Raw genomic sequence first — 50,605 nt, 5'->3', positions numbered from 1 at the left:
AGATTTATGAGCTCCTCCGATAATACCCTCCCTCGCAGTGAAAATCTTGCAGAAAAATGTGGAAAAAGGGTTTTTTTCGACAGTTAGCGAATATATGCAGGATAAAAGTATGATGAACAAAGAAAGAGGAACATCTATGAAAGAAACATTTTATTTGATAGACTTTGCGCTGCAAAAGAGCGGTCTTGAGCCTTTAAAAGATACTACGCAGGTTCAATACTTAGGGGAGGGTGCATGGCATCAGGCGTATCTCGTTCAGCTGTCTGCAGGGGAAGCTGTAGTTGTAAGATTTCCTAAGCAGGAAGCATACGGTAAGAAGGTAGAATTTAACGAGGCGGCAAGTCTTGCAGAATATGCAGGAACGAAAGCTTATTATGAAATCGCAAACAGCGTAAAGCCTGGTATCTGTCCGGAGTTTTTTTACTATCATGTTGAGAACGGCAAGACTTTTACCGTTGAATCGTATGCCGGTAAAGCGTTAAAACTTGAGAGTTTTACGTTCATGGAAGCATTTCAGGCTGGTGCCGAAATGGGTGAATTTTTCCGGAATATGAACACTGCCCAGCACGGTTTAAAAGGATTCGGATACTTGAAATGGAATGGCACAGTCGTTGAAGGACAGTTTCAGTCCAGTGTCGCTGATTTCATGAAGGAAGAAAACAAAGAATACTTAAGTGATTTTAAAGATTTCATCCAAAGTTACGATCAGCCGATTCTCCCATCAGCAATGGCTCATTTGGAAGAATGCATGATTAACCGGAAGCTGGATGAATCTCAAATTATTTTTACAAACCAAGATACTTCTCCTGAAAATATATTGCTTCATTCAGATGGAAGAGTAAGCCTTATCGACCCCGTTCCGCTTTTATACAGCGGAGATTCTTTAGCGGGCAACTTTATAAACAATTATCAAACACTGTATCCAACTTTTTTTAATGCACCACGCTATGCAAAGCATCAGTTTGAACGTTTTGAGGAAAAGCTGCAAACCATAGCTGATGGATTTATGGAAGGGTATTGTAATGGTGATGCTGATGTAAAAAGGCGAGTGAAACAAGAAGAGTTCATTAAACTAACTAGTCTAGCTGCATCCCAATTAAACCTGCTGCAAGCTTCCGAACTGAATTCAGAACAGAAAATTCGTTACGGAGAAAAAGCTGCGATCGCCAACAGAATCCCTGTACTTGTTAAAAGAATTGAAGAATTTAAATGGGAAGATAAAAAAAGCGGAACGAAGTTGGCATAACATGCATAGCATAGACATATTCTTAATTTGAAAACTGACAGTTGAACGATAAGCTTTTTGTACGACTTTTAAAAGTTTTCAAAAAACGGTTGACTTTTAAAAACCGAATGCACTATAATCCTATTCAAGAACAAAACAAACATCAACACGTTAATGTGTTAAAAATAATACGATATCTCTTATCCAGAGAGGCGGAGGGACTAGGCCCGATGAAGCCCGGCAACCAACAAACCACATTTGGTTTGGAAAGGTGCCAATTCCTACAGATCATTTTCGATCTGACAGATAAGAGGAGGCCAAAATCCTCTTCTTAGGAAGGGGATTTTTCTTTTTTCCTCTTCTAAACTTCTCAACAACTTCATTTCAATTTTTTCATTTTTAAAATTGCATATCGTTTAAGGGAAAAGTTATAACCTTTATCCCTAGTTTTCCTATATAATTTATCACTTTTAATACAAAAAGGAGAGAGTAAAATGACAAAATCTCATGATGGATACGACATTGAAACATTACTTTTACACGGAGGGCAAGCGCCTGATCCGACCACTGGTTCACGGGCGGTCCCCGTCTACCAAACAACGTCTTATGTTTTTTCGGATACGGATCATGCACAAAGCTTATTTGCACTAGATGAACCTGGGAATATCTATAGCCGAATCGGTAACCCAACGGTTGACGTTTTCGAAAAAAGAGTAGCACTTCTTGAAGACGGGGTGGCAGCAGTGGCAACCTCTTCTGGGATGTCGGCCATCGCGCTCGCTATCTTAAACATCGCACAAGCGGGAGATGAGATCGTAGCGGCGACAAACCTTTATGGCGGCACTTACAATCTATTTTCTATCACTCTTCCAAAATACGGAATCAACGTAAAGTTTGTTGATGCAGAGGATCCGGAGAATTTCAGAAAAGCAGTTACTCCGAACACGAAAGCGTTCTTTGCTGAAACGATTGGTAATCCAAGCTTGAACGTACTAGATATTGAGGCTGTAGCAGACATTGCACACGAAAACGGAGTGCCGCTGTTAATCGATAATACGTTCGCAACGCCATATGTGACTAAGCCATTAAGCTGGGGAGCGGATATTGTTATCCATTCAGCGACAAAATGGATCGGCGGTCATGGTACAGCGATCGGCGGTGTGGTCGTTGACGGAGGACGCTTCAACTGGAACTCTGAGAAATTTCCCGGATTCACTGAGCCTGACAGAAGCTATAACGGGTTAAGGTATGCGACAGACTTTGGAACGCTTGCATTCGCTACGAAACTTCGGGTTCAGCTTTTACGAGATTTCGGTGCATGCTTAAGCCCTCACAACGCATTCCTCCTTTTACAAGGACTAGAAACGCTGCACCTGCGAGTTGAAAAGCATGCAAAAAATGCACAAGAGGTGGCAGAATATCTCGAAAAACATCCAGCGGTCGATTGGGTATCCTATCCGGGGCTTCCATCTCATCGGAGTCATGAGCTGGCGAAAAAATATTTAAGTAACGGTTTCGGTTCGATCGTAAACTTCGGCATAAAAGGCGGGCGTGATGCCGGGCGCAAAGTGATCAACAATATTTCACTCTGGTCGCATGTAGCAAACGTAGGTGATGCAAAGTCACTCATAATCCATCCTGCATCAACCACTCATCAGCAGTTAAGTGGTGAGGAATTAAAAGCAACGGGTGTAACAGAAGAACTGATCCGTTTATCGATCGGTATTGAATCGGTAAAAGATTTAACGAACGATCTGGACCGAGCGATTCAGGTGGCAACGGGAATCGAATCGGAAAATAAAGAGATCACGATCAACGATGAAGGAGTAATCCGCTGGGCATTGCAGTCGTCACTATACAGAGCAGTTGAAAACGGACAGGAGATCCAGCGGCCAAAGACACTTGCGATCGTCGGGTTAAGTTCCAATCCGGCAAGACCAAGCCATAGACTTGCACGAAAGATGCAGCGTCTTGGGTATAAGATCGTCCCGGTAAATCCGAGAGAAACGGAAGTACTGGATGAAAAAGCTTATCCAGACCTAAAGTCCATTCCGTTCCCAATCGATGTGGTTCAGGTGTTTAGAAGTCCTGAAGCAGCGATCGAGCTTGCCAAAGAAGCGGCGATCACGCAGCCAAAAGTATTCTGGCTTCAAGAAGGAGTCATCTCGCCTGAAGCGGCGAGGATCGCAAAAGAAGCGGGAATCGATGTGGTTCATAACCGCTGCACCTATAAAGAGGCACAGCGTTTAAGAGGTACGATCGCAACGTATGCGTGTGAAGTTTAAATAGAGACAGACAAATAGAGATAACTAAAGTGGAGGGAAAATAAAATGAAAAATTGGTGGAGAGGAACGCTGCTCGTTAGTTTAGCAGCTGCACTATTATTAGCGGGCTGCTCGAGCTCAGCAAAAGAAGGAGAAAAACCAGAAAAAATCAGACTGGATTACGCGTTCTATTCGCCAACAAGCCTGGCACTGAAGAAATTTGGCTGGGCAGAGGAAACCTTTAAAAAAGAAGGCATTGAAGTAGAGTGGGTACAGAGCCTGGGAAGCAATAAAGCGCTGGAGTTCCTGAATTCCGATAGTGTGGACTTTGGTTCCACGGCCGGAGCAGCAGCCCTCATCGCAAAAGATAAAGGTGCACCGATCGAATCTGTCTATATCTATTCACAGCCGGAATGGACAGCACTCGTTACGAAGGACGGCAACACGATTAAGGATGTAAAAGACCTTAAAGGAAAAAAGGTAGCCGCAACATTCGGAACAGATCCTCACATCTTTTTATTGCGTGCACTGAGTGAGGCGGGACTTTCAGCAAAAGATGTTCAAATTGTAAACCTTCAGCATGCTGATGGTGCGAACGCTTTGATTAAAGGCCAGGTTGATGCTTGGGCAGGACTGGATCCGCATATGGCAAGAACAGAGTTGGAATCAGGCGGAAAATATATCTATCGCAATCCGGATTTTAATACGTACGGAACGCTGAATGTTCGTACAGAGTTTGCTAAGAATCATCCGAAGCAAGTGGAACAAGTGATCGAGCTTTATGAAAAAGCAAGAAAGTGGACACTTGAAAATCCAGAGGAAGCAGCAAATCTTTTATCTGAAGAGGCGGGGATTAAAGAAGATGTCGCTAAAAAACAACTCGAACGAAATAACTTCTCGGAACCTGTTCCAGGATCACAGCACGAAAAAGCTATATCGGCTGCAGGCGAAGTACTTCAGACAGAAGAGATTGTCAAAAAGGATACAGACATCCAAAAACTCGTAAAAGAACTGATCAACCCTAAATTTGCTGAAAAAGTAATCAATAAATAAGACGGAAGGAGGAAGTGCCAGTGATTTCAGAAACACAAAAATGGAAAGCGGGCGAGAGAGCAACAGCTGCTAAGCTCTTATCTCCAAAAGGTCTATTCAAAAAAGGCCGTGGAATTGTTCTTGGTTCTATCTTGCCGGTCGTTTTGCTTATAGCTTGGGAGCTGGCTGCGAAAGCTGGATTGCTGGCGCCGCACCTGCTTCCGGCACCAAGCGTTATTTTAGAAAAAATAATGAGCATGTATAGGGATGGTTCGCTGTTCGGCCATGTTTCGATCACATTAACACGCGTGTTCCTAGGATTTGCGATTGGTACAGGAGCCGCGGTCGTGGTTGGAGCGGTCGTTGGGTATGCCAAAACAGCTGAACAGCTGCTTGACCCACTGTTTCAAGCAGTTCGTTCCATTCCTTCTCTCGCATGGGTACCGCTGTTTATTTTATGGATGGGAATCGGAGAGCCTTCCAAGATCTCGTTAATTGCAGTCGGAGTGTTTTTCCCGGTGTATCTGAACATCGTGGCAGGCATTCAAGGGGTTGACCGAAAGCTGATAGAAGTCGGCAAGATTTATCAGCTATCTCCATTTCAGTTGACGAAACGCATTATTTTACCAGCAGCATTGCCATCTTTTATCACAGGAATGAGAAGCGGCCTCGGACTAGGCTGGATGTTCGTTGTTGCAGCTGAGCTGATGGGAGCAAGTGAAGGATTAGGGTATTTGCTGGTCGTCGGCCAGAACACGTATTCACCAGATACCGTCATTGCCAGTATCCTGCTCTTTGCTGTATTAGGGAAAGTGACAGACTCAGTCCTAAAATGGATCGAATATCGTTCTCTTAAATGGCAGGACAGCATAAGCAACCAAGCTTAGAAGGAGGGGGAACAGATGCTTCACATCAACCGTTTAAAACGGACGTTTAACAATAACCAGGCTGGGTTTCAAAACATAAATTTTTCCGTGGATAAGGGTGAGATCATCGGAATCTTAGGAACGAGCGGATGCGGAAAAAGTACACTGCTGCGTGTGCTTTCAGGACTCGATCCGAACTACGAAGGCAAGATTTCTTCGAAAGACGGAAACGACAATATCGGCATGATGTTTCAGGAACCACGGCTTTTGCCATGGCTGTCTGTGAAAGACAACATCTCATTTGGTCTAGAAAAAGAAGAACGAAAATCGAACAAATATCAAACGTATTTAGACCTTGTGGGCCTATCTGGCTTTGACCAACATTATCCGAAAGATCTATCTGGCGGGATGGCACAGCGGACAGCAATCGCAAGAGCGCTGATCACAGAACCCGAAGTATTGCTGTTAGATGAACCATTCAGTGCACTAGATGCATTTACAAAAATGCAGCTGCAGGACCTCCTTCTATCAATCTGGCAAAAGAAGCAGACGACGATGCTGCTTGTCACTCATGATATCGATGAAGCTCTTTACCTGTGTGACAGGATCTTCATCTTAAAAGGACAGCCTGGAGAAGTTTTTGCTGAAGTAGCAGTTGAAAAACCAAAGCCGAGAACACGTGGAGATGCTTATCTCTCAAAACAGAAGGCACATATTTTGAATCTATTAAATGTTGAAAAGAAAGCAGCAGGTGACGAGCAATGACAAAACTAGCATCCATTGAACCTGTAAACGGGACCTATAATGTTGTAACTGACAGAGATGACGCGCCATTTTCTTGGGACTCCATAACAAAAAGGTTTAACAGGAGAGCGGATGGCAAGACTAACATGGCTTATGAATGTGTGGATCGTCATGTGGAAGAAGGGCGCGGTGAAAAAACAGCTCTGCATTACTTGGATGATTCACTAGAGTTTAAGATCACGTACGAGGAACTCAAGGATACAACAGATAAATGGGCAGCCGTGCTTTCTAAACATGGTGTAAAAAAAGGAGATTTCGTTTTTGTCTTCTTGCCCAAACATCCTGATTGCCATATTGCCATGCTCGCAGCTATTAAACTAGGAGCAGTTGTCGGTCCGCTGTTTGAAGCATTTATGTCTGATGCTGTAAGAGACCGCATAGCAGACTGTGAAGGAACTTTTTTAATCACAGATCAAGACCTCTATAAACGTGTGCCAAGGAATGAGCTGCCGAGTCTTCATACGGTCTTTTTAACTGATGGAGCTGGTGAAAATGGAGAAATTTCACTAATAGATGAATTGGACTCTGTTGGAGATGTTGAGAGCCTAGTGGAGTGGGTGGAACCAGAGCACGGGCTGAACATTCACTATACATCTGGTTCAACTGGCAAGCCGAAAGGAATCATTCACGCACATCGCGCGATGACACAGCAATATTTAACCGGACGCTGGGTACTTGATATTCAGGAAGATGATGTGTATTGGTGCACGGCACATCCAGGCTGGGTTACAGGAACCGTGTACGGAGTATTTGCACCTCTTTTAAATGGAGCAACGATTGTGGTTCATGGCGGACGCTTTAAAGCAGAACAATGGTATGAAACGCTGCAAAATGCCGGCGTAACGGTCTGGTATAGTGCTCCAACTGCGTTTCGTATGCTGATGGCAAAAGGGAATAAGCTGCCTGAACAATATGATCTATCAAAACTGCGCCATATTCTGAGTGTAGGTGAACCGTTAAATCCAGAGGTTATTTATTGGGGCAAGAATATTCTTGAAAAAAGAATTCATGATACATGGTGGATGACAGAAACCGGTGCGCAGCTGATCGTGAATCTGCCGAATGCAACGATTAAACCAGGATCGATGGGAAAAGCTTTTCCAGGAATAACAGCAACTGTATTAGATGAAGAAGGAAAAGAACTGCCGCCATTTTCTGTGGGCCACTTAGCGATCAAGGCACCTTGGCCAGCCATTATGAGAGAAGTGTGGCAGAACGCTGAGAAATATCAATCTTATTTTGGATGGGGTGACTGGTACGTTTCGGGTGACCTTGCTTACCGTGATGACGACGGCTATATCTTCTTCCAAGGACGTTCGGACGACATGATCAATTCATCAGGTGAAAGAATCGGCCCGTTTGAAGTCGAGAGCAAACTCATCGAGCACGAAGCTGTCGCTGAAGCAGGTGTGATCGGGAAACCTGATCCGATTCGGGGAGAGATCGTTAAAGCGTTTATCGTGCTGAAAGACGGCTATTCACAGAGCAGTGATCTGTTAGAAGAGATCCGTGTCTATGTTAGAGGGGAACTTGCGGCGCATGCAGCACCGCGTGAGATCGAAGTTGTAGAGGAACTCCCGAAAACAAAGATCAGCGGAAAAATTTTACGAAGAGAGCTGAAGGCCCGTGAGCAGCAAAAACTTGCTTGAAGCAAACCGAAAAGTCGGCAAGGTGAGAATCGGTGATTTTGCCTTAGAGTCAGGCCAAGTAATAACGGATGCTGAGCTGGCATATGAGATAACCGGAAATACGAAGGGACCGGTGCTCCTGTTATGCCATGCTCTTACAGGAAATCAGCATGCATACGGTTCAGAAAAAGAGCCAGGCTGGTGGAGAGGACTGATCGGACCCGAAGGATACATTGATACAAACCTTTTTCACGTTATTACGTTTAATGTTATCGGAGGATGCAGCGGTTCAACGGGTCCGGCTGAGGTCAATCCCGAAACCGGCAAGCCCTATCATAAGACTTTTCCTTTTATTACGGTACGAGACATGGTTCGTGCTCAGCGCCAGGCGTTAGATGTTTTAGGCGTACCAAGGCTCTTTGCCGTTTTAGGTGGTTCCCTTGGCGGCATGCAGGCGATGGAATGGTCCGTTCAGTATCCTTATTTTATGGAAAAAGTATTCATTTTTGCAGCCACTCCATTCCTGAATGATTATGGTGTAGGTTTTAACAGGATGGCGATTCATGCCATTGTAAATGATCCAGTCTATAGAAGCGGCAGGCGAGTTGAAGGAGAAAGGTTAGTAGGTCTGGAGATTGCAAGGATGGCGGGACTTCTGACATACAGGCAGCCAAAGCTCTTTAATGATAGATTTCAAAGAGAAATACGTGAGAAAGACGTGGAAGGAAAGCCTTACTTTCAAGTAGATTCCTATTTGAATTATCAAGGGGAAAAACTGACGAAACGATTTGATGTGGATAGTTATTTGACTCTTCTATATGCGATGAATGCTTATGATATTGGCGATAAGCTTGGCGGCTGGAAACGAGCAGCCTCACAGATTCAAGCGGAAGTCCATGCCTTTGGATACGAAGGTGACCTGCTTTATCCGCCTGAAGTGATTGAAGCATTTGTTAAACACACTCGTTATGGAACTTATTATTCGATTGAAACAGACTTTGGTCATGATGGTTTCTTAGTAGAGTTCGATAAGTGGGGACCTTATGTAAAAAATGCATTGACTCAGGAGAGGAGGCTGCAATATGGCACCTATTAAAGCGGCATTGCTTGGTTTTGGAACAGTCGGGCAAGGTGTTTATGATGCGTTAAAGACTCACAGAGAACAGCTGAAAACTGTACTGGGTGAGGAAGTCATTATCGAAGCCATCTTAGTAAAAGATGGTGCAAAAAAGCGGGATGTAGATGAACATATCCTAGTCACGACTGATTTTGAGGAAGTATTGAACATCCCAGATCTTCAGATTGTTTTTGAAGCCATTGTGGGAGAAGAGCCAGGGTTCACGTATTTAAGCAAAGCCATTGAAAAAGGGTGCCGCGTTATCACGGCCAACAAAGTGATGTTTGCCAAACACGGAAAAACATTGCTTAAAAAGGCCGAGGAAGCCGGTGTTTCTGTGGGCTATGAAGCGACAACAGCTGGAGGAACACCGATTATCCGCAGCATTTCTCAACTTCTGCAAGTGAACGATATTCTATCGGTAGAAGCTATTTTAAATGGCACCTCTAATTATATTTTGACGAACATGCGTAAAAAAGGGTTAACGTTTGAAGAAGTGTTAAAGAAGGCTCAGGAACTCGGATATGCTGAAGCAGATCCCGTAAATGATGTAGAGGGATTTGATGCTTTTTATAAGCTCATGATCCTTAGCGAGTTATCTTTTGGAAGTTCGCCAAACTGGGATGAAGTGGAGCGAAAAGGAATCACCGAAGTTTCGTCTGAGCAGATTGAAGTGTTTAGCCGCTGGGGCTATAAAGTGAAGCATCTAGCGCGGATCAGAAGTGATCGGGGCACATTCACAGCTTCCGTAAAGCCGGTGCTCGTTGATGCGGAACATCCTCTATACGGAGTGGAAGATGTACAGAACGCAATCATGGTAGAAACAAGTCTTGCTGGCAAAGTGACTGTTCAAGGTGCCGGCGCAGGAAAACTCCCAACAGCCAGTGCGATGGTTGAAGACTTAACGTATGTGCTTCAATCTCATTCAGGAGGAGCTGTAAGGAAGAAGCAGTCTGTTGTGAAAGCTGATTCTTTAGGCAGTAAATCAGTCGCGGGGTCATTGGTAGGGGTATACGCTGTGATCGGTTCATCCGTAGGTTTTAATGGTTCGGATGATATTCAGCTTCTAAAACAAGATGTAAGAGGCGATTTGGTTTATTTACTGATCAGATGTGAGGAGAGAACAGCTGAATCGTTAAGAACGAATGCTGATCTTGTTGTATATGAAGTGGCAGGGAAATTGAAACCAGCAGAAGTAAAAGTCGAAGAAAGAGATCACGTGCTTCAAAGAGTAATTAATCTTTAAAGCGTCAGCTTCATCAAGTGGATGTTGAAAACATTGCAGAGTGGCTCCTGCAGTGTTTTTTTGTTGTTAGCTTGCTTGAATGCTATTTTCATAGAAGAAATAATAGCGGTTCTAGAGATTTACGAGCGGTTTTAGAGATTTACGAGCGGTTTTAGAGATTTACGAGCGGTTTTAGAGATTTACGAGCAGTTTTAGAGATTTACGAGCGGTTCTAGGGATTTACGAGCGGTTCTAGAGATTTACGATCGGTTCTAGAGATTTACGAGCGGTTCTAGAAATTTACGAGCGGTTTTAGAGATTTACGAGCGGTTTTAGAGATTTACGAGCGGTTTTAGAGATTTACGAGCGGTTTTAGAGATTTACGAGCGGTTCTAGAGATTTACGAGCGGTTCTAGAGATTTACGAGCGGTTCTAGAGATTTACGAGCGGTTCTAGAAATTTACGAGCGGTTCTGAAGATTTACGAGCGGTTCTTAAAATGTTAAAGACCTGCCCTCATAAGAGTGCAGGTCTTTTTTCTCTCTCTAGTTTTCTATCTCTGTAGTCATTCGAGGGGTTGTTCTAAGCAAAAGGTTTTAACGCAATTGATTGCTAGATTATATCAGCGCCTTACTTCCAGCTTGGAAGAAGGGTGGTGATTAACACCAGCCTCCTCCGTAACCGCCGCCGTAACCACCGCACCAGCAGCACCCAACGATGATTAACAAGATAAATAGCACTACGATCAAAGCAAAGCTGTTTCCGTGTGACTTAAATCCCATATAACCCACCTCCTTCTTTACAATGACAGATTATTAAGGGTACAAGTTAAAGGTTTGGGCGGAATTAGCCCATTTTTTCGGGACAAGAGCGGAATAGGTGGTCATACTTGAAAAAGTCGAAAGATATATTTACCAAACTTTGGATTAAGGTATAATTACTACAACAGAAATGTTGGATTAGAGGGTTTATTCTGGGGGTATTTTATGTTAGATATTATGCTTTACTTACTCTTTATCTTTCCGGTTTTGAGCTTATTATTAGGTCTTATTGGCGGCCTGTTGAATGTAGCAAGCTGGAAGACAGCATTAGCGGGTGCAACGATTTTTGCAGGTTTCTATATCTATTGGTCCTCAACGCTTACACCTGAAGAGGATTTAGGTGGTTCAATAGAATTTTTAATAATCGATGTGTTAGTGATCTACGGTATTAACCGTCTTGTACTTTTAATAAAATCTTTTTTCAGGAGCTGATATGATGTACGGAATTCTGGGATTTCTAGATCGGGAAACCGAAGAAAAAATAGATAAATTAAGAGATGGAATGAAAAAGGCAGGCATAGCTGATTACGGTATGAGACCGCATGTTACGATTGCCACTCATAATGATCTGGAAGTAGAGCTGTTTAAAAAAGAAATGGAGAAGTACTTTATGAATCAGTCTGCGATTCAGTTGTTTTTTCCGTCTATCGGCATGTTTTTAAACAGTGGAACATTGTACGCAGCACCTACTAAAGATTCGAATTTAACAGACTTTCACACTAGTTATCATGAACGATTTAAAGGAGTAATCGACCCGAAGTCTTTATATGCGCCATCACAGTGGGTTCCTCATTGTACGATTGCAAGTCATCTGACACATGAAAAGCTGGTAGAGGCTTTTGATTACTCAGTAAAACATTTGGGGCCTTTTACTGCCCGAATTGAAAGTGTGGAGTTACTCGAGCTGGTGTTTGATGAAGATGTGTGTACAGATATGAAGGATCTTTTTACAGTCGATTTAAAGAGATTTAATAGCTGAAGTTTTAAGGGATCTATTGTATGGTTATACATATAAATAGCCATGTAGAAAGGAATAGAATTAGATGTGGAACGAATTTAAGACTTTTATTATGCGCGGAAACGTGATGGACCTTGCCATTGGGGTAATCATCGGGGCAGCATTTGGAAAGATTGTAACTTCTTTAGTTGAAGATGTGATCATGCCTCCAATCGGTCTATTGCTAGGAAAAGTAGATTTTAGCAACTTATACATAAACCTCGGAAAAGGGGATTATTCCTCTTTGGCTGAAGCCCAAAAAGCAGGAGCAGCAACACTGAATTATGGACTTTTTATAAATACGCTCATCAATTTCTTAATTATCGCTCTTGTTATTTTCCTAGTTGTGAAGCAGATCAACCGTTTGAAAAAGAAAGAAGAAGTGAAAGAACCGGATACAAAAGAATGCAAATATTGCTTGTCTACAATACCGTTAAGAGCAGTTAAGTGTCAAAACTGTACAGCAGATTTAAATGATGATGCCGTAGTTAGACAGTCCTCAGAATAAGAGGGCTGTTTTTTTTCATCATGAATCTGTCATGAAATTTACATAGCAATAATTACAATAAATGGATAGTATAGAGAAAACAGAACAGAGGTATTTTTATGAAAAACTTTAGAAAAGTTATATGGATCGTAACAGGACTTTTTTTCATTGCTTTTTCTATACTTTTAGGACCTGATCTATGGGTGAGATTCCAAGCTAGCCAGCAAGCGTCACAGTTTTTAAAACAAGCAGCGAATCAAAACTTTGAAGAAGCGTTTGATCTGATTTATTTTTACAATGGTGGGTATGACGAAGATGTTACGATATCTGAGGAAAAAGCAAAAGACACTTGGGTAAACAGGAACAAGAAGTTGTTTACAGAAGGGACTTACATAAAGTCTTACGAAAATTTAAGTATCCGTATGGACGACGGCTGGCCTATTGGCTATGTCGATCTCGTTATGGTGGAAAACGGCCAAGAGAAAAAATATCGGGATGTATATATTTCTTTTAATAAAAAGAATAATTGGAAGGTAGGCATGCTGCAAACAATGCAAGAAAGAGAGTGGGAAAAACCTTATAGCGGGCATGTTGTACAATAAAAAAAGCTGATCCTTTTAGGACCAGCTTTTTGTGTGCTTATTTTTTGATCAGACCAATTTCAACGAGACGCTCATATAAGAAGTCACCAGCTGTGATCGGCGGATACTTCTCAGGGTTATCTGCAGAGATGCATGAAGGAATCGTCTCCAGCAATGAATTCGGATATGGGTGTACGAAGAACGGCATGGAATAACGAGATGTGTTCTCGCCTTCAGGGTTTACTACACGGTGAGTAGTTGCCGGGATCACTTCGTTCGTGATGCGGGAAAGCATGTCCCCAGCGTCAACGATAATTTTTCCTTTTTCAGCTTTAACAGGCACCCATTCTCCTTCACGAGTTAGAAGCTCTAAGCCAGAAGCCGTTGATTCTACTAAAAGAGTGATCAAGTTAATGTCTTCATGCTCACCTGCACGAATCGCACCTTTATCCATTGAATCATCAAGCGGCGGGTAGTGGATTGCACGAAGAATGCTGTTTCCGTCTTGGATCATGTCAGCAAAAAATCTTGGACGAAGGTCCATTTGAATCGCAAGTGCTTCAAGCATGTTGCGAGCCACACGCTCCAACTCACGATAGAAGTTCAACGCATATTGACGAAGCTCTGCCACTTCTTCAGGCCAAACGTTAGCTGCATAATCACCTGAAAGCGGGTGTCCGACAGGAAGCTCTTGGCCCACATGGAAGAATTCTTTTAAGTCTCCAACTGAACGGTTCTTCGCATGTTCTTTGCCGAATCCAGTGTATCCGCGCGCTCCGCCTTCAACACCTTCATACTTTTGCTTAATTTCTGTATCAAGTGTGAAAAACTTTTCCCATAGTTCATAGTTTTTCTCGATCAAGTGAGTATTCACACCATGACCTTCTAAAATGATAAAACCTGTTTCTTTCAGACCAGCTTCAAATTGAGCAGCAAACTCTTTGCGCTGTTCAGATGTGCCGTGCGTAAAGTTTTTTAGGTTTAATGTTTTAACTAGTGAAGTAGTTTGTGTAGACATATTATTTAGCCCCCAGACATTTATGTAATCGCTTTCAAACAGTTTAAATTTTATCATAAAAGTATTGAGTAGCAATAGCAATTTTCAAGAATAGTACTATTTTTAAACATAGGTAGCAAGGAAATACAAAATACTGGAAGTGGTTGAGTGAACTCAAGTGCATTATGTTACTATTAAACTATAAATTATTGATTGGAATCGGTAGGTGAATTCATGCCTCAATCTGTAAAAATATCTGTTCGATCACTTGTCGAATATGTATTCCGTTCAGGAAGTATTGAATCAGGATTTAAGACGACATCCTCATTAATAGAGGGTACGAAAGCTCATCAAACGATACAAAAAACCTATGGTGAAAAAGATGCTGCAGAAGTATTTTTGCAGATGAGCTATGCGTTTGAAGAGATCGATTACATCGTAGAAGGCCGCTGTGACGGTCTTTTGCAGGAAGAAGATCTTGTGACGATTGATGAGATCAAATCAACGGCAAAACAATTAGATGATATAAAGAAAGATTCTTACCCCGTCCACTGGGCTCAGGTAAAGTGCTACGCCTATATGTACTTAAAAAAAGAAGAAAAAGACGAAGTGAAGGTTCAGCTCACATATGTGCAGGTGGAGTCTGGTGAACAAAAAAGGTTTCAGGAAACCTGTACCTTACCAGAGCTCGAGGAGTTCGTTCTCCACATCGTAAAAAGCTATGCTCCTTATGCAAAACTTCGGTTAGAGAACCTGCGGCAGAGAAACGCAAGCATCCGAGAACTTCCTTTTCCGTTCGATCATTACCGAAACGGACAGCGGAATTTTGCAGGAGCGGTCTATAAGACGATCGCAGATAAAAAAACACTTTTTGCTAATGCTCCAACGGGGACTGGGAAGACGATTTCTACCCTTTTTCCTGCTGTTAAAGCCTTGGGAGAGGAAAAGGCAGAAAAGATTTTTTATCTTACAGCCAAAACACTGAACCGAAAGAATGCAGAAGAAGCCCTTCAACTCATGAATGAAAAAGGTCTGTTCTTTCAGAGTGTAACCATTACGGCGAAAGACAAGGTTTGTTTTAAAGAGGAAACGCGCTGCGACTCTTCATACTGTGAATTTGCTGACGGGTATTTTGATCGGATCAATAGTGCGGTACTAGATATTATAAAAAATGAAACGATAATGAATCGTGATGTCATCTCTCAATATGCCCAAAAACATAAAGTCTGTCCGTTTGAATTCTCGATTGATCTGGCATATGCGGCCGATGGCGTGATCTGTGACTACAACTACGTGTTTGATCCGCGTGTATCTTTTAAACGGTTGTTTGAAGAACAAAAGAAAAAGACGATCCTGCTCATGGATGAAGCGCATAATCTCGTAGATCGCGCGCGCAGTATGTATTCTGCAGAACTGCAGAAATCAGCGTTTCTGCAGCTTTCCCGGGAATACAAAGGAAAGAACGAGAGGCTATGGAGAACAGCTAAAGCAGTAAATGACGAAATGCTGAAACTGAAAAAAGAACACGGAGAGAAGCAGGTTGCTGTTCAAGAGCTGCCTATAGACTTTATCAGCTGTTTGGATGATTTTCTGGTGCAGGCAGAACAGTTGCTGGCAAGCGGTGAAAGTGATGAGCAATTGCTTGAAGCCTATTTTGCTGCGCTTCAGATGGTAAAGATATCAGATTTTTATGATGAGAGATTTGTAACATTTATTGATGTGCTTAAAAGCGAAGTTGTGGTTCGTTTGTTCTGCATGGATCCGTCGCAGCTGCTTTTTCAAACAGGGAAAAAATATGGCTCGCGCATTTTCTTCTCTGCTACTCTTTCTCCGCTATCCTATTTTATGGAGATGCTTGGAGGCGGGGAGGAAGACTATGTGATACGCATGCCGTCACCTTACGAGAAGGAGCAGCTGGATGTCTTTATTCAGCCTCTATCTACTCGTTTCAGAGATAGAGAAAAGTCGATCGAACCGATAAAGGAAATGATTATGGATCTTGTAAATAAGCGGCCGGGGAATTATCTTGTCTTTTTCCCGTCCTATCGCTATATGACCGATGTGGTAGATCGGCTTTTGGAAGAAGACCCAGCATTTCATCCTATTGTTCAGCACCCTGCTATGTCAGAAGAGGAGCGTGAGAAATTCCTGGCCAATTTTGATACAGCCGGGGAGCAATCGCTTGTTGGCTTTGCTGTCATGGGCGGCATTTTTTCAGAAGGAATTGATTTAAAAGGAGACCGCTTAACAGGTGCAGTAATCATTGGCGTCGGATTGCCGCAAGTCGGGTTAGAGCGCGATACGATGAAGGATTATTTTCAAAGCGCAGGGAAGAATGGCTATGATTTTGCATACGTTTATCCGGGCATGAACAAAGTGCTGCAGGCTGGAGGCAGGGTGATCAGATCTGAGGAGGACCGCGGAACGCTTGTCCTCGTAGACGACCGGTTTTTAAGCCGCAAATATGTGGAGATGCTTCCAGAAGAATGGCGGGATTTTGTTGTGCTGAAGGGGTAAATTTTTTTCGGGTGGTTTGTCGAATAGTCTATAAAACATTTTGAAGGCTCATAAAAAAATTTGAAGGCTCATAAAAAATTTTAAAGGACCATAAACTTGTTTGAAGGCCCATAAATCTTCTCCAAGGCTCATAAATAAAATAGTACTTATATTTAGGTTGCTTAGCACCGGCCAAGATAACTAAATTTGGGATTATTTTTTATTTTTTATTTTTTATTTTGGTAAAATAAAAAATTCGGGGCTCCCAAAAGTAAGTTTACCTTACTTTTGGGACAGCCCCTTTTTATTTTTTATATAATCCAGCCCATAAAAATGGCAAACCAAACGTGTCTGCGGGCTGCTTCACTTCTTTCATTTTACGAAGTTCGAGCTCCTCAAAACCTGAAAATACCTCACGCATCTTTTCAAATGTATAACCGAGGCCGCCTTTCATCGTCCGCTCTCGATAAACTTCTTCATCCGGTAAATCAAGTCCCATTCCTTCTGCATCAAAACACGTTATCGCAAAATGCCCGCCGGCTTTTAAACAATTGTTTAATAGATGAAGGTAGCTCACTCTTCTGTGAGGAGGGACATGATGAAAACAGCCAGAATCATAGATTAGATCGTATTCATCCTGAGGGATGTCGAGTTTAAAGATATTGCCTTGAATGAAGTTAACATGAACGCCTTTTTCATCCGCTCGTTCACGTGCCCATTGAAGCCCTTCGCTCGAAAGATCAACAGCATCCACCTCAAACCCTTGTTCTGCTAGATAGATAGCGTTTCGTCCAGGTCCGCATCCTAGCTCAAGAACCCGCCCACGCTTAATAATGCCTTTTTCCATATAGTCCACTAGATTCTCGTCCGGTGCGTCAATAAAAAAAGGAATCTTCTTATTTCGATCTTCATAAAAAGAATTCCAGAATGCACCTTCATCACGTAAAAGCGAGTCCAGCATGTCATAAACATGTTCATTTTTAGTAATCAATTTTGTCAAAAAATCGTCCGCCTTTCATAGGTTAAATAGACCTTTGACTGACTGAGATGTATATCTCTATTTTACCAAAAAATAGATTATAATTGGGGTTAGAAGTGAATAAAAGAGGTGGAAAAAATGAAGAATTTAGCGGGGCTTACATTAAAAAAAGCAGGAACAAAACATGTGGCAGGAATAGCTAAAGTTTGTTCAGAAGGATGGAGAGCAACATACGGTTATTTGGAAGATGACGCGTATGTAGAGCAGGTTATTGAAGACTATTATAACCACGATAGGATCTTGAAAGAAGTCACGGAGTTCAGTGAGGATTGGCACGGTTATTTCGTTGTGGAAGAGGAAGGTCATGTAGCAGGGGCAATTGGCGGTGGAACAACCGGTGACGGAATAGGTGAGATCTACGTCTTTTATATGGATCCCGATAAGCGAGGGTTGGGAATTGGCAGTAAACTGTTAAGCTTTTATACGGATTATCAAAAAAGTCTAGGGATTAAAGAACAATGGGTTTCAGCGCAAAAGGGTAATGAAAAAGGAATTCCTTTTTATGAGGCGAGGGGATTTGTAAAACAATCCGAAAAGGTAAGTAGACGAACCGGTCACATTTCATTCCAATATATGAGAAAAATCTAAAAAGCCCCTCCATCGAGGAGCTTTTTGTTATTCATCCAATGTTTTCTTACGTAGCAATAAAGATTGAAAGTCCATGCTCCCGCCAGCATCAGGAACGACATGAAAGTTCAGCACTTCAAATAATGGCGATACAACGTCTTGAATGTCCTCGTTTGTATAAAAAGAAAAGAATCTTTTTGGTATATAAGTATCGTCTTCCCAAACGCCTTCCGAATCTTTACCGCCGTAAACTCCCATGTAAAACAATCCATCTTCTTTAAGGACCGTATGAATGTTTTTTAGAACAGCAGGCAGACTCACTTTTGGAACGTGGAGCAGTGTATTCATCGCCCATACAGCATCAAAGGATTCAGCATCGAAATCGAGTGTATAATAATCCATCACTTCTGCTTTTAATCCTTTCATACGGCATGTTTCGACCATGCTTGGAGAAAGATCGATACACGTTACATCAAAGCCGTGATCGGACAAATATTTACCGTGCTGTCCAGAGCCTGCGCCGATATCTAGAACTGTTCGAAATTCCTCATTGTTGAGGGCATCCATATAAGATTTCAACTCAATAGTCTTCCATTCTCCTATATCCGCTTTGTCTCTTGAATCAGCTTTTTCGTTATAGCTTGCTTTCAGACTTTCTTTTAACAAAAGATCCATGAAGTTCGCTCCTTAAAAAAGATATGTTCGAAAAGCAAAATGATAGATTTATTATAGCGAAAGATGTCAGACTGGTAAATTTTAAAATGAAAGAAAATTCTGCAAAGGAAAGCCCTTACATTCCTCTTAGCCCATGACAACAGTAGGTTGTAGTAAGAAAGTTGTGTTCTTAATTCCCTCTTGAAAGCCTGTCGAACAGTCTGTAGAATGTTAAGAAATTCAATTTTCTGAATAATCATAACAAAAGGGGAGGATTATCATGGCACGTTCAGCAATTAAAGCAGTACCAACACCAAAACCGCCAGAGCCGGATCAAAAACCTAAGAACGTCTTTAACAGGCTATTGGACTGGGTAGAGAAAAACGGAAATAAGCTACCGGATGTTCTTACTTTATTTGTGATTATTACAGCACTTATCCTTATTGGATCACTTATAGCAGGAGTAACAGGCTGGAGTGCAGTGAATCCAGCCAACAATGAAAGAATTACAGCGGTGAATCTATTAAACGAAGAGGGTATTAAACGGATGCTGACAGAACTGGTCAGCAACTTTGTGAATTTTCCTCCTCTAGGACTGGTCCTAGTTGTCATGCTTGGTGTGGGACTAGCTGAATCAACAGGTCTGATCTCAGCATTTATGCGCAGAGTCGTTCTAGCCTCACCAAAAGCACTTATCTTGCCTATCATTATATTCATCGGAATTGTCGGAAATGCTGCTGCCGATGCTGCTCTAATTGTACTTCCGCCAGTAGCAGCGATGGTGTTCTTAACACTCGGGCGTCATCCGATCGCAGGGCTTGCAGCAGCTTATGCAGCAGTAGCGGGAGGATTCAGTGCCAACATCATCATCAGCATGCTCGATGTCATGCTTGCTGGTTTCACAGAATCCGCAGCACATCTTCAGGATAAAGAGTATACAGCGAATCCAGCAATGAACTATTACTTCATGCTAGCTTCCACATTTGTTCTTTTGCCTGTAGCCGTATGGGTAACGACTAAGATTGTAGAGCCGAGACTCGGTGAGTACCAAGCACCTGAAGATCTTGAGGTTAAAAAACAGGCACTTTCCTCAGAGGAAAAAAGAGGTTTGAAGTGGGCGACAATTTCTCTCCTCGTTTACACAGGGATCATACTACTCGTTACCGTTCCTGAAGGAGCAATGCTTCGTCATCCAAAGACAGGTGAACTCATCGACTCACCTTTTATGGATTCACTCGTACCTATCATGCTTTTATTCTTTTTAATTCCAGCGATGGCTTATGGGTTCGGTTCCAGAGCATTGAAGAACGACAAAGATGTTGCCGAGCATCTAACGAAAGCGATGAGCGGAATGGGGTATTATATCGTTCTTGCCTTTATCGCAGCTCAGATGATTGCTTATTTTAGCTGGAGCAATTTAGGATCGATCATTGCTATAACAGGCGCTGACTTTTTAAAAGAATCAGGATTTACAGGACTGCCGCTATTACTATCTTTCATTCTGTTCACAGCGCTCGTGAACTTGTTCATTGCAAGCTCCTCAGCTAAGTGGGCGATACTAGGTCCGGTTTTTGTTCCGATGTTCATGGCGTTAGATTACAGTCCGGCGTTTACACAGATGGCGTACAGGATTGGAGATTCGATTACAAATACGATCACGCCGATGCTTGCCTATTTTGCAATCCTGCTTACTTTTGCTAAAAAGTTCGACAAGAACATGGGGATGGGAACCCTCATTTCGTCGTTGCTTCCGTACACGATCGCCTACACGATTTTCTGGTGTATCCTATTTGCTATTTGGTATGTACTAGGACTTCCATTAGGTCCTGGCGAATATATAAAAATGTAGAAACTTTAGAAGGAGTGAGCGGGTTTGGAACAATTATTCAGTAGATTGGCAAACTATCATGATGAAATGGTGGAGATCCGCAGACATCTTCATCAAAATCCTGAGCTGTCATTTGAAGAAGTGGAAACACCAGCATTTATTGCAGCTTATCATGAAAAATTAGGATTAGACGTTCGAACAGGAGTTGGCGGAAGAGGAGTAGTAGCAACATTAAGAGGAGGTAAGCCAGGTAAAACCGTCGCACTGCGAGCTGATTTTGACGCACTTCCCATTCAGGAAGAAAACGATTCTCCTTATAAATCAAATGTTCCGGGAGTGATGCATGCTTGCGGACATGATGGTCATACAGCTACACTTCTTGTCTTGGCAAAAGTATTAAACGAAATGAAAGATGAGCTCGAGGGAAATGTTGTATTTATCCATCAGCACGCTGAAGAATTAGCGCCGGGCGGAGCGATCGTCATGATCGAGGACGGCTGCCTGGACGGGGTTGACGTCATTTACGGAACACACCTTTGGGCAACGATGCCAACGGGAACGATCGGATACAGAACAGGTCCAGTGATGGCAGCTGCTGATTCTTTTACAATTAAAGTTCAGGGAAAAGGCGGACATGGAGCACAGCCTCATAAAACGAAAGACAGCATCGTGATCGGAGCGCAGCTTGTTTCAAATCTGCAGCAAATTGTAAGCCGCCGAGTAAATCCGCTGGATGCCGCCGTTGTATCGGTCGGTGCGTTTGAAGCGAAAAATGCTTTTAACGTAATCGCCGATTCAGCGAAACTTACTGGTACGGTTCGAACGTTTAAAGAAGATGTGCGTGTTGCGATCGAGCAAGAGATCGACCGTATTGCAAAAGGAACGTGTCTCGCAGCAGATGCGTCCTATGAATATGTATTTAAACGAGGCTATCCAGCAGTCGTGAATCATAAGGAAGATACAGAGTTTGTAGTCGATGTCGCTAAAAAAGTGCCGGGTGTGCAAGAGCTTGAGGAGATCGAACCGCAGATGGGCGGGGAAGATTATGCGTATTATTTAGAAAAAGTACCTGGTACCTTCTTCTTTACAGGTGCAGAAGATACAGCTTGGGATGAGACATACCCGCATCATCATCCGAAGTTTAAAATCAACGAAGATGCGTTATTGGTTGCTGCAAATCTATTAGGAGCTGCAACACTGACCTATTTAAAGCAGAATGCAGCAGAAAAAGTCGGTTTAGCCAAATAAATATAAAAAAGCCCCCGTTGAGGGGCTTTTTTTTTTAGGGAATACTCCTACTCCCAGCAGCTGTCAGTATTATTTTCCTTACACTTCTTAGACTTTTTACAAGCTTTCTTTGAAGACTTTTTAGACTTCTTTCCTGAAAGCCCAGAATCTAATAATGAACGAAGTGCTTCTACAGTAGCGCCAGAGCCTGTCCCGTCAGCAGCAGCAACTGGAGTAGAGGCACCATCAGTAAGTTTTTTGCGAAGCTTCTTTCCAAGCAACTCATTAGAATCTAAACCATTTGCAGCACCTGCAGCAGCACCTGCACCTTTACCATTTGGAGATTCAGAACCACGAAGTCCCTTTCCACCTGTACCGTTTGATTCACATCCACGACCTTTGCCGTTTGGAGACTCTTCGTTACGCTTTTTTCTTTTAATGCTCATTTAGTATCACCCCCACTATTACTATATGAATCAGGGATATGAGTGCTTGTACTTATCACCATTTTTAAATTTTTTTATATAAAACGCTATGAAAAATGCTAGATTAAGGAAAAAAATTCTTGCTGTAAAAAGAGATCCCTTTTATAATTAAAGTGTAAATTTACACTAATTTTGAAAAGGCGGTGCAAGGGATGAAAGTAAAATGGATAATACTTTGCTTGCTTATCTATGGAACTGCCTTTTACTCTAGTTTGCATGTCTATTCTCGTCAAAGTGTGACAGAGTCTGCAGAAGATGCAGGAAAATTACTGCCGGTTAAAATAAAATATGTTCGAGATGTTCATACAACGAAAGACATTCAAGGATGGATAAAAGAAGCGCGCGAAAACGGTGAAACAATCTCGATTGCTGGAATGCAGCACAGCCAGGGAGGTCATACATTGTATCCAAATGGCACTCTGCTGAACATGACTGGCTACAGCAAAATTTTAAAATTTAATCCTCTAGATAAGAAGATTACGGTGCAATCAGGTGTGACATGGGCTGACATACAAGAAAAGATAAATCCGTATGGCCTATCAGTTAAAGTGATGCAATCACAAAATATTTTTACGGTTGGCGGATCGTTAAGTGTTAACGTACACGGGCGTGATATTCGATATGGTTCCTTAATTGATTCGGTAGATTCTTTTAGACTATTAACACCAGATGGAACTATAATAAATGTCAGCCATAAAGAGAACAGCGATTTGTTTCCCTACGTAATAGGCGGATATGGATTGTTTGGAGTCATACTGGATGTAACTCTTGAACTTGCAGAAGATGAGCTTTATCAGCATCGATCAGGAGAAATGGATTACAGCGATTATGAAAACTATTTTAAAGAAAAAGTGAAACAAGATGATTCAGTGAAGATGCACCTTGCAAGGATATCTGTAGCACCTGAAACTTTTCTTAGAGAGATGTATGTAACGGATTATGTCCTGGCTGATCAGCAAGATAAGAAAGAAAAGCATTCAGAATTAAAAGAGGAACAAATTATTGCGCTGCCTAAATTTATGCTAGGTGTATCTCGATACAGTGACTGGGGAAAAGACCTTTTATGGGAGACACAAAAGGAGTACTTTCTTAAAAATAACGGTAAATATGAGACGCGCAACAACGTGATGCGTTCAGACAGTGGATTTATGGAGTATGAGAATCCGAATCGGACAGAAGTGCTGCAAGAATACTTCGTACCTGTTGATCAATTTGCTGAGTATATCACTGACATAAGAGCGATTTTAGAAAGAGAAGACCTGAACTTATTAAACATAACCATAAGATATGTAGGCCATGACGAGGATGCCGTTCTATCTTATGCCACAGATGATATGTTTGCTCTCGTTTTATTAATAAATCAAGGAAGGGCAAAGCAGGATATCGAACAGACAGAAAGAGTTTTGCAAAAATTGATTGATGTGACGTTAGATCACGATGGAAGCTATTATTTACCGTATTATTCGTATCCTTCAGATAAACAGTTAAAAAGAGCATATCCTCGCATTGAGGAATTTTTTGATAAGAAAAGAGAGTTCGATCCTGAAGAACGCTTTAAAAATCTTTTTTACGAGAGGTATGGAAAATGAACTATCGAACATTCGTAGCATCTCAGAGTATTTTAATGACGGCTAGCTCAATGGTGTTCCCCTTTTACTTGCTCCTCATTAGAAATATAGGTGACAGTTATTCACAGTTCGGATTGGCTTATGGACTCTTTGCGCTTACAGCAGCACTGACCCATCCTTTGATCGGAAGACTATCAGATCGGATAGGTGATCGTTTATTAATGCTGTTATATACGTGGGGAATGGCGGGAGTAATGATTATAGTTCCGATCATTGATACGATATCAGCGCTATATTTTTTACAGATCACAATGGGTATTTTAGGAGCGGTACAGAAAACCACTGAAAAGACAGCACTTGCGAGACAACCGGCAGGACAACATACCGGACAGAAAATAGGAAACTACCATTTATGGACGAGTGTATGGGGAGCTGTTGCCGTGATGGCAACTGGATATCTAATAGATTTCCTGACGATTGGAAGCCTGTTCTATATCGCTTCCTTCTTATATATGGTATCTGCTGTGATCTTAATGAGATCTAATTTCATTTTGAAAGACCAAATGAAAGAAAAACCCGTGCAGCCATAAGCTGACGGGCTTTAGTATAAAGAAATTTGAAGGGGTTGATCTCCTCCCCAGGATGCTCGCTTTCCGCGGGGCGTGCGGTGAGCCCCCTAGGCTTTTCAAGTCTGCAGGGTCTCACCTGTCCCGCTAGTCCCGCAGGACAAGGAAGGCTTTGACAGCGTTACATCGCACGAAGAAAATGTGATTTTCATTTTCGAGGAGTCTCGCACCTTGCGCTCCAATCAACTATTCAGCGATGTAAAAAACAAAACATCTAATAGCAAATCTATCAGAAAGCAGATAAGAAAAACCAGCTAATGACTATGCTTTGCATAGCAAGCACAATAATCTTTTTCCCTGAGGGCTGAGTTCCGGGATTGAGTATTCTGCTAAAAATGGTTTCAAACGTAAGCACGATCAAGAAAGTATAAATAAAACCTAAAAGGATTTCCTCCATCTTTAGCTCCTTATTTCATGGAATCTGCAATGTTTAACATATCTTCGGTTGTCCATGGATTGTTCGTCTGTGGAACCACATCCAATGTAATCTTATAGGTCAACTTCTTATTTTTATCCGACCAGACTAATTCCCGGGTATCCACATGATTCATTCTCATATCAGCAATAGAACCATCTTTTAGTTTGTATGACAGCGGTAAGTCAGGATCGATATTTTCAACTCTATTAAAATAGGTAGCAACAGATAAACGCGCATTGCTGTTTTTATGATATACGACTTCTGCAAACCTTGGCTGAAATCCGGCATTCTTTTCAACTGTGGAGGAGATGATATCAGGTATGAAAGGCAAATGGCTTGGAATTTTCACTTGGGATAATTCTTCGTCTGGAAGAGTGTTTAATTCTTTCTGAATGTCAGGGTGTTCCTTCATCAAGTTTTCAAGTTCTGGTGAAGGTGATGAGCAACCGAACAACAACAGCAGAGTAACGATTCCAGCAAACCGTTTCATAGAATTGCCTCCTAAGTGGTGTTAAGAGGGATCATCCTCTTTTGCTTTCTTACGCCAATACTTTTGAATGAACTTTTTAACGATATCTTTCCCAGCTAACAGTGCACCGAGCCAGAAAAAAACTTCTCCTCCAATAAACAGTGCACTCACGATGCCTGTCTTCGCGGCAGCACTTAATGATAGAAAGGGAATAATGGGGATACAAATCCAAAGGACAAATGAGAGAACGATAAGTATAATTCCTGTTTTCTTTTTCATTGTGGAAAACTCCTTTATATATGTCTAGTTGGTCATACGAAAATGTTTTCATAAAAGTTCCCACATATCCAATTTCAGTATACGACCACCTATTTTTTCCGACAAGGAGGAAAATAGTTAAATGGTCTAAATTTCCAATGTGTTCAAAGTTGTAAAAGTTTCCAAGTTTGGATAATGTTAAGAGGACACTGGTTTAAAAAGGTGGGGGACCGATTGAAGAAAGAGCTTGTATATCAGAGCAGAGATAAAGAAATTGAAGTTTTTGAAGATGAGTTTGGCAAGATTACTTTAAAAGAGATACCACACGAAGCAGCTGTAATGGTTGCCCTTGAAAATAATAGTCTAATATTGATCAGTCAATTTCGGCCAGCTGTGGATGAAATCATTATCCAGCTTCCTGGTGGTGGAATGAACCTTGATGAAAAACCTGAAGAAGCAGCTAAACGTGAATTTCTTGAGGAAACAGGCATTGTGTGCGGGGACGTTGCGTATCTAGGCAGCATTCAGCCGAGTGCATGCTACAGCAATGTTATTACACACGTCTTTTTTACGAAGGACATTCTGGAATACAGATCTCAGAAGCTTGAGAAGAAGGAAGCATCAATTCAGGCTTTTCATATTCCGGTAGAGCGGGCATTCCGTAATATTGAACAAGGAATCTGGAAAGACAGCGAGATGGCTCATGGATTGCTGCTTGCACGATTGAAGGGATTGATCTAAATGAGCTGTTTAGGATGCGATTTAGCGAATGCGAAACTGCCAGTACATACTGTATATGAAGATGAACTTGTAAGTTGTTTTCTGGACATCGATCCTTTTAATGAAGGACATACATTAATATTGCCGAAAAGACACGTGAAGGAACTGACTGAATTAACTCATGAAGAAACACTTGCTGTTATGGATGCTGCAAAAATGATCTCTGAAAAGTTAAACACTTGTTTAAAACCTGATGGGATTACAATCAATCAAAATGGGGGAAAATTTAGTGATCTGACTCATTTGCACATGCATGTCATTCCAAGGTATGAAAACGACGGGTTTACGTGGAGTGAGTCGACGATTCAAGATAGTGCTCACAAGAGATTAGCTGAAACAGCGGAAAAGCTTTTAAGAGTCTAATCTTTTTATCTGTGAGATGAAGTGTGCCACAATGATGACTAAGGAGGGATTCGTTTATGGTTACGAGTGTTCATGATCGTGCAGTATTACATAACGGGGTTCAGATGCCTTGGTTAGGTCTAGGAGTTTATAAAGCAGAAGATGGTGATGAAGTCATCCAGTCCATTAAATGGGCTCTTGATGCGGGTTATCGAAGTATCGACACAGCCAGTCTATATAACAATGAAGCAGGCGTCGGTCAAGCTATCGCTGAGTCAGATATTCCGAGAGAAGATCTTTTTATCACCACAAAGGTCTGGAACACAGACCAAGGCTATGACGAAACACTGGCGGCTTTTGATGCGAGCTTAGAGAGGCTTGGGCTGGACTATGTTGACCTTTATCTCATACACTGGCCGGTTCCAGGCAAGTATAAAGAAACATGGAAAGCTCTTGAGAAGATTTATGATGAGGGCCGCGCAAAGGCTATTGGTGTCAGTAACTTTAAGCAGCATCATCTCGAGGATCTGATCGCTGATGCAGAGATCAAACCGATGGTGAACCAAGTGGAGTATCATCCGCGTCTCACACAAGAAGATCTTTTAACCTACTGCAAACAGCAAGGAATACAGCTTGAGGCATGGCGTCCTTTATTAAAAGGTGAAATTTTTGAAGAACCAACCTTGGTGGAGCTTGCCGAAAAGCACAATAAAACCGTTGCACAGATTATACTAAGATGGGATCTTCAAAATGGAGTTGTAACGATTCCGAAATCGGTAACGCAGCACCGTATTGAAGAAAACATTGATATCTATGATTTTGAGCTGACGAATGAAGATATGACCCGGATTTCTGCACTTAATCAAGATAAACGAAACGGTGCAGACCCCGACGATCCTGAATTTTATAAGCAGTTTGAATAAATATAAATGCAGTCTTTCCGTTAAGGAGGGGCTGCTTTTTTTACGGCCAAGAAAGGTTGATAGCCAAAACTCTAAATGCCAGAGAACTAGTTGGAAGAGAAAAAATCAGATCAGACGATGCCCTTAGTTTTAAAAAAAGAAATACGGGAAAAATGATATACGTAGATGACAGAAAGGAAGTGCTAATATGACGAAGCGTATGTTGATTGTCGTAACGAACCACCAAAATATTGGAAATAATAAAACTGGCCTGTGGCTTGAGGAGTTTGCCGTACCTTATAACGAATTTCGTGATAAAGGATACGACATTACGGTAAAAAGTATTGATGGCGGAAGCATTCCTTTAGATCCGAACAGTTTAGAAGGTGTCGAGAAAGATCAATATAGTGAGGCACTATCACTCCTAGAGGATACCGCTGAACTAAGTCCGGATGATGCAGTAAGCTATGATGCAATCTTCTTGCCAGGCGGTCATGGAACAGTCTTTGACTTTCCAAAAAGTGAAGCTTTAAAAGAAGTGGTAAGCCAGATGGCGCAGACAAATAAAGTGATCGGAAGTGTTTGTCACGGACCTGCAGGACTGACGACAGCCACATTAAAAGATGGAACGCCAATTGTAAAAGGAAAAACCGTCACAGCCTTTACCGATGAAGAAGAAGAAGAAATGCAGCTGACGAAAGAAGTACCATTCTTGCTCGAAACAAGACTTCGTGAACTTGGTGCAGAATTCCAGCGTGCGGGTAAATGGGAAGATTTTGCCGTGACTGACGGAAATCTTGTTACAGGGCAGAACCCGCAGTCCAGCCGAAGTGTAGCACTTCGCATGATGGAAGTGCTTGATAAAAAGTAACATATAAACGATTGAAACGGCCAGCAATTGCTGGCCGTTTTTTTAATATAAAAAAGGGACAGCATTTTTTATCTGTAGTTTGTAAAAAATTGGATAAATCTCTGTAAGTGTGGAATTAGTAGAGATTACCACAGAATAATTCCTCATTACCCTGGATAAATCAGCTATTACCCTGTAATGATGATTCGTGTAATTCACCTATCTGGTAAAGTTGAGTATTTTATTAAAGAAATTGGAAGTGTGGGGGAATATGTGTGGGCTATTATATTCGTGTGGAGGAAAACGTAAGGATTTATGTGGAAGATGTTAATCCTGGCGGTGAAAAAACGATTCTTTTTATTCATGGATGGCCAGCAAATCACAAGCTGTTTGAGTATCAGTTTAATCAGCTGCCATCGATGGGTTTTAGGTGCATCGGAATTGATCTTAGAGGATTCGGCAGATCTGATAAACCTTATTCGGGTTATTCATATGATCGATTAGCAGATGATATCTTTGCAGTTGTACAGACATTAAAAATCATGGATTTCACGCTTGTCGGGCACTCAGTCGGAGGCGCGATCTCCATTAGGTATATGGCTAAACATAGCGGCTATGGTGTTTCAAAGCTTGCTTTGCTTGGAGCAGCTGCACCAAGTTTTACAAAGCGCCCAGAATTCCCGTTCGGTCAGACTGTTGAAGAGGTGAACACTTTTATCTCTGATACGTATATAGACCGGCCTAAAATGCTTCAGGGATTCGGAGATATTTTTTTCTATAGATATGCAACGGCTCCATTTTCGGATTGGTTCTTTCAGTTAGGTTTAGAAGCTGCAGGATATTCTACTGCAGCTGTGTTAGGATCGCTGCGTGATGAGAGCCTATTTAACGATCTAGGTAAAATCCAAGTACCAACTCTTATTTTGCATGGTGTTCATGATCAGGTCTGTCCTTATCCTTTAGCACTAGCGATGAATAAAGGAATACGAAATTCGAAACTTGTTCCGTTAAATAACAGCGGGCACGGACTTTTTTGGGAAGAATGGGAGAAAGTAAACAAAGAACTTTCACAGTTCATAGGTTAAAAACTTTATCATTTGTAATACATCACATGAAGATGTTCATGGTGATCGAGTGTAGCGAGCAGAATATCAGGCAATTTCGTATTCTGTTTTTGAAGTTGTTCCAATAGCCAGGCCTCATTTTTTCCTGTTTCCGAAAGCTCTTGCTGATTGATTTTTCCTTCTTTAATAACAACTTGAGGATAATCGAAAGGCTTTGGAGGCAAGTTTAAATCTTTTTGAATAACAGTTTGGTATTGCGGCTGTAAAAATGAAGTAATGGTCCCGTTAGATTCAAACAAAGCGAGTGCGACTTCTTTAATGTCTATTACCCTATGTTTTCGCAGCTCAGAAAATAAAACGTCTATTGAAATTCGGGCTTTTTTGAGGTTTTTATATAGAATTTGGCCATTCTTTACTAACGGAATTGGCGCAGGGTCTATTAATTTTCTCAGTGGGTGCCAATGCAGACCGGTCATGGTTGTACCCACATAAAGAACAACCAGAACCGTCATTGTGATAAGGGAACCTTTAAGACCAAGATGCTGGTCAGATAGGGGATGGGCAATGATGTTTCCAAAGATAAGAGCCATTATGAAATCTAATAAGCGTAGCTGTGAAAAAGAACGCTGTCCCATCAATTTGACAGCAAACAGCATAAAGAAGAAGGCAACGATTGCCCTTAGGATCCATTCGATCGCCAATAAATTCTCTTGCGCTTGATAAAAATCCAGCATACTAGCACCCCGTCCATTTCTGATGCACTTAGTATGGTCGTAAAAAATGACTTTTTAACCAGAAAACAATTATAAAAATAATTTGACTATTCACACCGGTATGCTACAATCAATTTTAAATTAAAACTTAATCGAATTTTTTCTTATCCAGAGAGGTGGAGGGACTGACCCTGTGAAGCCTCGGCAACCAGCACAAAATTGTGCACGGTGCCAATTTTAGAGGAAGCTTATGATTTTAAGCTCCGAAGATGAGAAGCAAGCGGGTATTATTTTCGTTAATCCAACCCCTTCGCTCTTTTCTTTGAGTGAGGGGGTTTTATTATTTTAAGGAGGTGTTAGGCATTAAAAAAGGAGTGAAAGTATGGCAGTACTTTCACCCCGGCTGCGATATTCACCCCTTGAGGAGGGCTTCAGAATCGCTTAAACATTTTACCATGTGAAGCGAAATGTCGTCCAATTCAGGGATTATAAACCTTGAGGAGGAAAAGAGAATGAATGAATTAAAATTTGCGTATTGGGTACCGAACGTTAGCGGAGGGTTGGTTGTATCTAAGCTGCCGCAGGAAACAGATTGGACGTTTGAAGCGAACAAACGCTATGCCCAAATCGCAGAGGATTCCGGATTTGATTTTGCACTTCTTCAGACGCGTTTCTTTGCAAGCTATGGTGCTGAATATCAGCTGGAGGCGGCCACGCTTGCTGCAGCTTTGGCGAGTGTTACTAAAAAGATAAATCTTATCTCAGCTGTTCATCCAGGGCTTTGGCATCCTGGTGTATATGCGAAGATGATGGCAACACTCGATAATATCTCTGGCGGCCGAGTGGCGATCAACGTCGTAAGTGGATGGTTTAAAGGGGAGTTTACCGGATATGGAGAACCTTGGCTGGAGCATGACGAGAGATATCGCCGTTCTGAAGAATTTATTAGTGTTATAAGAAGTCTTTGGACAGAAGAAGAGACAACGTTCAAAGGTGATTTTTACAGAATTAATGGAGCGCCGCTGAAACCAAAGCCTGTTCAAAAGCCGTCACCGCCAATTTTCCAAGGCGGTAACTCAAAGGCTGCAAAAGAGATGGCAGCAAGAGTTTCGGATTGGTATTTCATGAACGGAAACACGACAGAAGGATTCAAGAATCAGATTGAAGAAGTGAAGGCTTTGGCAGAGAAAGAAGGCCGTACTTTGAAATATGCGGCAAACGGATTTGTGATTGTAAGAGATACGGAAGAAGAGGCAGTTCAAGTTCTGCGTGATATTGTCTCAAAAGCTGACGTTGAAGCGGTTGAAGGATTTGGTGAAGCCGTAAAAGAAGCGGGACAATCGTCTAAGGAGAAAGAGGGAATGTGGGCAAATTCTACATTCGAGGATCTCGTCCAGTATAATGATGGATTCAAAACAGGTCTGATCGGAACTGCTGAACAAGTGGCAGACCGCATAATCGAGTTGAAGCAGCTTGGCGTTGACCTTATTCTGACAGCCTTTTTACATTATGAAAATGATTTGAAAGACTTTGGAGAGAAAGTGATACCGCTTGTGAAAGAAAAAGAAGCTCGATTGAAAGAAGAGGGAGTGCTTGTTTAATTTTCTTTTAAGTGAAAAACATGTGAAAAGGTCGCCATTTTTGGCGGCTTTTTTTATTGGAGGTAAATGTAGTTAGGGTTGCTTTTTTGCTTTTAAAGAGTATTGGAAGAGGGTGGACGACCGTGTAATCAACACATTTGTTGAGAACGTGTCTGCTTAAACTGATAAAAGAAAAGCTTAAGGGATGCATCTTGTACATTCTCACGAAATCAAGCCAAAACACAAGGTCTTTAGACCCATTCATCGCTATTGGTCTTAAAAATATATGGAAAGAACTTGGGGAAAATTTATCATTGACGATGATAATCATTATCATTTAAAGTGATACATGTAATTAATAATGAGAATCATTTTCATTGACCTGAATTTAATTAAATCTTAAGGAGGAGCAAACATGAGCACCTTACAAATAGACATGAACGAACTTTACCTTAAACAGCAGGAAAAACGGGAGTCGAACGCGAGGTCCTATCCAAGACGCATCCCCATCGCAATAGAAGAAGCGGAAGGAATCTATGTGAAAGATGCGGACGGAAGAAAATTCATAGATTGTCTGGCAGGGGCAGGTACGTTGGCACTTGGCCATAATCATCCGGTCGTGATCGATGCGATTGAAAAAGTGCTTCATGACAAGCGCCCATTACATACACTGGATTTAACGACGCCAGTAAAAGAAGAGTTCGTAAGTGAAGTGTTTGATAGTTTACCAGAAGAGTTTGCGAAACGTGCGAAGATTCAATTCTGCGGACCGACTGGCGGAGATGCTATAGAAGCAGCTATCAAACTTGTAAAAACAGCGACAGGAAGAAGAAGCATCCTATCTTTCCAAGGTGGCTATCACGGAGCAACACATGGAACGATGGCTCTTTCCGGTAACTTAGGACCCAAACAGAACGTGCAAGGTTTAATGCCAGATGTTCACTTTATGCCATATCCGTATGAGTATCGCTGCCCGTTTGGAATGGGTGGGGAAGATACAGGGAAGATCAGCGCTACTTATATTGAAAACCTTTTGTATGATCCGGAAAGCGGAATCCTTCCTCCAGCAGCTATGATCTTGGAAGTTGTTCAAGGAGAAGGCGGATCTATTCCTGCACCAGTTGAGTGGCTGCGTGAAATTCGCAGAATCACAAAAGAACGCAACATTCCGTTGATCATTGACGAGGTTCAAACCGGAATCGGCCGAACAGGCGAATTGTTTGCATTCCAGCATGCAGATATCGTTCCCGATGTTGTTGTTTTATCAAAAGCTATCGGAGGAAGCTTGCCGTTATCTGTTGTGATCTATGACCGCGAGCTTGATAAATGGGGACCTGGTGCACATATCGGAACGTTCCGAGGCAACCAGATGGCGATGGCAGCAGGAACGGCCACACTTAAGTACATCAAAGAAAATAACTTGTCAAAACATGCAAAAGAACTCGGAGAAAAGCTAATGCTAGAACTCTCAATTCTTCAAAATGAGGTTCCGGAGATCGGTGACGTTCGCGGACGAGGCTTAATGGTTGGAGCGGAAATCGTGAATCCGAAAATCCCGTCCGGTCAAAAAGGAACATTTGCAGCGAACCCTGAACTGGCGAGCCGCATACAACGAGAATGTTTTAATAGAGGCTTGATTTTGGAAGTCGGAGGCAGACATGGAAGTGTCATTAGATTCCTGCCGCCTCTTATCATTACGGAAGAACAGCTTGATGATGTGATCGCAATATTTAAAGATGCGGTAAGAGCCGCGCTCAAATAGGGGTGCAGAATGAACACAACTGATTTTGACCGTTTTTTTCTAAATAACAGTGAAGCAGGATTGCAAAGTTTTCAGGACATCGTGTTTGAAGCACAGCACCTTTTAAGTCATTTTTATAAAAACAATACAGATGCATATAACGGTAAACAGCCGTATGACATTGAAAAAGAGTTGAATGCTCTGTCTCTCACTTCAAAAGACGGAGACGATCCCTTTAACGTTCTTGAAGACGTAAAAGAAAGAATCGTTAAGAACAGCATTCACGTTTCACACCCGACAAGCATAGGACATCTTCATTGTCCTCCGCTTGTCCCAGCCATTGTGGCGGAACTGATTATCGGTGCGCTTAATCAATCAATGGATTCATGGGATCAAAGTTCAGCAGCTACTTATCTGGAAGAAAAGCTGATTCACTGGGTAAGGGGAAAGTTAGATCTTCCGAAAAATGCAGATGGCACGTTTACGAGCGGCGGCACGCAATCCAACTATATGGGATTGCTGTTAGCACGTGACCATTTCTGTGCTAAAAAGTGGAACTGGAACGTAAAGGTGAATGGTCTGCCACCAGAAGCGTATAAGATGCGAATTCTTTGTTCTGAAGATGCTCATTTCACGGTGAAAAAGTCAGCTTTTCAGTTAGGGCTAGGTGAGAAGGCTGTAATTACTATCGAAACAGATCACAATAAAAAAATAAACGTTCATGTTTTAGAGGCAGAAATTCAACGGTTAAAATCAGAAGGCTTATATCCGGTGTGTGTCGTTGCAACAGCAGGAACTACTGATTTTGGGAGCATCGATCCAATTCAGGATATAGCGTTGATCACTGAGAAGAACGGCCTATGGCTGCATGTTGATGCTGCGTATGGCGGGGCATTAATGCTCAGTGAAAAGCATTCAAACAAACTCGCAGGTATCAAACAAGCTGACTCGATCACCATCGATTTTCATAAGCAATTTTATCAGCCGATCAGCTGTGGTGCTTTCTTTGTGAAAAACAAGGAGAGATTCCGTTACTTGGCACACCATGCAGACTACTTGAACCCTGAAAATGATGAAGACGGCGGTATCGTTCATCTCGTAAGTAAATCGGTTCAAACAACAAGACGGTTTGACGCGTTAAAACTTTTTATGTCACTTCGAATCGTAGGTGAAAAGAATTTTGCAAACATGATCGATTACACGATTTATCTTGCAAATCAGACTGTAGGTGTTCTGAATCAAAAAAAGCAATTTGAAGTCTGTAACAGAATCCCAGAAATAAATGCCGTCGTTTTCCGATATGCAGATGGTTGTGCTGAAAATCTGGATGAACTGAACATGTATATCTATAAAAGAATCCTTCATACAGGAACAGCGTTAGTGGCCAAAACAAAAGTGAACGGCCAAGTATTTTTGAAATTTACATTGTTGAATCCGCGAACGACCATCGTGGACATTGAAGATATTCTTTATAGCATTTCTCAATTTGCTTCAGAGTACGAAAACAGGGGGATCACCCAATGACAAACCATAAACAACGAGCAGAAAATGCGACCATGCAGAGTTTTTTAAACTGTTATCTTAGAGAGACGCAAAATTTTATAGAAGTTGAAGGTGAGATGAAACACTTAGGATGGAGCGGTGAGACACCAAATAGATGGGTGAAGGTTTCTCTTGCGAACCAAGATTCAGCGGTTTTTGCAGCGGTGAAGCATTGGTCTTTAACAGGCAGACATCTGTTTCACTTTCCTATCCTTTATCAAACAGGTGAGAAAGTGATGCCGCTTGATTATGTTTCGCTCGTATCTGTTCTTTCGAAGGAACTGCTATTGGACCAAGATCGTGAAGACACGGAAGACGAATTGATGCTGCGCACGATTCTTAGCAAAAAGAATGTACAGCGGTATTTAGAAGAGCGGGAAAATGACGCAGCTGACCTAGAGAACAGTGAATTTACGTTTATTGAAGCAGAGCAGTCTCTTCTTTTTGGCCACCTTCTCCATCCAACACCGAAAAGTAAACAAGGAATGAGCGATGAGCAGGAATCTCAGTATTCCCCAGAACTTAAGGGGACGTTCCAGCTGCATTTCTTTAAAGCAGACAGGTCGATAGTCGATCAGGATTCAGCAGACAACATCACTGCTGAAGAGATAACGATGCAGCTGCTTCACAAAGATAAAAACTTTGTTCAAAAGATAGAGTGTGAGGAACAATCCATCTTCATCCCTGTGCATCCGCTGCAGGTTCCTGTACTTTTACAAGATTCGTCTGTTCAAGCGTTGATCACAGAAGGAAGTTTAAGCTACATAGGTCCGTATGGAGAGCTATTTACAGCTACTTCTTCTATGCGATCAGTGTACAGCCATGATTTTAAATATATGTTTAAGTTTTCTGTACCCGTGAAGATTACAAACTCTCTTCGTGTCAATTTGGAAAAAGAACTTCATAGGGGAGTGGAGGTTTCCAGGCTGATGCAAGCGAGGATGGGACAAGAGCTGAAGGAGTTTTACCCATCGTTTCAAATCATTCAGGATCCAGCATTCTTAAACATTCCAACAGAAAAAGAAACGTCAGGGTTTGAAGTAGTAATCAGAGAAAACCCGTTTTATGAAAATGACAAAAATGCTAGTTTGCTAGCAGGGCTTTGTCAGGATCACGGTTTTGAAGGGAAATCACGAATCGAAGCAATTATTCAGAATCTCGCGCAAAAAGAGAACCGATCTACAGAAGAAGTGAGCAAAGACTGGTTTGGCGAATACTTATCAATCACTCTAGATCCGATGCTGTGGCTGTATGAAACATATGGTGTAGCACTGGAGGCACATCAGCAGAACTCAATCGTTCAGATGGAGAATGGCTACCCGAAGCATTTCTATTATCGTGATAATCAAGGATACTATTACAGCGAATCGAAAGCAGACATGTTGGTGGAACAACTGCCAGGACTTAACCGGAAGAGTGTAACGATCTGCAGTGATGAGGTCGCGGTCGAACGCTTCCGTTACTACTTCTTCATGAACCACCTGTTCGGACTGATCAATGGATTCGGTTCAGCAGGTCTAATAGAAGAATCAGAACTCATGAAAATGCTGCGAAACAGGCTGATGCATCATGATAAACTGACGGGCGGAAAATCAGCATTATTAAGAAGTTTGCTAGATTCGGAGCAGCTGCCTTGTAAAGCGAACTTACTTACACGTTTTTATGATATGGACGAGCTTGTCGGTTCTTTAGAAACGCAGTCCGTTTATACGAACATTCCAAACCCATTGCAGAAGGTGTTGACTTCAAATGCTTCCAGCGTTTAGTTTCTTTGATTCAACCATTGAGAAAACACTATCTTTTGTAAAAGTAGATTTAAAGAGAGATGTGGCACTTCTTCATAAGTGGCAGCAGCAGCCCTATGTCGTTCCGTTTTGGAAGCTGAATATTTCCTTTGAAAACTATGAAAAGCACTTAGAAAAATTTTTGGCAGACAAACATCAGACTCTGTATTTAGGTTTGATCGACGGCGTTCCGATGAGCTACTGGGAAGCATATTGGGTGAAAGGGGATGTGGTTGAGACATCCTACGATCCGCACCCCGAGGATCAAGGAATCCACCTTTTGATCGGAGAGGAAGACTACCTTGGGAAAGGGTACGCGCTGCCTCTATTGCGTGGGATCGTCCGTTTTCAGTTCCAATCAAAAGGCACAGAGAAAGTGATCGCTGAACCTGATATTACGAATGAAAAAATGATTCATGTATTTGAAAAGTGCGGTTTTGAAAAAGTAAAGCCGATTGAGCTGCCAGATAAGACAGGGATGCTCATGTACTGCCATAGAGAAACGTTTGAGAGGAGATGGGAAGATGTCTTTAAAAGAGCCGCAGCAAAATAAAGTGTATGACATCATCGGTGTTGGCATCGGTCCATTCAACCTTGGGCTCGCGGCTATGCTGGATGAAACAGAGGGAAAAGACGCGCTGTTTTTTGAAAAGAAAACGGAATTCAACTGGCATAAAGGGATGCTGATCGACGGTACAACACTTCAGGTGCCATTCTTTGCTGACTTGGTGAGCATGGCGAATGTGAAGAGCAGGTATACGTTTTTGAATTATTTGCAGGAGCATAACAGACTATATCATTTTTATTTTCTGGAAAACTTCCACATCCCCCGCACAGAGTATAACCATTATTGCCAGTGGGCAGCGAGTCAGCTTGATACGTGTTGTTTTGGGATGGCAGTGGAACAGATTATGCAGGTTGAAATTGGTGATGAGTCTTTGTACGAGGTAATAGTGAGATCTGAAGAATCAGGTGAGACAATCACGTATTACACAAGACATCTATCAGTAGGTATCGGAACGAGTCCTGCTGTACCTTCACATCTCGAGAAGAAATTGGGTGCAAAAGTCATCCACTCTTCGCAATACTTAGATCGAAAAGAAGAGCTGCTGAAGGCAAATTCCATTACAATCATCGGATCAGGACAGAGTGCTGCAGAAGTTTTTTATGATTTAGCTCAGCATCAGGATAATGACGCTTATTCATTGAACTGGTTCACGCGTTCAAAAGGATTTTTCCCGATGGAATACTCAAAGCTTGGGCTAGAATATTTTTCGCCGGATTATACAAATTTCTTTTATCAGCTGTCCTCCTCCAAGAAGGACGAGCTGCTCAAGAAACAAGCGCTTTTGTATAAAGGTATAAGCATGGATACGATCGCCGACATTTATGATCTTCTTTATGAAAAATCGGTAGGTCAGAATAAGCCAGAAATTCATTTGCAAGCGATGACTGAACTCGTTTCTTTAGACGATGAAGGAGACACGCATCTGCTCTCACTCCGTCAAAACGTTACAGGAGAAGTTTTTGAGTTAGAATCTGACGTCGTTATATTAGGAACGGGGTATGCCCCTGCATTTCCGCACTTCTTGATGAAGATGCAAGAAAGAATACAGTGGGATTCTAAAAATCGTTATCAGATCACTCAAGATTATCGCTTGCAGACGAAAGACATGGAGAACAACCATATCTTCATTCAGAATGGTGAACTTCACACGCATGGTGTTGGTGCTCCTGATCTTGGCCTTGGTGCGCACAGGAACGCAGTCATTATCAATAAACTTTTTGGTGAGGAAATCTATCCCGTGAAGGAAAAAAATGTGTTTCAAAACTTTGGAACGGAACCATCATGGAAGCCCGCAGCCGTTCGCTAAACTTTTTTCTATTAAGCTGTGTCTTTCTGTTCGTATGCACAGAAGTATTATTATCACCTTTCTACCCGCAGTTTTTTAAAAAAGTGTATGGCATAACAGATCCTGATCTCACCGGGTTTTACATTATGACATGCAGGCTTACAGTCGTTATCTGCACACCGATCTGGGGGCTGATCGCGAACAAAAGGCAAAACAGTTCTACTCTGCTGATCATCGGCCAATGGGGGACAGGTTTTTCCTGCTTTTTAATGGCGATTTCACAGAGCTTTGAGATGTTTGTCGCAGCGAGTATTCTTCTGCTGATCTTTAAAAGCAGCTACTTTTTGCTGTATACGATTCTTATGCAGGAGAACCGAAAAACGGAGACAAGGGCGGCAGCAAGCTATCATGCAGTTCTGCAGGGTGCAATTGTCGCAGCGACATTATTATCTGGTTGGGTTATACAGATGGGAAATCCTCTGCAAGTATTCTGGTTGATCGGGATTATGGAATGTTTGTTGGGTCTTTTCAGTTATTTTATGCTGAAGGATGCGGGCCGCAATGTGGTGGATGGCCAGCTACAAGAAAGCGCCCATCGAAGTACCACAACCATGCTGCCGCAATTATTTTTATTCGGATTTGTTGTTTTAACTCTTTATCTAGCTGTAAATATGGTTCGGCCATTTTTTACTACGTACACAGAACAGATGTACCACACGGATACGATGACAAGCAGTATTTTGTATTTACTGCCTAGCTTAATGGCGATTGTGTCTTTGCCGCTTATCCGGAAATACAGTGAGAAGCTTGGGGTGAAAGGCTATATTGCAGCAACTGTCATGATTATTACGGGTTTGTTTTTCCAAGGAGTTGAAACAGGAATAGCAGGACTGATTGTATTTCGCTGCATGTTCGGAATAGGAGCGGCCTGGTGTCTTGCTAAATTGGATGTATTCCTTTTCAAGTGGAGCCGAAATACACATGGCGATTACAGTAAGGTCTCTGCGGTTCAAAATGTGGGGCTCCTGCTCGCACCGGTTGCGGCATCAACGATCGTAAACGTCCAGTCAATATCAGAAATATTTTTTTACGCAAGTTTGTTCGTCGTTCTCCACCTGATTGTTTTCCTATGGAGAACGTTCACAAGTGAAAGAAACAGAGGGAAACTTCACCTACATAAGGAGGAAAAGCATGCTTTATATAAATGAAACGGAATCTATTCTAAAAAAAGATACGTGGGAGAGAGTAAATAAAAATTTGCTTGCTAAGATGCTGGCAGAGTATATGTATGAAGACATGATTCTTCCAGAGCAAAAAGAAGACGGCTTTGTATTTTCGGTTAATGAAGATCGACAATACCGTTTTTCAGCAGAAAAGCGTTTCTTTGACAGCTATGATGTGGATCCGGATTCGATAAAAATTTTAGAGAATGGTGAATGGAAACCTGCTGTAAGTGCGATCCGTTTTTTAACCGATATTCAGGTGATGATCGGTATGTCTTCAGAAACAGCCGGCCATCTCATTAAGGAATTGAACCATACGCTCATTGCGGATGCCAATCTATTAAACAACCATATGAAAACGTCAGATGAACTGGTTGATCTGGATTATGCGGAGTTAGAGGGTGAGATGTCGGGTCACCCATGGATCACCTATAACAAAGGACGCATCGGATTTGGTTTTGATGACTACAGCAAATATGCCCCTGAAAACCAGAACGAAACGAAGTTGTTTTGGATTGCGGTACATCGTGATCGTGCTCAGTTCCAGTCTGTAAGTGAACTGCATTATGAAAAACTGATCATGAAAGAACTTGATGGAGTTCTCTTCCAGCGTTTCAATGAGATTTTACGAGAGAACGGCAAGCTGCCGCTCGATTACTACTTCATGCCCGTACACGAATGGCAATGGAAGAATGTTTTGATTCAAAATTTTCCTGAAGACTTGGCGACTGGCATGATTGTGCCATTAGAAGAGGGAACAGATCACTATTTGCCGCAGCAGTCGATCAGAACGTTTGTGAATACAACCAATAAGCTGAAGTCACACGTTAAACTTCCGATGAGCATATTAAATACGCTCGTATATCGCGGGCTGCCATCAGAGCGTACGGTGATTGCGCCTCAAGTGACTGAGCACATTAAAGGGATCTTTGAACGCGACAGCTTTTTAAGAGATGAATGTGAAGTTGTGCTGCCCGGAGAAGTAGCGAGCATCAATGTGGATCATACACATTACAGCGAGTTGAAGGGTGCTCCATATCAATATTTAGAAATGCTCGGAACGATCTGGCGTGAAAGCATCTACACATACTTGAAGCCTGGTGAACAGCCGATTACACTCGCGGCTCTTCATCATGTCGATGTGAACGGCAAGCCATACGTACAAAGCTTGATTGAAAAGTCTGGTTTGAGTGCTGACGAATGGGTGAAGAAGTTCTTTCATGTTGTCATGCCGCCGCTTCTGCACTTTTTGTATCAATACGGAACGGTTTTCTCGCCGCATGGTCAGAATACAATCTTGATTTTAAAGAATTATCAGCCTGAAAGACTTGCTGTAAAAGATTATGTGGATGATGTGAATATATCGGATCAGCCTTTTCCTGAACTAGAAGGAGTAACAGAAGATCTGCGAAAGGTTCTTCGCAGCGAGCCGCCAGAAGGTTTGACTCAGTTTATTTTCACCGGTCTTTTTATCTGTCACCTGCGATATATGGCAAACGTGCTGGTACGCAATGAATTGATTGAAGAGACAGCATTCTGGTCACATTTGATTGACAGTATTGAAGCGTATCAAGAGCGATTCTCTCACTTAGAAGAACGTTTCAAACTGTTTGACTTCTTTAAGCCAGAGCTTACAAAACTATGTTTGAACCGGAACCGAATGGTTGATTACGGATATGGAGATGGAGACGACCGGCCTCACGCATCGGAATTTGGCAAAGTAAGGAATGCATTGCATGAGGTTCGTGCAAGCAGAGTAACCGTTTAAAATAAATGTATCAAGTTAAGAGAGGACTGCATTTTTTGAATGCAGTTCTTTTTTGATGTTAATGTTTGTGGGTGGTGTAGGACGGGATGGCGAGGTGGCGAAAATTGTCGCCGAGTGCCGACTCGTGGATAAACCCTAAAAATTTTTGGATTGAGGTCCACTTTTCGTGGATTCAAGGCTAAATCTTGTGGATTCATTGCATAAACTTTTGGATTCAGCCTGAAAAATCCAATTAGCGAAGAAAAATGAGGCGTCTTTCTAATTAGTGTTTCATCCAAATGATAAAACTGAAACTTCTGTCTTTTTATTTCCGTATGTAATAATATGTAAAGTGGGTGTGATAAGGGGCGATTTAATGGATAACTTTGAAGACATTCAAGAGTTTCAAGAACCTGGTTTTGGAGCTGGGGATTGGATCTTTGAATTTGGACCGATTTTCATTGGGATAATCTTTGTACTTGTTATAGGAATTTTTCTTTTTGCGATAGTAAAAGGAATAAGTCAATGGAGCCACAATAACAAACAGCCACAGCTGACGGTTCCAGCAGATGTGAAAACAAAAAGAAGCCGGGTGAGCGGAGGCGCAAACGATACGTCGGCGCATACAACGTATTTTGTTACATTTGAAGTGGAAAGCGGAGACCGAATGGAATTTCAGGTGAAACCGCAAGACTATGGTCTGCTGGTTGAGGGCGATAAAGGACACCTAACATTTCAAGGTACACGCTATAAAGGTTTTGAACGAAATAGAAAAACAGAATCAATCTAAATGGAGTGATAACAGATGACAACAGAATTGGAGAACTATCAAACAAGTGTATTAAATGCTTTTTTAACTAAAGATGGGAAACTAAAGAACATACCTTCACAGAAGAAGAAAAAGTTAGTGGTACTGGAGTACTTGGTACGAAAATTAGACGAAGAATCTTATAGCGAACCGCAGATCAATCAATTCATCAAACAATACCATGAGGATTTTTGTACCATTCGCAGAGAGTTTATTGTAAATGGATATATGGATCGAGACGCTGGTTTTTATAAAAAAAGAGAAGAGGCATCGTGGACGAAGTGGCAGGAGCTGAAGTAGACGAATGGGTGCTGTTAGTTTAGAAAAACAAGCTGCAGAACGTTCCTTATGGGAACATTTGAAAAACGATGCAGAACACCGTTTTGAATGGTCCATCTATAAGAATACACCAATAAAACGCGGTTGGCTTAATCAAAAATGGAAGATCGAAACGAATAAAGGTACATTTCTATTAAAGCAATACAACAGAGAACGTATCAAAAAATATGACCTTGATACCATACGAACAGCACTTCGGACTCAAAATCGAGGCTTTAATCATGGAGTTCCCTGTCCAGAACTGCTGGAGCACGGCGGAGAACTTTTACATAAGACCTTGAATGGGGAACTGTACACGATCATGGAATTTATGGAAGGAAATTTAATCCGGGCTGGAAATGCTGACTCCCATCAGATGAAATCATTAGGATCAGCCATTGGAAAGCTTCACGATCTATTAAATGACGGAACGCTTCCTCCAAAAAAAGAAACCATGTTCAATATGCCGTCCTTCCAAAATCGTATCGGTTATTGGGATTCAGTTATCGCTGCGTGCGATGAAAAAGGGTTAACAGAATTAAAACCCTTTATACTTTTACAAAAAGAAGCGACCAGTAAATTGAAAAAAGACTTTGATAATCTGACTCCAGGCTGGTGTCATCGGGATTTATGGGTGGATAATCTATTATTTTCATCAGACGCCGTAAAAGCGATTTTAGATTTTGACCGGATGAATTATGACTTTCTTGAGTTAGACATAGGCCGAATTATTATCTCAGCATGCTTACATAACCATACTTTAAATCCAGAAGCGGTACATGCATTTATTGAAGGGTATAGCCATACAAATGAATTATCGCTTGATAGGGTAATTCAGTCATTAAGGCTCGTTTGGTACATGGAGAGTACGTGGTGGATCTCCGTTATCGAGCATGAAGGTGATCCTCCTAAAAGGTTTGCTCATGAAATGATCTGGCTTTCACAACATTTAAGCAATCTTGAAGAGATATTAGCTTGGAAAAAATAAGCAAAACAAATTACGTTTTAATTATTTAGCTTAAGGGAAATTCCTCATTATCAGATCAGAGGAGTGGTTAAGTGGAAACGAAACAATTAACTTTGCTTACAAAAGAAGATATGACAAATCCAGATCGAGTTCCAGCATGGGTCATTGAAGAGTATAAGACATTTCATGAAACAGTCACGGACAAAACGTTTCCTTGTTACTTTGGTATGGCTGCAGAAAAAAAAGGTGAGCTTCGCTATGCATATGTAACACATGATGACTGGTCAAACCTTCCTGAAGCTATTAAAGAATTCAATAAACTATTCGATGCCCCTAAATTAATTCGCCACGGATTATTTGTGTTCGTCGAGCCTGAAAAAGAAGAGAAGGACATTCCGTATTATAGAGAATATTTCTGGAACATCCTTAAATATCTTCACGAAACTGACGATCAGCCATGGCCCGAGCATATTCCGAAAGATCCCGACCATCACTTATTTGCTTTTTCAGTGGATAATGAACCTTACTTTGTGTTTGGCAACGCACCAGCATATAAACAGCGGAAAACGAGAGATCTTGGAAACAGCTTAGTTCTCGGATTTCAGCCAAGACGCATATTTGAAGGATTGGAAGGAACGTCCCCAGGAGGGAGCATGTCACGTGAAAAAGTACGTGAACGTGTGGAGAAGTGGGATAACTTGCCGACCCATCCGAACATTAGCCATTACGGTGATCCGGAGCATAGAGAGTGGAAGCAGTATTTTATTGGGGACGACGTTGAACCGATTACCGGAAAGTGTCCGTTTCATCATAAATAAGGAAAGAGGACTCCTAACCGAGTCCTTTTTTTAGTAACCATTCTTGTTCTAACATACCGAATAATAATGAATCCCGCCATCCGTCTTTAAGGAGAATAGATTCACGAATCCTACCTTCTAAAGTCATACCGATTTTCTTTAGTACTTTTTCTGATGCTTTATTTCTTGGATCGCACGTTGCAAAAATACGATGTAATCTTAACGTTGAAAAACCAAAGTTAAATAACATATTCGCTGCTTCAGTTGCATAACCTGACCCCCAGTATGCGGGATGAATAATATACCCGATCTCACCTTCTCTATTGGTAGAGCTTCGAATAAATAATTCTCCAGCACCAATCATTTCTTCAGATTGGGTTTCCACAATAGCGAAAGCGAAACGTACACGGGGATTAATCTTTGCTTCATTCATGGCTTCATGAACATATGCAATAGTTTCTTTTTCGGTATTTGGTCCCCAAGGCTGGTACTGAGAAACAATTTCCTGTGAAGCATATTTATGTACAGCTTTCCAATCTTCCTCTTCAAACTCTCGCAACATAATTCTTTTACCGGTTAACATTTTTCTCTCCTTTATGAGCATTTTAAATGGAAGGATTATTTGGATTCTTATGTGTTCTAATGCTGCTGACAAACATCACAAGACTAATAATCGTCGCCGTAAAATAGGCTTTGCCAAAATCAAACTGTTCTACAGGCAAGTGATTAATCCAAGTATGATAGTCAAGTTTTGCAGCAATGATGACAGGAACACAAAGAATCATGAGTACGACATATTTATATAGGATTTTTTTAGGAATCATTTATAGTCTCCTTTTATTTTCATTAGAATCCTTTCTATTTAATAAACCTAAATCCCTTTCAAATATTGTAATATTTTCCTAGAGTGTTTGTTGTGATAATCTTACAGAGAGCTGAAGAGTTAGTCGAAGGCCGTTATGCCTTTTATAAGGAGAGAATACATGATGGGATTAAAAGATATAGCAATAAAAATGGCATCTATCTATCAGGAAAATCGTAATGTGGAAGCGGTATTATTGGCTGGTTCAGTTTCAAGAGGATGGGAAGATAAACATTCAGACATCGAGCTGAATATCTTCTGGTCTGAGTCTCCAACAGATGAAGACCGAATGCATCCCATTCAAACGATTCATGGATCCGTGATTGATTTCCACCCATTTGAGGAGGAAGAATGGGCAGAGAGCTATTTAACGCCTGAGAATGTGAAGCTGGAAATCAGCAGTTTTTTAACAAGTACTGCTGAAACTTGGATTAACGATGTGGTGAATGAGTTTGATATAGATTACGGAAAACAATGTATGGTCTCTTCTATCTATTACGGACAAAGTTTATATGGAGATCCAGTGATCGATTCATTAAAAAACAAAGTTCAGATTTATCCTGATCAGCTTGCGGAAAAGATGATCGAGGAAAACTTGGCGCTCTGGTATAGATGGAACAATCGCAAAGCATTATTAGACCGGAAAGACTGGCTGATGCTGTATGATTTGATGGGAGCCGTTCAGAAGAAATTGATGGGAACGTTATTTGGACTGAACAAATTGTATATCCACCATCCATCATTTAAATGGATACATAAATATAGTGAGATTTTTACCATTAAGCCCAAAAATATGGATGAAAGATTTTCTGCTATTTATCTAGGAGATGCTCATAATAGTGTGCAGGAATTAGAGCTTTTAATCGAAGAGGTTTTTCTTCTAGCGGAAAAGCATTATCCCCATCTACCGTTTTTAAACGAATACAAAGAAAAAATGGATTTTGTTCGACCTGAAAATAAGGTATAAAAAATGAGAAATGCATACAAAATAGTGATAGCCATCCGGGTGGATTCGTCTGCTCGGGTGGTTTTTTTATGAAATAAGATAACTTTTAGCCATTTTTGGAAAAAATGAAAATAGAATAGTTGAAGATGTAAAAAACGTTTACGGTACAGATAGTTTAGGGAAGAGCATTATATATACCTTAAATGGAGGATTATGATGGCTACCGTAATTAAAGGAGAATATAAGCTCGTGAACTGTGACAGTGAATATGGAACACTAAAAAAAGTAATTGTTTGTGAACCTAGATATATGAAGATTGATGAGATCATCAATGAAACACAGCGTCATTTTGCCAAAGACAATATCAACATGAAACGCGCGATGAAACAGCATCAGGATTTTGTTAAAATGATGACCAATCATGGGGTAGATGTTTATAAACTTCCTCCAATGGAAAAATTCCCGGAACAGGTGTTTACCCGGGATATCGGTTTTACAATCGGTGAGACGGTATTTGTTTCACGAATGGGAAGCAACATTCGTGATGGTGAAGAGAAGATTCTCCGAAACTGGCTTTTAGAGCATCAAGTAAATCTCTCTTTAATCGAAGGCGACCGAATCGAAGGCGGAGATGTAATCGTTCATGGCAATAAAGTATATATTGGAGTTAGCGGAAGGACTTCAGAAGAAACCATTCAAGAACTGCAATCTCAGCTTCCACATATGGAAGTGATCGCTGTTCCGTTTGATCCTATCTATTTACACTTAGATTGTGTGTTTAACATACTATCGGAAAAGGAAGCACTTGTGTATCCGCAAGCATTTGAAGAAAAAGACTTAAAGCTTCTCGCATCGCACTTCGAACTAATAGAAGTGAATAAAGACGAGCAATTTACGATGGGAACGAACGTCTTATCGATCGGAAACAAAAAAGTTCTAAGTCTTCCATGCAATAAACATGTTAACAGTGCTCTAAGGGAACGAGGATATGAAATTCTAGAAGTAGATATTTCAGAAATCATTAAATCCGGCGGATCATTTCGCTGCTGTTCCATGCCGTTATACCGGGAATCGGTATATTAAAGAATTAAGAAGTGTCTCTTCCATATAGGAAGAGGCTTTTTTTATATGATTAATAACCGTTCTTGCGATTTACGAGCGATTCTTGGGATTTACGAGCGGTTCTTGGGTTTTACGAGCGGTTCTTGGGATTTACGAGCGGTTCTTGGGTTTTACGAGCGGTTCTTGGGATTTACGAGCGGTTCTTGGGATTTACAAGCGGTTCTCGGGATTTACGAGCGGTTCTTGGGATTTACGAGCGGTTCTCGGGATTTACGAGCGGTTCTTGGGATTTACGAGCGGTTCTCGGGATTTACGAGCGTTTCTTAAACGACAATTAAAAAAGAGCTGAACGTGTCAGGCTCTTTTATGTCATTTTCATTTCACGCTGCTGTTCATCCACAACCTTAGCATGCAGCGGCAAGACAATGGTGAACGTAGTATTGTTCTCATCGGAAGTACAGCTGATGGTTCCGGAATGTTTTTCTATGATTTTTTTACACACAAACAGACCTATACCCGTACCAAGCTCTTTCGTTGTAAAAAATGGTTCAAAGATCGTTTTCATGGTTTCTGGAGGTATCGCGGGCCCATTATTTGAAATCGTAATATGTACTTTTGAATCTGACTCGGTTTTGCTATAGATCATGATCCGGCGATCGTGTTTCTTTTGGCGTAAAGCATCGATCGAGTTCATGATTAAGTTAAGAAGAACCTGTTTCAACTCATCCTTGTGTGCCCAGAGAGTAATGGTTGGGTCAATACGAGGTACCACATTCACATCAGCATCTACCAGACTCGGATACATAAAGTCTAGTATGTCTGAAAATAAATCCTCAAGCACAAATTCCTCTGCATCTCTTTCCTGAACCCCTTTTCTAGAAGCATGAAGAAATTGAGAGATACGGAAATTGAGCTGGCTTAGCTCATGGCTGATGATGTCGATATACTTCATTCGCGGGTTTTCTTGCTGCATGAGTTTTACAAATCCCATAACAGCAGTCAGCGGATTTCGGAATTCGTGAACAAAGCTCGATGACATCTGTCCGAGAATGGTAAGGCGCTCTTTATGGCTTTGATCGATAAAGTGTGTTTTTTCTTGGATTTCAGCGTCTTTTAATTGGGTGTATTTTTTAACAGCATGATACAAGAACTCATCAAAAAGAGAATTGATCGTTTCGATGACAGGCTGAAGCTGTTGAATAGAAATACCTGAACCGGTGACGAACCTGACAATTTCACTTCGGCCTAAATTTACGTTATAGACGAATTCGCCAATGTTAATTTTTGCTTCTAACCTCTGAACGGCAACTTCATGTGCAAGCTGCTTAATCTTTTCAGGAGAAAGCTGGCCGCGTAAGGAAAGTTTGACGAGCTCCACCATGTGCAAAGCATTTTCGATGACCTTATCCTTATGTATATCATGGTTGGAGATCACGACTTTCTTGTGCCAATCGTTTAAATAATTTGGCAGATTTTCATCCATATATGTAATCAGACTCTCCGTTATGTCCAACGCCCGCACCTCTTTCAACATGAAATGATGAAATATGAAGAGAATTTATTTGCCATGTAAAAGTAATCCTACTACATATAGTAATAGATATATGAGATAAATGCTATATACAGTTTACAATTTTTTCATTGAAAAGGGAAAAAATAAGGTAGGTAATTTGATAGTTTATAACGAAATCTATAAATGAACTTCAATACCTATACTTCTTCTTTACTAGCCAAAGCTATCCTTCAAAAGTCCGTTAAATTTTCTAATTATTCTAAAAATATTTTAAGTGATTTCACATTGTGAAATTACACGATTGTATCAAGCTATCTTTTTCAATACGATGAACGCATATTGAAAGGGGTGGTTGTCTTTAAGCTGACATTCTAAAACGTATCCGTTTGAGGGGGAGAATTTGTGATCTCATCTGTTCAAAAAATTTCAAGGATATTAAATTGCTTCACGAAGGATGAACCAGCACTAGGAAACTTGCAAATTGCCGAAAAATTAAATATGAACGCAAGTACTGTTCATCACCTGGTCAGGACACTTTGTTCAGAAGGCATACTCATTCAAGACAGTCAGAAAAAATATAGATTAGGATGGAAGCTTCTAGAATGGAGCAACCATGTCATGTATCAGCAAGACATAAACACCGAAGCTCTTCCGCTGTGTGAAGGTCTTGTCAGAAGGTTCAATACAACTGTACATATCGGAATGCTGGATAGTGGAGAAGTGCGATTCGTTCTGCGTGTCGCTTCATCAAATTCAGTTCAAGTCCCTACCTTTATTGGTGATACGAAGCCTGCATATTGTACGAGCACTGGAAAAGTCTTGCTTGCTTACAATACCTCAATGATTAAACCTACTATTTCTAGAGGACTGCTTCGACGTGCACCTAACACCATTACATGCGTTGAAAAACTAAAAGATGAACTTGCCCAAATTAGAGCAAACGGATATGCCATCAGCAACAACGAAAACGAGATGGGCCTGTATGGAATAGCAGCGCCTATAAAGTCGTACACAGGACAGACGATCGCAGCGCTTAATATGGTAGGTCCTGTGTCTTATATGCTTGGACAGGACACTCCGTCTATGATTCATCATGTCGTGAAGACAGCAGAATCCATTTCGAAAGAACTAGGTTTTATTAGTGTTTTATGATAGCGCTTACATTTATAAAATTGTATTGGAGGAGTAAATATGAAGAAAAGGTTAAAGGCAGTGCTTGCACTTTTTTTAGCGTTAATCCTTCTGACATCATGCAGCAGCGGAGCAAAAGATTCAGCAAGTTCTGGAGACGCTTCAGCTGATGGGAAAACGTACAAATTCAAGCTGGCTCATATTACGCCGCCTTCACACATGTGGCATAAAGCAGCTGAGAAATTTAAAGAAGAGCTTTCTAAGCGATCTGATGGAAGAATTGAGCTTGAGATCTATCCTTCATCACAGCTAGGAAGTGAAGCAGACATGATGCAGCAGATCGAATCAGGATCCGTAGATTTTGGATTTATTACAGCGGCTTACACGAGTTCGCGTTCCCCT

At 41.4% G+C, this 50,605-nt stretch carries 51 protein-coding genes and 2 riboswitches (1 of these 53 cut by a window edge); of the genes, 40 read left to right on the top strand and 11 right to left on the bottom strand.

Annotated elements, in window-relative coordinates:
- Positions 1-136: 136 nt before the first annotated feature.
- The 8 genes from EV282_RS15040 (at position 137) to EV282_RS15005 (ending at position 10,182) form a co-directional block, all read left to right on the top strand.
- On the top strand, positions 137-1,246 hold the full coding sequence (locus EV282_RS15040; protein WP_165389484.1) for a hypothetical protein: 1,110 nt from the start codon (positions 137-139) through the stop codon (positions 1,244-1,246).
- 176 nt (positions 1,247-1,422) lie between these two features.
- Positions 1,423-1,538: riboswitch (SAM riboswitch) on the top strand.
- 181 nt (positions 1,539-1,719) lie between these two features.
- Positions 1,720-3,510, top strand: a complete 1,791-nt coding sequence (locus EV282_RS15035) for a PLP-dependent aspartate aminotransferase family protein (protein WP_130296573.1) — start codon at positions 1,720-1,722, stop codon at positions 3,508-3,510.
- 45 nt (positions 3,511-3,555) lie between these two features.
- A complete protein-coding gene (locus EV282_RS15030) occupies positions 3,556-4,542 on the top strand; it encodes an aliphatic sulfonate ABC transporter substrate-binding protein (protein WP_130296572.1) in 987 nt (328 codons plus the stop codon).
- A 20-nt stretch (positions 4,543-4,562) separates the two neighbouring features.
- Complete coding sequence (locus EV282_RS15025; protein ID WP_425590198.1) at positions 4,563-5,408, top strand: ABC transporter permease; 846 nt, start codon at positions 4,563-4,565, stop codon at positions 5,406-5,408.
- Positions 5,409-5,423: 15 nt separating this feature from the next.
- Positions 5,424-6,152: an ABC transporter ATP-binding protein gene (locus tag EV282_RS15020; protein WP_130296570.1), complete on the top strand. Its 729-nt coding sequence runs from the start codon at positions 5,424-5,426 to the stop codon at positions 6,150-6,152.
- Positions 6,149-7,840, top strand: a complete 1,692-nt coding sequence (gene acsA / locus EV282_RS15015) for an acetate--CoA ligase (RefSeq protein WP_130296569.1) — start codon at positions 6,149-6,151, stop codon at positions 7,838-7,840. The genes EV282_RS15020 and acsA overlap by 4 nt, the downstream gene beginning before the upstream one ends.
- Positions 7,818-8,915, top strand: coding sequence for a homoserine O-acetyltransferase MetX (gene metX / locus EV282_RS15010; protein ID WP_242611888.1), 1,098 nt, complete (start codon positions 7,818-7,820; stop codon positions 8,913-8,915). The genes acsA and metX overlap by 23 nt, the downstream gene beginning before the upstream one ends.
- Positions 8,902-10,182 (top strand): homoserine dehydrogenase, encoded by a 1,281-nt coding sequence (locus tag EV282_RS15005; protein WP_130296568.1) that lies wholly within the window; start codon positions 8,902-8,904, stop codon positions 10,180-10,182. The genes metX and EV282_RS15005 overlap by 14 nt, the downstream gene beginning before the upstream one ends.
- A gap of 637 nt (positions 10,183-10,819) precedes the next feature.
- On the opposite strand, the gene EV282_RS15000 is transcribed toward EV282_RS15005, so the two are convergent.
- Complete coding sequence (locus tag EV282_RS15000; RefSeq protein WP_130296567.1) at positions 10,820-10,942, bottom strand: YjcZ family sporulation protein; 123 nt, start codon at positions 10,940-10,942, stop codon at positions 10,820-10,822.
- Positions 10,943-11,146: 204 nt separating this feature from the next.
- On the opposite strand from EV282_RS15000, the gene EV282_RS14995 reads away from it, so the two are divergent.
- From EV282_RS14995 to EV282_RS14980, 4 genes are all read left to right on the top strand, one after another.
- Positions 11,147-11,413 carry a hypothetical protein gene (locus EV282_RS14995; RefSeq protein ID WP_130296566.1) on the top strand — a complete coding sequence of 89 codons (267 nt, stop codon included), beginning with the start codon at positions 11,147-11,149 and terminating at the stop codon, positions 11,411-11,413.
- Positions 11,414-11,417: 4 nt separating this feature from the next.
- Positions 11,418-11,960, top strand: coding sequence for a 2'-5' RNA ligase family protein (locus EV282_RS14990; protein WP_165389483.1), 543 nt, complete (start codon positions 11,418-11,420; stop codon positions 11,958-11,960).
- A 64-nt stretch (positions 11,961-12,024) separates the two neighbouring features.
- A complete protein-coding gene (mscL, locus tag EV282_RS14985; RefSeq protein WP_130296564.1) occupies positions 12,025-12,486 on the top strand; it encodes a large conductance mechanosensitive channel protein MscL in 462 nt (153 codons plus the stop codon).
- 98 nt (positions 12,487-12,584) lie between these two features.
- The gene (locus EV282_RS14980) at positions 12,585-13,067 is read left to right on the top strand and encodes a hypothetical protein (RefSeq protein ID WP_130296563.1); all 483 of its coding nucleotides are present in this window, start codon (positions 12,585-12,587) and stop codon (positions 13,065-13,067) included.
- 37 nt (positions 13,068-13,104) lie between these two features.
- Here the strand turns inward: EV282_RS14980 and EV282_RS14975 are convergent, their stop codons facing one another.
- The gene (locus EV282_RS14975) at positions 13,105-14,064 is read right to left on the bottom strand and encodes an isopenicillin N synthase family dioxygenase (protein ID WP_130296562.1); all 960 of its coding nucleotides are present in this window, start codon (positions 14,062-14,064) and stop codon (positions 13,105-13,107) included.
- A gap of 213 nt (positions 14,065-14,277) precedes the next feature.
- Between EV282_RS14975 and EV282_RS14970 the strand changes: the two genes are divergently transcribed.
- Positions 14,278-16,560 carry an ATP-dependent DNA helicase gene (locus EV282_RS14970; protein WP_130296561.1) on the top strand — a complete coding sequence of 761 codons (2,283 nt, stop codon included), beginning with the start codon at positions 14,278-14,280 and terminating at the stop codon, positions 16,558-16,560.
- A 283-nt stretch (positions 16,561-16,843) separates the two neighbouring features.
- Here EV282_RS14970 and EV282_RS14965 read toward each other — a convergent pair whose 3' ends face one another.
- Positions 16,844-17,500, bottom strand: a complete 657-nt coding sequence (locus EV282_RS14965; protein ID WP_130297019.1) for a class I SAM-dependent methyltransferase — start codon at positions 17,498-17,500, stop codon at positions 16,844-16,846.
- 156 nt (positions 17,501-17,656) lie between these two features.
- Between EV282_RS14965 and EV282_RS14960 the strand changes: the two genes are divergently transcribed.
- Positions 17,657-18,166, top strand: a complete 510-nt coding sequence (locus EV282_RS14960) for a GNAT family N-acetyltransferase (RefSeq protein ID WP_130296560.1) — start codon at positions 17,657-17,659, stop codon at positions 18,164-18,166.
- 27 nt (positions 18,167-18,193) lie between these two features.
- On the opposite strand, the gene EV282_RS14955 is transcribed toward EV282_RS14960, so the two are convergent.
- Entirely contained in the window at positions 18,194-18,820 is a 627-nt protein-coding gene (locus tag EV282_RS14955; protein ID WP_130296559.1) for a class I SAM-dependent methyltransferase, read from the bottom strand.
- Positions 18,821-19,079: 259 nt separating this feature from the next.
- Between EV282_RS14955 and EV282_RS14950 the strand changes: the two genes are divergently transcribed.
- Both EV282_RS14950 and EV282_RS14945 read left to right on the top strand, forming a co-directional pair.
- Positions 19,080-20,648 carry an AbgT family transporter gene (locus EV282_RS14950; RefSeq protein WP_130296558.1) on the top strand — a complete coding sequence of 523 codons (1,569 nt, stop codon included), beginning with the start codon at positions 19,080-19,082 and terminating at the stop codon, positions 20,646-20,648.
- Positions 20,649-20,714: 66 nt separating this feature from the next.
- Positions 20,715-21,875, top strand: coding sequence for a M20 family metallopeptidase (locus EV282_RS14945; RefSeq protein ID WP_130297018.1), 1,161 nt, complete (start codon positions 20,715-20,717; stop codon positions 21,873-21,875).
- A 47-nt stretch (positions 21,876-21,922) separates the two neighbouring features.
- Here EV282_RS14945 and EV282_RS14940 read toward each other — a convergent pair whose 3' ends face one another.
- Positions 21,923-22,300 carry a hypothetical protein gene (locus tag EV282_RS14940; protein ID WP_130296557.1) on the bottom strand — a complete coding sequence of 126 codons (378 nt, stop codon included), beginning with the start codon at positions 22,298-22,300 and terminating at the stop codon, positions 21,923-21,925.
- 191 nt (positions 22,301-22,491) lie between these two features.
- Between EV282_RS14940 and EV282_RS14935 the strand changes: the two genes are divergently transcribed.
- A complete protein-coding gene (locus EV282_RS14935) occupies positions 22,492-23,928 on the top strand; it encodes an FAD-binding oxidoreductase (RefSeq protein WP_130296556.1) in 1,437 nt (478 codons plus the stop codon).
- Complete coding sequence (locus EV282_RS14930) at positions 23,925-24,497, top strand: MFS transporter (RefSeq protein WP_130296555.1); 573 nt, start codon at positions 23,925-23,927, stop codon at positions 24,495-24,497. The genes EV282_RS14935 and EV282_RS14930 overlap by 4 nt, the downstream gene beginning before the upstream one ends.
- 443 nt (positions 24,498-24,940) lie before the next feature.
- Here the strand turns inward: EV282_RS14930 and EV282_RS14925 are convergent, their stop codons facing one another.
- Complete coding sequence (locus EV282_RS14925; RefSeq protein ID WP_130296554.1) at positions 24,941-25,441, bottom strand: hypothetical protein; 501 nt, start codon at positions 25,439-25,441, stop codon at positions 24,941-24,943.
- Between the two features lie 21 nt (positions 25,442-25,462).
- On the bottom strand, positions 25,463-25,699 hold the full coding sequence (locus tag EV282_RS14920; RefSeq protein ID WP_130296553.1) for a transporter suffix domain-containing protein: 237 nt from the start codon (positions 25,697-25,699) through the stop codon (positions 25,463-25,465).
- 213 nt (positions 25,700-25,912) lie between these two features.
- On the opposite strand from EV282_RS14920, the gene EV282_RS14915 reads away from it, so the two are divergent.
- From EV282_RS14915 to EV282_RS14895, 5 genes are all read left to right on the top strand, one after another.
- Positions 25,913-26,419, top strand: a complete 507-nt coding sequence (locus EV282_RS14915) for an NUDIX hydrolase (protein ID WP_165389482.1) — start codon at positions 25,913-25,915, stop codon at positions 26,417-26,419.
- On the top strand, positions 26,420-26,821 hold the full coding sequence (locus EV282_RS14910) for an HIT family protein (RefSeq protein ID WP_130296551.1): 402 nt from the start codon (positions 26,420-26,422) through the stop codon (positions 26,819-26,821).
- 56 nt (positions 26,822-26,877) lie between these two features.
- The gene (locus tag EV282_RS14905; protein WP_130296550.1) at positions 26,878-27,723 is read left to right on the top strand and encodes an aldo/keto reductase; all 846 of its coding nucleotides are present in this window, start codon (positions 26,878-26,880) and stop codon (positions 27,721-27,723) included.
- A 187-nt stretch (positions 27,724-27,910) separates the two neighbouring features.
- Positions 27,911-28,573 (top strand): type 1 glutamine amidotransferase domain-containing protein, encoded by a 663-nt coding sequence (locus EV282_RS14900; RefSeq protein ID WP_130296549.1) that lies wholly within the window; start codon positions 27,911-27,913, stop codon positions 28,571-28,573.
- A gap of 254 nt (positions 28,574-28,827) precedes the next feature.
- Entirely contained in the window at positions 28,828-29,637 is an 810-nt protein-coding gene (locus EV282_RS14895) for an alpha/beta fold hydrolase (protein WP_130296548.1), read from the top strand.
- Positions 29,638-29,645: 8 nt separating this feature from the next.
- Here the strand turns inward: EV282_RS14895 and EV282_RS14890 are convergent, their stop codons facing one another.
- Positions 29,646-30,347, bottom strand: coding sequence for a DUF421 domain-containing protein (locus EV282_RS14890; RefSeq protein WP_130297017.1), 702 nt, complete (start codon positions 30,345-30,347; stop codon positions 29,646-29,648).
- A 143-nt stretch (positions 30,348-30,490) separates the two neighbouring features.
- Positions 30,491-30,605, top strand: a riboswitch (SAM riboswitch).
- 236 nt (positions 30,606-30,841) lie between these two features.
- On the opposite strand from EV282_RS14890, the gene sfnG reads away from it, so the two are divergent.
- From sfnG to EV282_RS14830, 12 genes are all read left to right on the top strand, one after another.
- Complete coding sequence (gene sfnG, locus EV282_RS14885; RefSeq protein ID WP_130296547.1) at positions 30,842-31,930, top strand: dimethylsulfone monooxygenase SfnG; 1,089 nt, start codon at positions 30,842-30,844, stop codon at positions 31,928-31,930.
- A 394-nt stretch (positions 31,931-32,324) separates the two neighbouring features.
- Complete coding sequence (locus EV282_RS14880) at positions 32,325-33,671, top strand: aspartate aminotransferase family protein (RefSeq protein WP_130296546.1); 1,347 nt, start codon at positions 32,325-32,327, stop codon at positions 33,669-33,671.
- Positions 33,672-33,680: 9 nt separating this feature from the next.
- Positions 33,681-35,174 carry a pyridoxal phosphate-dependent decarboxylase family protein gene (locus tag EV282_RS14875; RefSeq protein WP_130296545.1) on the top strand — a complete coding sequence of 498 codons (1,494 nt, stop codon included), beginning with the start codon at positions 33,681-33,683 and terminating at the stop codon, positions 35,172-35,174.
- Entirely contained in the window at positions 35,171-36,958 is a 1,788-nt protein-coding gene (locus EV282_RS14870; RefSeq protein ID WP_130296544.1) for an IucA/IucC family protein, read from the top strand. The genes EV282_RS14875 and EV282_RS14870 overlap by 4 nt, the downstream gene beginning before the upstream one ends.
- Positions 36,942-37,529 carry a GNAT family N-acetyltransferase gene (locus EV282_RS14865; protein ID WP_425590197.1) on the top strand — a complete coding sequence of 196 codons (588 nt, stop codon included), beginning with the start codon at positions 36,942-36,944 and terminating at the stop codon, positions 37,527-37,529. Before EV282_RS14870 ends, EV282_RS14865 begins: the two co-directional genes overlap by 17 nt.
- Entirely contained in the window at positions 37,501-38,850 is a 1,350-nt protein-coding gene (locus EV282_RS14860; protein ID WP_130296543.1) for a lysine N(6)-hydroxylase/L-ornithine N(5)-oxygenase family protein, read from the top strand. The genes EV282_RS14865 and EV282_RS14860 overlap by 29 nt, the downstream gene beginning before the upstream one ends.
- On the top strand, positions 38,826-40,037 hold the full coding sequence (locus EV282_RS14855; protein WP_130296542.1) for an MFS transporter: 1,212 nt from the start codon (positions 38,826-38,828) through the stop codon (positions 40,035-40,037). The genes EV282_RS14860 and EV282_RS14855 overlap by 25 nt, the downstream gene beginning before the upstream one ends.
- On the top strand, positions 40,021-41,820 hold the full coding sequence (locus tag EV282_RS14850) for an IucA/IucC family protein (RefSeq protein ID WP_130296541.1): 1,800 nt from the start codon (positions 40,021-40,023) through the stop codon (positions 41,818-41,820). Before EV282_RS14855 ends, EV282_RS14850 begins: the two co-directional genes overlap by 17 nt.
- Before the next feature lie 355 nt (positions 41,821-42,175).
- Positions 42,176-42,589 carry a DUF2500 domain-containing protein gene (locus tag EV282_RS14845; RefSeq protein ID WP_130296540.1) on the top strand — a complete coding sequence of 138 codons (414 nt, stop codon included), beginning with the start codon at positions 42,176-42,178 and terminating at the stop codon, positions 42,587-42,589.
- A 15-nt stretch (positions 42,590-42,604) separates the two neighbouring features.
- Complete coding sequence (locus EV282_RS14840; RefSeq protein WP_130296539.1) at positions 42,605-42,907, top strand: DUF2087 domain-containing protein; 303 nt, start codon at positions 42,605-42,607, stop codon at positions 42,905-42,907.
- Positions 42,908-42,911: 4 nt separating this feature from the next.
- The gene (locus tag EV282_RS14835) at positions 42,912-43,913 is read left to right on the top strand and encodes a phosphotransferase (RefSeq protein ID WP_130296538.1); all 1,002 of its coding nucleotides are present in this window, start codon (positions 42,912-42,914) and stop codon (positions 43,911-43,913) included.
- A 110-nt stretch (positions 43,914-44,023) separates the two neighbouring features.
- Positions 44,024-44,710: a YqcI/YcgG family protein gene (locus tag EV282_RS14830; protein ID WP_130297015.1), complete on the top strand. Its 687-nt coding sequence runs from the start codon at positions 44,024-44,026 to the stop codon at positions 44,708-44,710.
- Positions 44,711-44,723: 13 nt separating this feature from the next.
- On the opposite strand, the gene EV282_RS14825 is transcribed toward EV282_RS14830, so the two are convergent.
- Together EV282_RS14825 and EV282_RS14820 are read right to left on the bottom strand one after the other, a co-directional pair.
- Positions 44,724-45,272, bottom strand: a complete 549-nt coding sequence (locus EV282_RS14825) for a GNAT family N-acetyltransferase (protein WP_130296537.1) — start codon at positions 45,270-45,272, stop codon at positions 44,724-44,726.
- Between the two features lie 22 nt (positions 45,273-45,294).
- The gene (locus tag EV282_RS14820; RefSeq protein ID WP_130296536.1) at positions 45,295-45,513 is read right to left on the bottom strand and encodes a hypothetical protein; all 219 of its coding nucleotides are present in this window, start codon (positions 45,511-45,513) and stop codon (positions 45,295-45,297) included.
- Positions 45,514-45,675: 162 nt separating this feature from the next.
- Here EV282_RS14820 and EV282_RS14815 point away from each other — a divergent pair, with 162 nt between their 5' ends.
- The 3 genes from EV282_RS14815 (at position 45,676) to EV282_RS14805 (ending at position 47,886) form a co-directional block, all read left to right on the top strand.
- On the top strand, positions 45,676-46,518 hold the full coding sequence (locus EV282_RS14815; RefSeq protein WP_130296535.1) for a DUF4037 domain-containing protein: 843 nt from the start codon (positions 45,676-45,678) through the stop codon (positions 46,516-46,518).
- A 195-nt stretch (positions 46,519-46,713) separates the two neighbouring features.
- A complete protein-coding gene (locus EV282_RS14810; RefSeq protein ID WP_130296534.1) occupies positions 46,714-47,580 on the top strand; it encodes a dimethylarginine dimethylaminohydrolase family protein in 867 nt (288 codons plus the stop codon).
- A 45-nt stretch (positions 47,581-47,625) separates the two neighbouring features.
- Positions 47,626-47,886, top strand: coding sequence for a hypothetical protein (locus EV282_RS14805; RefSeq protein WP_130296533.1), 261 nt, complete (start codon positions 47,626-47,628; stop codon positions 47,884-47,886).
- 37 nt (positions 47,887-47,923) lie between these two features.
- Here the strand turns inward: EV282_RS14805 and EV282_RS14800 are convergent, their stop codons facing one another.
- Positions 47,924-49,072 carry a histidine kinase N-terminal domain-containing protein gene (locus EV282_RS14800; protein ID WP_226536650.1) on the bottom strand — a complete coding sequence of 383 codons (1,149 nt, stop codon included), beginning with the start codon at positions 49,070-49,072 and terminating at the stop codon, positions 47,924-47,926.
- A gap of 402 nt (positions 49,073-49,474) precedes the next feature.
- On the opposite strand from EV282_RS14800, the gene EV282_RS14795 reads away from it, so the two are divergent.
- Together EV282_RS14795 and EV282_RS14790 are read left to right on the top strand one after the other, a co-directional pair.
- Positions 49,475-50,224 (top strand): IclR family transcriptional regulator, encoded by a 750-nt coding sequence (locus EV282_RS14795; protein ID WP_130296531.1) that lies wholly within the window; start codon positions 49,475-49,477, stop codon positions 50,222-50,224.
- 39 nt (positions 50,225-50,263) lie between these two features.
- A protein-coding gene (locus tag EV282_RS14790) for a TRAP transporter substrate-binding protein (protein ID WP_130296530.1) crosses the window boundary here: on the top strand, positions 50,264-50,605 show its start. The gene runs 678 nt beyond the window's last position; 342 of the gene's 1,020 nt are visible here — the first part of the coding sequence; the start codon lies at positions 50,264-50,266; the stop codon falls past the right edge of the window.

The organism is Fictibacillus sp. BK138, from assembly GCF_004216955.1.
In the GTDB taxonomy this organism is placed as follows: Bacteria; Bacillota; Bacilli; order Bacillales; family Fictibacillaceae; genus Fictibacillus.
This window is presented reverse-complemented; position numbering and strand designations above follow the sequence as displayed.

Bases quoted from the DNA above. Each gene is read 5' to 3' on its own strand.
- EV282_RS15040 (WP_165389484.1), top strand. From the start codon at position 137: ATGAAAGAAACATTTTATTTGATAGACTTTGCGCTGCAAAAGAGCGGT.
- EV282_RS15035 (WP_130296573.1), top strand. From the start codon at position 1,720: ATGACAAAATCTCATGATGGATACGACATTGAAACATTACTTTTACAC.
- EV282_RS15030 (WP_130296572.1), top strand. From the start codon at position 3,556: ATGAAAAATTGGTGGAGAGGAACGCTGCTCGTTAGTTTAGCAGCTGCA.
- EV282_RS15020 (WP_130296570.1), top strand. From the start codon at position 5,424: ATGCTTCACATCAACCGTTTAAAACGGACGTTTAACAATAACCAGGCT.
- acsA (WP_130296569.1), top strand. From the start codon at position 6,149: ATGACAAAACTAGCATCCATTGAACCTGTAAACGGGACCTATAATGTT.
- EV282_RS15005 (WP_130296568.1), top strand. From the start codon at position 8,902: ATGGCACCTATTAAAGCGGCATTGCTTGGTTTTGGAACAGTCGGGCAA.
- EV282_RS15000 (WP_130296567.1), bottom strand. From the start codon at position 10,942: ATGGGATTTAAGTCACACGGAAACAGCTTTGCTTTGATCGTAGTGCTA.
- EV282_RS14995 (WP_130296566.1), top strand. From the start codon at position 11,147: ATGTTAGATATTATGCTTTACTTACTCTTTATCTTTCCGGTTTTGAGC.
- EV282_RS14990 (WP_165389483.1), top strand. From the start codon at position 11,418: ATGTACGGAATTCTGGGATTTCTAGATCGGGAAACCGAAGAAAAAATA.
- mscL (WP_130296564.1), top strand. From the start codon at position 12,025: ATGTGGAACGAATTTAAGACTTTTATTATGCGCGGAAACGTGATGGAC.
- EV282_RS14980 (WP_130296563.1), top strand. From the start codon at position 12,585: ATGAAAAACTTTAGAAAAGTTATATGGATCGTAACAGGACTTTTTTTC.
- EV282_RS14975 (WP_130296562.1), bottom strand. From the start codon at position 14,064: ATGTCTACACAAACTACTTCACTAGTTAAAACATTAAACCTAAAAAAC.
- EV282_RS14970 (WP_130296561.1), top strand. From the start codon at position 14,278: ATGCCTCAATCTGTAAAAATATCTGTTCGATCACTTGTCGAATATGTA.
- EV282_RS14965 (WP_130297019.1), bottom strand. From the start codon at position 17,500: ATGCTGGACTCGCTTTTACGTGATGAAGGTGCATTCTGGAATTCTTTT.
- EV282_RS14960 (WP_130296560.1), top strand. From the start codon at position 17,657: ATGAAGAATTTAGCGGGGCTTACATTAAAAAAAGCAGGAACAAAACAT.
- EV282_RS14955 (WP_130296559.1), bottom strand. From the start codon at position 18,820: ATGGATCTTTTGTTAAAAGAAAGTCTGAAAGCAAGCTATAACGAAAAA.
- EV282_RS14950 (WP_130296558.1), top strand. From the start codon at position 19,080: ATGGCACGTTCAGCAATTAAAGCAGTACCAACACCAAAACCGCCAGAG.
- EV282_RS14945 (WP_130297018.1), top strand. From the start codon at position 20,715: ATGGTGGAGATCCGCAGACATCTTCATCAAAATCCTGAGCTGTCATTT.
- EV282_RS14940 (WP_130296557.1), bottom strand. From the start codon at position 22,300: ATGAGCATTAAAAGAAAAAAGCGTAACGAAGAGTCTCCAAACGGCAAA.
- EV282_RS14935 (WP_130296556.1), top strand. From the start codon at position 22,492: ATGAAAGTAAAATGGATAATACTTTGCTTGCTTATCTATGGAACTGCC.
- EV282_RS14930 (WP_130296555.1), top strand. From the start codon at position 23,925: ATGAACTATCGAACATTCGTAGCATCTCAGAGTATTTTAATGACGGCT.
- EV282_RS14925 (WP_130296554.1), bottom strand. From the start codon at position 25,441: ATGAAACGGTTTGCTGGAATCGTTACTCTGCTGTTGTTGTTCGGTTGC.
- EV282_RS14920 (WP_130296553.1), bottom strand. From the start codon at position 25,699: ATGAAAAAGAAAACAGGAATTATACTTATCGTTCTCTCATTTGTCCTT.
- EV282_RS14910 (WP_130296551.1), top strand. From the start codon at position 26,420: ATGAGCTGTTTAGGATGCGATTTAGCGAATGCGAAACTGCCAGTACAT.
- EV282_RS14905 (WP_130296550.1), top strand. From the start codon at position 26,878: ATGGTTACGAGTGTTCATGATCGTGCAGTATTACATAACGGGGTTCAG.
- EV282_RS14900 (WP_130296549.1), top strand. From the start codon at position 27,911: ATGACGAAGCGTATGTTGATTGTCGTAACGAACCACCAAAATATTGGA.
- sfnG (WP_130296547.1), top strand. From the start codon at position 30,842: ATGAATGAATTAAAATTTGCGTATTGGGTACCGAACGTTAGCGGAGGG.
- EV282_RS14880 (WP_130296546.1), top strand. From the start codon at position 32,325: ATGAGCACCTTACAAATAGACATGAACGAACTTTACCTTAAACAGCAG.
- EV282_RS14875 (WP_130296545.1), top strand. From the start codon at position 33,681: ATGAACACAACTGATTTTGACCGTTTTTTTCTAAATAACAGTGAAGCA.
- EV282_RS14870 (WP_130296544.1), top strand. From the start codon at position 35,171: ATGACAAACCATAAACAACGAGCAGAAAATGCGACCATGCAGAGTTTT.
- EV282_RS14865 (WP_425590197.1), top strand. From the start codon at position 36,942: ATGCTTCCAGCGTTTAGTTTCTTTGATTCAACCATTGAGAAAACACTA.
- EV282_RS14860 (WP_130296543.1), top strand. From the start codon at position 37,501: ATGTCTTTAAAAGAGCCGCAGCAAAATAAAGTGTATGACATCATCGGT.
- EV282_RS14855 (WP_130296542.1), top strand. From the start codon at position 38,826: ATGGAAGCCCGCAGCCGTTCGCTAAACTTTTTTCTATTAAGCTGTGTC.
- EV282_RS14850 (WP_130296541.1), top strand. From the start codon at position 40,021: ATGCTTTATATAAATGAAACGGAATCTATTCTAAAAAAAGATACGTGG.
- EV282_RS14845 (WP_130296540.1), top strand. From the start codon at position 42,176: ATGGATAACTTTGAAGACATTCAAGAGTTTCAAGAACCTGGTTTTGGA.
- EV282_RS14840 (WP_130296539.1), top strand. From the start codon at position 42,605: ATGACAACAGAATTGGAGAACTATCAAACAAGTGTATTAAATGCTTTT.
- EV282_RS14835 (WP_130296538.1), top strand. From the start codon at position 42,912: ATGGGTGCTGTTAGTTTAGAAAAACAAGCTGCAGAACGTTCCTTATGG.
- EV282_RS14830 (WP_130297015.1), top strand. From the start codon at position 44,024: ATGACAAATCCAGATCGAGTTCCAGCATGGGTCATTGAAGAGTATAAG.
- EV282_RS14825 (WP_130296537.1), bottom strand. From the start codon at position 45,272: ATGTTAACCGGTAAAAGAATTATGTTGCGAGAGTTTGAAGAGGAAGAT.
- EV282_RS14820 (WP_130296536.1), bottom strand. From the start codon at position 45,513: ATGATTCCTAAAAAAATCCTATATAAATATGTCGTACTCATGATTCTT.
- EV282_RS14815 (WP_130296535.1), top strand. From the start codon at position 45,676: ATGGGATTAAAAGATATAGCAATAAAAATGGCATCTATCTATCAGGAA.
- EV282_RS14810 (WP_130296534.1), top strand. From the start codon at position 46,714: ATGGCTACCGTAATTAAAGGAGAATATAAGCTCGTGAACTGTGACAGT.
- EV282_RS14805 (WP_130296533.1), top strand. From the start codon at position 47,626: ATGATTAATAACCGTTCTTGCGATTTACGAGCGATTCTTGGGATTTAC.